The 56,823-nt window shown below is 72.8% G+C and carries 53 protein-coding genes (1 of these 53 cut by a window edge); 24 read left to right on the plus strand and 29 right to left on the minus strand.

What is annotated here, in order from left to right:
* From QSK15_RS17555 to QSK15_RS17580, 6 genes are all read right to left on the minus strand, one after another.
* On the minus strand, positions 1 to 375 hold the start of the coding sequence (locus tag QSK15_RS17555; RefSeq protein WP_285795266.1) for a methyltransferase domain-containing protein. It extends 393 nt beyond the left edge of the window; only the first 375 of its 768 coding nucleotides appear in the window; its start codon is at positions 373 to 375; its stop codon lies off the left edge, out of view.
* Positions 376 to 450: 75 nt separating this feature from the next.
* Positions 451 to 627 (minus strand): hypothetical protein, encoded by a 177-nt coding sequence (locus QSK15_RS17560; protein ID WP_167337320.1) that lies wholly within the window; start codon positions 625 to 627, stop codon positions 451 to 453.
* 93 nt (positions 628 to 720) lie between these two features.
* Positions 721 to 4,104 (minus strand): error-prone DNA polymerase, encoded by a 3,384-nt coding sequence (locus QSK15_RS17565; protein WP_285795644.1) that lies wholly within the window; start codon positions 4,102 to 4,104, stop codon positions 721 to 723.
* Positions 4,105 to 4,338: 234 nt separating this feature from the next.
* Positions 4,339 to 5,901 (minus strand): DNA polymerase Y family protein, encoded by a 1,563-nt coding sequence (locus tag QSK15_RS17570; RefSeq protein ID WP_285795267.1) that lies wholly within the window; start codon positions 5,899 to 5,901, stop codon positions 4,339 to 4,341.
* Entirely contained in the window at positions 5,898 to 6,623 is a 726-nt protein-coding gene (gene imuA', locus QSK15_RS17575; RefSeq protein ID WP_285795268.1) for a DnaE2-dependent mutagenesis accessory factor ImuA', read from the minus strand. The genes QSK15_RS17570 and imuA' overlap by 4 nt, the downstream gene beginning before the upstream one ends.
* 102 nt (positions 6,624 to 6,725) lie before the next feature.
* Positions 6,726 to 7,175 carry an SAV_6107 family HEPN domain-containing protein gene (locus QSK15_RS17580; RefSeq protein WP_030334555.1) on the minus strand — a complete coding sequence of 150 codons (450 nt, stop codon included), beginning with the start codon at positions 7,173 to 7,175 and terminating at the stop codon, positions 6,726 to 6,728.
* 445 nt (positions 7,176 to 7,620) lie between these two features.
* Here QSK15_RS17580 and QSK15_RS17585 point away from each other — a divergent pair, with 445 nt between their 5' ends.
* From QSK15_RS17585 to QSK15_RS17610, 6 genes are read left to right on the plus strand one after another with little or no spacing between them, the layout of a single operon-like run.
* Positions 7,621 to 8,109, plus strand: coding sequence for a YbaK/EbsC family protein (locus tag QSK15_RS17585; RefSeq protein ID WP_285795269.1), 489 nt, complete (start codon positions 7,621 to 7,623; stop codon positions 8,107 to 8,109).
* The gene (locus QSK15_RS17590; RefSeq protein WP_285795270.1) at positions 8,106 to 8,876 is read left to right on the plus strand and encodes a monooxygenase; all 771 of its coding nucleotides are present in this window, start codon (positions 8,106 to 8,108) and stop codon (positions 8,874 to 8,876) included. The genes QSK15_RS17585 and QSK15_RS17590 overlap by 4 nt, the downstream gene beginning before the upstream one ends.
* Positions 8,873 to 9,424, plus strand: a complete 552-nt coding sequence (locus QSK15_RS17595) for a GNAT family N-acetyltransferase (RefSeq protein WP_285795271.1) — start codon at positions 8,873 to 8,875, stop codon at positions 9,422 to 9,424. The genes QSK15_RS17590 and QSK15_RS17595 overlap by 4 nt, the downstream gene beginning before the upstream one ends.
* Complete coding sequence (locus tag QSK15_RS17600) at positions 9,421 to 10,281, plus strand: carotenoid biosynthesis protein (protein ID WP_285795272.1); 861 nt, start codon at positions 9,421 to 9,423, stop codon at positions 10,279 to 10,281. Before QSK15_RS17595 ends, QSK15_RS17600 begins: the two co-directional genes overlap by 4 nt.
* On the plus strand, positions 10,278 to 11,405 hold the full coding sequence (locus tag QSK15_RS17605) for a glycosyltransferase family 2 protein (protein WP_285795273.1): 1,128 nt from the start codon (positions 10,278 to 10,280) through the stop codon (positions 11,403 to 11,405). The genes QSK15_RS17600 and QSK15_RS17605 overlap by 4 nt, the downstream gene beginning before the upstream one ends.
* Before the next feature lie 12 nt (positions 11,406 to 11,417).
* Positions 11,418 to 12,905: a phytoene desaturase family protein gene (locus QSK15_RS17610; protein WP_285795274.1), complete on the plus strand. Its 1,488-nt coding sequence runs from the start codon at positions 11,418 to 11,420 to the stop codon at positions 12,903 to 12,905.
* 132 nt (positions 12,906 to 13,037) lie between these two features.
* On the opposite strand, the gene QSK15_RS17615 is transcribed toward QSK15_RS17610, so the two are convergent.
* Entirely contained in the window at positions 13,038 to 13,727 is a 690-nt protein-coding gene (locus QSK15_RS17615) for a CDP-alcohol phosphatidyltransferase family protein (RefSeq protein WP_279518159.1), read from the minus strand.
* A 44-nt stretch (positions 13,728 to 13,771) separates the two neighbouring features.
* Positions 13,772 to 14,689, minus strand: coding sequence for a methylenetetrahydrofolate reductase [NAD(P)H] (metF, locus tag QSK15_RS17620; RefSeq protein ID WP_030334570.1), 918 nt, complete (start codon positions 14,687 to 14,689; stop codon positions 13,772 to 13,774).
* Between the two features lie 395 nt (positions 14,690 to 15,084).
* Here metF and QSK15_RS17625 point away from each other — a divergent pair, with 395 nt between their 5' ends.
* Both QSK15_RS17625 and QSK15_RS17630 read left to right on the plus strand, forming a co-directional pair.
* Positions 15,085 to 15,465, plus strand: coding sequence for a helix-turn-helix domain-containing protein (locus QSK15_RS17625; protein WP_285795275.1), 381 nt, complete (start codon positions 15,085 to 15,087; stop codon positions 15,463 to 15,465).
* Between the two features lie 9 nt (positions 15,466 to 15,474).
* Positions 15,475 to 16,557, plus strand: a complete 1,083-nt coding sequence (locus tag QSK15_RS17630; protein ID WP_285795276.1) for a polyprenyl synthetase family protein — start codon at positions 15,475 to 15,477, stop codon at positions 16,555 to 16,557.
* Between the two features lie 149 nt (positions 16,558 to 16,706).
* Here the strand turns inward: QSK15_RS17630 and QSK15_RS17635 are convergent, their stop codons facing one another.
* Positions 16,707 to 17,096, minus strand: coding sequence for an Rv2175c family DNA-binding protein (locus QSK15_RS17635; RefSeq protein ID WP_030337695.1), 390 nt, complete (start codon positions 17,094 to 17,096; stop codon positions 16,707 to 16,709).
* Positions 17,097 to 17,284: 188 nt separating this feature from the next.
* Between QSK15_RS17635 and pknB the strand changes: the two genes are divergently transcribed.
* Both pknB and QSK15_RS17645 read left to right on the plus strand, forming a co-directional pair.
* On the plus strand, positions 17,285 to 19,273 hold the full coding sequence (pknB, locus tag QSK15_RS17640; RefSeq protein ID WP_285795277.1) for a Stk1 family PASTA domain-containing Ser/Thr kinase: 1,989 nt from the start codon (positions 17,285 to 17,287) through the stop codon (positions 19,271 to 19,273).
* Positions 19,273 to 20,139, plus strand: coding sequence for a deoxyribonuclease IV (locus tag QSK15_RS17645; protein ID WP_285795278.1), 867 nt, complete (start codon positions 19,273 to 19,275; stop codon positions 20,137 to 20,139). The genes pknB and QSK15_RS17645 overlap by 1 nt, the downstream gene beginning before the upstream one ends.
* 112 nt (positions 20,140 to 20,251) lie before the next feature.
* Here the strand turns inward: QSK15_RS17645 and QSK15_RS17650 are convergent, their stop codons facing one another.
* From QSK15_RS17650 to QSK15_RS17665, 4 genes are all read right to left on the minus strand, one after another.
* Positions 20,252 to 21,283 carry a threonine aldolase family protein gene (locus QSK15_RS17650; RefSeq protein ID WP_285795279.1) on the minus strand — a complete coding sequence of 344 codons (1,032 nt, stop codon included), beginning with the start codon at positions 21,281 to 21,283 and terminating at the stop codon, positions 20,252 to 20,254.
* Entirely contained in the window at positions 21,276 to 22,682 is a 1,407-nt protein-coding gene (locus tag QSK15_RS17655; RefSeq protein WP_279518152.1) for a class II 3-deoxy-7-phosphoheptulonate synthase, read from the minus strand. The genes QSK15_RS17650 and QSK15_RS17655 overlap by 8 nt, the downstream gene beginning before the upstream one ends.
* Before the next feature lie 87 nt (positions 22,683 to 22,769).
* Positions 22,770 to 23,279 carry a nuclear transport factor 2 family protein gene (locus tag QSK15_RS17660; RefSeq protein ID WP_285795280.1) on the minus strand — a complete coding sequence of 170 codons (510 nt, stop codon included), beginning with the start codon at positions 23,277 to 23,279 and terminating at the stop codon, positions 22,770 to 22,772.
* Between the two features lie 181 nt (positions 23,280 to 23,460).
* Complete coding sequence (locus QSK15_RS17665; RefSeq protein ID WP_285795281.1) at positions 23,461 to 25,071, minus strand: glycosyl hydrolase family 18 protein; 1,611 nt, start codon at positions 25,069 to 25,071, stop codon at positions 23,461 to 23,463.
* A gap of 167 nt (positions 25,072 to 25,238) precedes the next feature.
* Between QSK15_RS17665 and QSK15_RS17670 the strand changes: the two genes are divergently transcribed.
* Positions 25,239 to 25,730 (plus strand): glutathione peroxidase, encoded by a 492-nt coding sequence (locus tag QSK15_RS17670; protein ID WP_285795282.1) that lies wholly within the window; start codon positions 25,239 to 25,241, stop codon positions 25,728 to 25,730.
* Between the two features lie 345 nt (positions 25,731 to 26,075).
* Positions 26,076 to 26,750, plus strand: a complete 675-nt coding sequence (locus QSK15_RS17675) for an NADPH-dependent F420 reductase (RefSeq protein WP_285795283.1) — start codon at positions 26,076 to 26,078, stop codon at positions 26,748 to 26,750.
* Between the two features lie 29 nt (positions 26,751 to 26,779).
* Here the strand turns inward: QSK15_RS17675 and QSK15_RS17680 are convergent, their stop codons facing one another.
* Together QSK15_RS17680 and QSK15_RS17685 are read right to left on the minus strand one after the other, a co-directional pair.
* Positions 26,780 to 28,381 (minus strand): glycosyltransferase 87 family protein, encoded by a 1,602-nt coding sequence (locus QSK15_RS17680; RefSeq protein WP_285795284.1) that lies wholly within the window; start codon positions 28,379 to 28,381, stop codon positions 26,780 to 26,782.
* 69 nt (positions 28,382 to 28,450) lie between these two features.
* Positions 28,451 to 28,999, minus strand: a complete 549-nt coding sequence (locus QSK15_RS17685; protein WP_285795285.1) for a hypothetical protein — start codon at positions 28,997 to 28,999, stop codon at positions 28,451 to 28,453.
* A gap of 107 nt (positions 29,000 to 29,106) precedes the next feature.
* Between QSK15_RS17685 and QSK15_RS17690 the strand changes: the two genes are divergently transcribed.
* From QSK15_RS17690 to QSK15_RS17700, 3 genes are all read left to right on the plus strand, one after another.
* Positions 29,107 to 29,772, plus strand: coding sequence for a class I SAM-dependent methyltransferase (locus QSK15_RS17690; RefSeq protein WP_285795286.1), 666 nt, complete (start codon positions 29,107 to 29,109; stop codon positions 29,770 to 29,772).
* A 145-nt stretch (positions 29,773 to 29,917) separates the two neighbouring features.
* Entirely contained in the window at positions 29,918 to 30,784 is an 867-nt protein-coding gene (locus QSK15_RS17695; protein WP_285795287.1) for a DUF4397 domain-containing protein, read from the plus strand.
* Positions 30,781 to 31,458, plus strand: coding sequence for a class F sortase (locus QSK15_RS17700; RefSeq protein WP_285795288.1), 678 nt, complete (start codon positions 30,781 to 30,783; stop codon positions 31,456 to 31,458). The genes QSK15_RS17695 and QSK15_RS17700 overlap by 4 nt, the downstream gene beginning before the upstream one ends.
* Before the next feature lie 178 nt (positions 31,459 to 31,636).
* On the opposite strand, the gene QSK15_RS17705 is transcribed toward QSK15_RS17700, so the two are convergent.
* The 5 genes from QSK15_RS17705 to QSK15_RS17725 form a co-directional block, all read right to left on the minus strand.
* Positions 31,637 to 31,987 carry a DUF2203 domain-containing protein gene (locus tag QSK15_RS17705; RefSeq protein ID WP_036412622.1) on the minus strand — a complete coding sequence of 117 codons (351 nt, stop codon included), beginning with the start codon at positions 31,985 to 31,987 and terminating at the stop codon, positions 31,637 to 31,639.
* Between the two features lie 69 nt (positions 31,988 to 32,056).
* Positions 32,057 to 32,875: a pyrroline-5-carboxylate reductase gene (gene proC / locus QSK15_RS17710; RefSeq protein WP_285795289.1), complete on the minus strand. Its 819-nt coding sequence runs from the start codon at positions 32,873 to 32,875 to the stop codon at positions 32,057 to 32,059.
* Positions 32,876 to 32,946: 71 nt separating this feature from the next.
* Entirely contained in the window at positions 32,947 to 33,975 is a 1,029-nt protein-coding gene (locus QSK15_RS17715; protein ID WP_210866831.1) for a 6-phosphofructokinase, read from the minus strand.
* Between the two features lie 162 nt (positions 33,976 to 34,137).
* Entirely contained in the window at positions 34,138 to 34,641 is a 504-nt protein-coding gene (locus QSK15_RS17720; protein ID WP_285795290.1) for a pyridoxamine 5'-phosphate oxidase family protein, read from the minus strand.
* Between the two features lie 77 nt (positions 34,642 to 34,718).
* Positions 34,719 to 35,216, minus strand: a complete 498-nt coding sequence (locus QSK15_RS17725; RefSeq protein ID WP_112582786.1) for a polyadenylate-specific 3'-exoribonuclease AS — start codon at positions 35,214 to 35,216, stop codon at positions 34,719 to 34,721.
* A 259-nt stretch (positions 35,217 to 35,475) separates the two neighbouring features.
* Between QSK15_RS17725 and QSK15_RS17730 the strand changes: the two genes are divergently transcribed.
* A complete protein-coding gene (locus QSK15_RS17730) occupies positions 35,476 to 36,168 on the plus strand; it encodes a Crp/Fnr family transcriptional regulator (RefSeq protein ID WP_030337710.1) in 693 nt (230 codons plus the stop codon).
* 77 nt (positions 36,169 to 36,245) lie between these two features.
* Here QSK15_RS17730 and QSK15_RS17735 read toward each other — a convergent pair whose 3' ends face one another.
* On the minus strand, positions 36,246 to 36,503 hold the full coding sequence (locus tag QSK15_RS17735) for a hypothetical protein (RefSeq protein WP_285795291.1): 258 nt from the start codon (positions 36,501 to 36,503) through the stop codon (positions 36,246 to 36,248).
* 136 nt (positions 36,504 to 36,639) lie between these two features.
* Between QSK15_RS17735 and QSK15_RS17740 the strand changes: the two genes are divergently transcribed.
* Positions 36,640 to 40,188, plus strand: a complete 3,549-nt coding sequence (locus tag QSK15_RS17740) for an AAA family ATPase (RefSeq protein ID WP_285795645.1) — start codon at positions 36,640 to 36,642, stop codon at positions 40,186 to 40,188.
* Between the two features lie 27 nt (positions 40,189 to 40,215).
* Here the strand turns inward: QSK15_RS17740 and QSK15_RS17745 are convergent, their stop codons facing one another.
* Positions 40,216 to 40,908: a lysophospholipid acyltransferase family protein gene (locus QSK15_RS17745; RefSeq protein WP_285795292.1), complete on the minus strand. Its 693-nt coding sequence runs from the start codon at positions 40,906 to 40,908 to the stop codon at positions 40,216 to 40,218.
* A 135-nt stretch (positions 40,909 to 41,043) separates the two neighbouring features.
* Positions 41,044 to 41,352, minus strand: coding sequence for a hypothetical protein (locus QSK15_RS17750; RefSeq protein WP_285795293.1), 309 nt, complete (start codon positions 41,350 to 41,352; stop codon positions 41,044 to 41,046).
* Between the two features lie 279 nt (positions 41,353 to 41,631).
* Here QSK15_RS17750 and QSK15_RS17755 point away from each other — a divergent pair, with 279 nt between their 5' ends.
* Together QSK15_RS17755 and QSK15_RS17760 are read left to right on the plus strand one after the other, a co-directional pair.
* On the plus strand, positions 41,632 to 42,483 hold the full coding sequence (locus QSK15_RS17755) for a DUF308 domain-containing protein (protein WP_285795294.1): 852 nt from the start codon (positions 41,632 to 41,634) through the stop codon (positions 42,481 to 42,483).
* A 158-nt stretch (positions 42,484 to 42,641) separates the two neighbouring features.
* The gene (locus QSK15_RS17760; protein ID WP_285795646.1) at positions 42,642 to 44,138 is read left to right on the plus strand and encodes an alpha,alpha-trehalose-phosphate synthase (UDP-forming); all 1,497 of its coding nucleotides are present in this window, start codon (positions 42,642 to 42,644) and stop codon (positions 44,136 to 44,138) included.
* A gap of 19 nt (positions 44,139 to 44,157) precedes the next feature.
* On the opposite strand, the gene QSK15_RS17765 is transcribed toward QSK15_RS17760, so the two are convergent.
* The 6 genes from QSK15_RS17765 to QSK15_RS17790 all read right to left on the minus strand — a co-directional run bounded on the left by QSK15_RS17765 (position 44,158) and on the right by QSK15_RS17790 (position 49,452).
* On the minus strand, positions 44,158 to 44,952 hold the full coding sequence (locus QSK15_RS17765) for an alpha/beta hydrolase (RefSeq protein ID WP_285795647.1): 795 nt from the start codon (positions 44,950 to 44,952) through the stop codon (positions 44,158 to 44,160).
* Between the two features lie 55 nt (positions 44,953 to 45,007).
* On the minus strand, positions 45,008 to 46,414 hold the full coding sequence (locus QSK15_RS17770) for a flavin-containing monooxygenase (RefSeq protein WP_285795295.1): 1,407 nt from the start codon (positions 46,412 to 46,414) through the stop codon (positions 45,008 to 45,010).
* 117 nt (positions 46,415 to 46,531) lie between these two features.
* A complete protein-coding gene (locus QSK15_RS17775) occupies positions 46,532 to 47,224 on the minus strand; it encodes an endonuclease/exonuclease/phosphatase family protein (RefSeq protein WP_377618316.1) in 693 nt (230 codons plus the stop codon).
* An 11-nt stretch (positions 47,225 to 47,235) separates the two neighbouring features.
* Positions 47,236 to 48,183, minus strand: coding sequence for an ROK family glucokinase (locus QSK15_RS17780; protein ID WP_285795296.1), 948 nt, complete (start codon positions 48,181 to 48,183; stop codon positions 47,236 to 47,238).
* 77 nt (positions 48,184 to 48,260) lie between these two features.
* Positions 48,261 to 48,965 carry a hypothetical protein gene (locus tag QSK15_RS17785; RefSeq protein WP_285795297.1) on the minus strand — a complete coding sequence of 235 codons (705 nt, stop codon included), beginning with the start codon at positions 48,963 to 48,965 and terminating at the stop codon, positions 48,261 to 48,263.
* A gap of 31 nt (positions 48,966 to 48,996) precedes the next feature.
* Positions 48,997 to 49,452: an SRPBCC family protein gene (locus QSK15_RS17790; protein WP_285795298.1), complete on the minus strand. Its 456-nt coding sequence runs from the start codon at positions 49,450 to 49,452 to the stop codon at positions 48,997 to 48,999.
* Between the two features lie 173 nt (positions 49,453 to 49,625).
* On the opposite strand from QSK15_RS17790, the gene QSK15_RS17795 reads away from it, so the two are divergent.
* From QSK15_RS17795 to QSK15_RS17815, 5 genes are all read left to right on the plus strand, one after another.
* Complete coding sequence (locus QSK15_RS17795; RefSeq protein ID WP_285795299.1) at positions 49,626 to 51,440, plus strand: AMP-dependent synthetase/ligase; 1,815 nt, start codon at positions 49,626 to 49,628, stop codon at positions 51,438 to 51,440.
* Between the two features lie 14 nt (positions 51,441 to 51,454).
* Entirely contained in the window at positions 51,455 to 53,146 is a 1,692-nt protein-coding gene (locus tag QSK15_RS17800) for a sensor histidine kinase (protein ID WP_030337722.1), read from the plus strand.
* Positions 53,147 to 53,153: 7 nt separating this feature from the next.
* Entirely contained in the window at positions 53,154 to 53,822 is a 669-nt protein-coding gene (locus QSK15_RS17805; RefSeq protein ID WP_030337723.1) for a response regulator transcription factor, read from the plus strand.
* A 191-nt stretch (positions 53,823 to 54,013) separates the two neighbouring features.
* Positions 54,014 to 54,823, plus strand: coding sequence for an SAM-dependent methyltransferase (locus QSK15_RS17810; RefSeq protein WP_285795300.1), 810 nt, complete (start codon positions 54,014 to 54,016; stop codon positions 54,821 to 54,823).
* 79 nt (positions 54,824 to 54,902) lie between these two features.
* Positions 54,903 to 56,561 (plus strand): putative bifunctional diguanylate cyclase/phosphodiesterase, encoded by a 1,659-nt coding sequence (locus QSK15_RS17815; protein WP_285795649.1) that lies wholly within the window; start codon positions 54,903 to 54,905, stop codon positions 56,559 to 56,561.
* Positions 56,562 to 56,823: the final 262 nt, after the last annotated feature.

The raw sequence follows: 56,823 nt of genomic DNA on the forward strand, positions 1-56,823 counted from the left end.
CGGGTCGTCGACAACCTCCAGTACGGCGTGGCAGAGCACCAGGTCGACGCCAGCCGGCTCGACCAGCCCGGCGAGGGCGTCGCCGTCGCCCTGCACCGCGACGATCCGGTCGGCCACCCCGGCCTCGGCGGCGCGGCGGGTGAGCGCGGCGAGCGCGTCGGGGCTGGCGTCGACGACGGTGACCCGATGCCCGGCGCGGGCCAGCGGGACGGCGAAACCGCCGGTGCCGCCGCCCACGTCCAGCACGGTGAGCTCGGCGTCGCCGCGCCGGTCCAGCTCGGCGCGGAGCACCGACCAGATCACGGCGGTGCGGGGTGTCAGCGGCGGCTCGGCGAACCGGCCTCGGGTCTGCTCCACCCGGCCGAGCCTAGTCACCCGGCCCGGTGGTGGCGCGGGCGTGTGGTGGGCGCGCCCACCACACGCCCGATCGGTGCGTGGTGCGGCGGTTGGTCAGGCCTCGGCGCCCTCAGTCTCGTCCTCCGCCCGGGACCGGCGCTCGTTGGCCACCGGACCGTTGGTCACCTCGTACTCGCGGGGGTCGGCGAGGTGCGACGGCACCCAGCCGTTGCCCAGTCGGGTCCGCCGGGCGTTGGCGATTCCACCGGTGTACGCGTGATTTCCCGTCACTGTCGTTCCCCCTCACGGATCACGGGCCGCTCTGCCCGCTCGGAACGAGTCTCCCGCTCGGCGGCTCGGGAAACCGTAATGTGGATCACTGGATCAGCGGAAGTCACGGGACGCGGGGCTCACCGGCGGCTCGATGGCGTCCAGCCGGTCGGCGACCAGGTTGGTCACCCCCTCGTGCCGCTGCAACCGCCCCCGGACCACCAGCGCGGCGCTGGTCCGCGCCACCCGGCGGTAGCGCTGCCACAGCCCCGGCGAACAGGTGACGTTGAGCATCCCCGTCTCGTCCTCCAGGTTGAGGAAGGTGACCCCACCCGCTGTCGCCGGGCGTTGCCGGTGGGTGACGATGCCACCGACCCGGATCCGTTGCCCCGGTTCCACCCGGCCGAGCCGGGCGATCGGCACCGCGCCGAGCACGTCGAGCTGCCCCCGGATGAACCGGGCCGGATGGCTCTCCGGCGACAATCCGGTGGCCCACACGTCGGCGACCAGCCGGTCCACCGCCTCCATCCCGGGCAGCGTGGGCGCAGCCGCGCCGGTCACCGTGCCGGGCAACCGACCCGGCCGGTCCTGGGCCGCCGCGCCGGCCGCCCACAGCGCCTCCCGTCGGGTCAGCCCGAAACAGGCGAAGGCGTCCGCGGTGGCCAACGCCTCCAACTGCGCGGCGGTGAGACCGAGCCGCCGGGCCAGGTCCGGCATGTCCCGGTACGGCCCACCGGCGACCCGTTCGGCCTCGATCCGTTCGGCCACGTCGGCGCCGAGGGTCCGCACGCTGGACAGGCCGAGCCGGACGGCGGGGCCGCCCAGCCCCCAGGCGTGCGGCGGCTCCCCCGGCCCGCTGCCCCACCGGGTCTCCGGGGTGGACTCCAGCACCGCCAACGCCGCACTGGCGTTGATGTCCGGACGGCGGACCTCCACCCCGTGCCGGCGGGCGTCGTCGACCAGGGTCTGCGGCGAGTAGAAGCCCATCGGCTGGGCGTTGAGCAGCGCGGCCAGGAACGGCGCCGGGTGGTAGCGCTTGAGCCAGGAACTGGCGTACACCAGGTAGGCGAAGCTCATCGCGTGGCTCTCCGGGAAGCCGTAACTGGCGAACGCGGTGAGCTTGCGGTAGACGTCGTCGGCCAATTCACCGGTGATGCCCCGCTCGGCCATCCCGGCGTAGAGCCGCTCGGCGATGCGGTTCATCCGCTCGACCGACCGTTTGGCGCCCATCGCCCGGCGCAACTGGTCGGCCTCGGCCGCGTCGAAGCCGGCCAGGTCGATGGCGAGCTGCATCAGCTGCTCCTGGAACAGCGGCACACCCAGGGTCTTCTCCAGCGCGTTACGCATCAGCGGGTGCGCGAAGGTCACCGGCTCCTGACCGTTCTTGCGCCGGATGAACGGGTGCACCGAGCCGCCCTGGATCGGGCCGGGCCGGATCAGCGCCACCTCAACCACCAGGTCGTAGAACTCGCGGGGCTTGAGCCGGGGCAGGGTGGCCATCTGGGCGCGGCTCTCCACCTGGAACACCCCGACCGAGTCGGCCCGGCAGAGCATGTCGTAGACCTCCGGGTCGTCCAGGGTCATGTCGCCCAGGTCGAGGCTCTCGCCGATCATGTCGTAGCCGTAGTGCAGGGCGGAGAGCATGCCCAGGCCGAGCAGGTCGAACTTGACCAGGCCCACCGCCGCGCAGTCGTCCTTGTCCCACTGCAGGACGCTGCGCCCGGGCATCCGCCCCCACTCCACCGGGCAGACCTCGATCACCGGCCGGTCGCAGATCACCATGCCACCGGAGTGGATGCCCAGGTGCCGTGGGAACGTCTGCAGCTCGTTGGCGTACTCCACCACCTGCTCGGGGATGTTCTCCACATCGACGGTGGCGACCGAGCCCCACCTGTCGATCTGCTTGCTCCAGGCGTCCTGCTGCCCCGGCGAGTAGCCGAAGGCCTTGGCCACGTCCCGCACCGCCGAGCGGGGCCGGTAGGAGATGACGTTGGCGACCTGGGCGGCGTGCTCCCGGCCGTAGCGGGTGTAGACGTGCTGGATCACCTCCTCCCGACGGTCGGACTCGATGTCCACGTCGATGTCCGGTGGGCCGTCGCGTTCCGGGGCGAGGAACCGCTCGAAGAGCAGCCGGTGTCGCACCGCGTCCACATTGGTGATCCGCAAGGCGTAGCAGACCGCCGAGTTGGCCGCCGAACCCCGGCCCTGGCAGTAGATGTCCTGGTCACGGCAGAACGTGACGATGTCGTAGACCACCAGGAAGTAGCCGGGGAACCCCAGCTCCTCGATCATGTTCAGTTCGTGGTCGAGTTGCGCGTACGCCGCCGGGTGCGCCTGCGGCGGCCCGTAGCGTTCGTGCGCCCCGTCAGCGGTGAGCTTGCGCAGCCAGCTCATCTCGGTGTGCCCCGGCGGCACCGGGTACGCCGGCAGCTGCGGCGCGACGAGCTGGAGGTCGAAGGCCAACTCGGCGCCGAACTCGGCGGCCCGCGCCACCGCCCCCGGGTACGCGGCGAACCGGGCCGCCATCTCCGCGCCGCTGCGCAGATGGGCGGTGGCCGCCGCGGGCAACCAGCCGTCGATCTCGTCCAGGCTGCGTCGGGCCCGCACCGCGGCGACGGTGGTGGCCAGCCGACGCCGGCCAGGGCTGGCGTAGTGCACGTTGTTGCTGGCCACCGTCGGTAGCCCGGCCGCGGCGGCCAGCTCGGCGAGCGCGTCGTTGCGGTCGGCGTCGACGGGGTGGCCGTGGTCGGTCAGCTCCACCGCCACCGTCTCCGCGCCGAAGAGCGCGGTCAGCCGGTCCAACTCGCGGGCCGCCGCGTCCACCCCCTCGGTGAGCAGCGCCCCCGGCACGTGCCCCTTGCGGCAGCCGGTCAGCACCAGCACGTGGTCCTTCAGTTCGGCGGCGACCTCTTCCAGCTCCCCGTAGACCGGGCGGCCCTTCTCCCCGCCGCGTAGCTGGGCGCGGGCGATGGTGGTCGCCAGCCGGGCGTACCCCTCGTGGCCGTGCGCGAGCACCAGCAGGTGCGCGCCGTGCGGGTCGGGCTCGCCGTTCTGCGGGCCGGGCAGGTCGAGGGACAACTCCGCGCCGAAGATGGTCGGCAGGCCCAGCATGCGGGCTGCCTCGGCGAAACGGACCACCCCGTAGAAGCCGTCGTGGTCGGTGACGGCGAGCGCGGTGAGCCCCAGCCGGGCCGCCTCCTCGGCCAACTCCTCCGGGTGACTGGCGCCGTCGAGGAAGCTGAAGTTGGTGTGCGCGTGCAGCTCCGCGTAGGGCACCACGCCGTCGGGGCGGGCCAGCTCCGGCGGCTGGTACTGCTCACGGCGGCGGCTCCAGGCCGGGGAGTCACCACCATCGGCGTCCACGGCGAGCGGGTCCACCACGTGCAGGTGCCGCTCACCTCTGCTCCCGCGGTTGCCACCTGCTCGGGTGTCACCGGCCCGGCCGGAGAGCACGCGTTCCAGCTCCGACCAGGGCATCTTCGGGTTATGAAAGCTCATCCGGCCGCTCCGGCCGCTCCGGCCGCGCTGCTCGGCCCGGTACTGCTCGGCCGAGGGACGCTGGGCGACCGGGTCGACGACGAACACGACGGCGGTCGTCCCGCCAGCGGCGAGAGGTGCGATGAGCGTGATGGCTCACAGGCATCAAGATGCCTGTGAGTCATCACGCTCATCAGGACATCTGCTCCCCGGCCAGCGCGGAGCCAGCCGACGCCGGGCAGGGATCGACCTGACTCAGTCATAGATCGCCTCCACCAACCACTGCCCCGACTCCACGGCCAGCAGCAGGGCAGCACCGTCGGCCAGGCTGACCTGGAACCGGGCCCGGCGGCGGGCCTCGGCCGGCGCCCACCAGCGCTCGTCCACCGGCCACGGCCCGGCCCAACCCACGATCTCCGCTGGCTGACCGGTGCCGACCACCAGTCGGGCGGGCGCAGCGCTCACCGCCAACCGCGCACTGATCACCACCGGCTCGCCAGCGGCGTCGTGCACGGTCGCGGCGAGCGGACGGGGCAGCACCACGGCGGGCGCAGGCGGCGGCAGCCGGCCCGGCCACGGCGGAGCTTCGGGCCGGGCCGGGAGTCGTTCGTCGCCCCACGGCACCAGTCGCACCTGGTCGGCCGGGGACCGCCCACCACCGAGCACCGCGGTGACCACGGCTTCCGGACCGAGGATGCCCTGCACCCGGCTCAACGCCCGGTGCGCGCGTTCCCGCTCCTCGCCGGTCTCCCCCCAGAGGCCGGCCTGCAGACCGGCCTGGGCGATCACCCCGTCCGGGACCAGTCGCAGCCGGATGATGCCGGCGGTCGGTCGGGCCGCGCGGGCACCGGCGCGGCCGTTGCTGCCGGAGAGCCACCCGTCGAGCTGCCAGCGCACCCGGTCGGCGATGGCCGCGGCGGTGAGCAGGCCATCGTGCCGCCACACCCGGTGCAGCTCCTGCCCGTGCTCGGTGACCGCCTCGATGCCGAGCCGGGTGCAGGCCAGCCCGTGCCCGGCCAGCCGCTCGTGCAGCTGCTCGGCCAACGCCCGGGCCACGAACGCCGCCGCGTCGACCCGGTCGATCGGCTCGTCGTGCTCCGAGGTCACCGTCAGGTCGGCCGGCGGCTGTCGGACGGCGAGTGGGCGGTGGTCCCGCCCGGCGGCCAGCCGATGGGCCAGCGCACCGTCGAACCCGAACCGGGCCAGCACGTCGCCGGCCGGTAACGCGGCGAAGTCGCCGAGGGTTCGTACCCCCAGCCGGCGCAGCAGGTCGGCCAGCGCCGACCGGCCGAGCGCCTCGACCGGCAACCCGGCCAGGAACTCCGGTGTCCCGCCCGGTGCCACCACCCGACCGGCGCGAGCGGCCAACCCGGCCGCGAACACCCCGTCGGCGATGCCGACCTGGCTCTCCACCAGGCACGACTGGGCCACGTGCTCGATGATCCGCTCGGCGGCCGTCTCCTCGCCGCCGAGGTAACGGCTCGGCCCCCGGGCGGCCACCGCGCAGGCACCCGGACGGACCACCTCGACCCCGGCGACCAGCTCCTCCACCGCGGCGACCACCGGCTCGAACGCCCGGGCATCCCGGCCGGGGTCGTACTCCACGACGGTGAGCTGCGGGCAGCGGCCCTGCGCCTCCCGCTTACGCAGCCCTCGACGCACCCCCTCGGCGCGGGCCCGCTCGGAGCAGGCGACCACCCGGTTGGCGTGCAACACGGCGACCGGGCCGGTCGCCGGCACCCCGTCGACGATCTCGGCGGCGAGCACCGGCCAGTCCGGGCACCACAGCAGCAGAGTTCGTGCCGGCGCGCCGGTCACCCCCGACCGACCAGGGCGAGTGACGCGGCCGACCGGCCCACGGGCGACGGCGGCGTACGAGGGATCACCCGGGTCAACTCATCGCCCGGCAGCCAGACCTTGATCTCCTTGGGTCGGGCGGCCGCCCCGCGCCCACGCGCCGAGACGGTGATCTCCCGGCGGCGCAACCGCCCCCGGCCCAGCCCGAGCCCCTCCCAGACTCCACGGACCACCTGCAACGTCACGTCCGCGCCGTCCCACCGGCCGTACGGGACGAGCACACTGCCGCGCTGCCGGGCCCGGGCGGCCAACCGGGCGGCGACGGAGGCGGAGACCGTCGCCGGCACTGTGGTGACCACGACGTCCACCCCGTCGATCAACGCGGCCACCACGGTGGCCCACTCCGGGCCGGGGTTCGGCACCAGGGCCAACCGGTCCAGGGCGATGCCCAACTCAGCGGCCGCGCCCGCACCGAACGTCGGCACTCCGACCACGGCACACCACGAGCCGGCCCGGGACGCCGCGGCGAGCAGGGCCAACATCAGTGAGGTGCCGCCGCTGCGGCTGGGCTGGCCGGCGGCGACCGCGATGGTGCTGCCCCGGCGCAGGCCCCGGTTGGGCAGCAGACCGGTCAACTCGGGCACCACCGGCAGCACCCGGTGGCCACCGACCGGGTCGGGTGCGCTCGCCGGGCGCACCAGATCGGCCAGCGCGGCGGAACCGACCACCATGCGGCCCGCCATTGGACCAACTCCCCCGTCGTTGCTGTGGATCAGATCAGGACCGGCACGCCGTGCCACCGGCCGCCCGGCTCCCCCCGCAGGGCGGCCGGTGGCACGACGGGATCAGGCGGCGAGGCCGTCCAGAGCCGGTTGGTGGGCCACGCCGAGCGCGGCTTCCACCACCGTGACGAACTGTTCGGCAGCGCGGAGCAGATCGTCGGCCTCCCGGGCGCTGACCACCCGGGGGATGCCGGCCTCGGCGGCGGCACGCTTGCTGGCCCCCGCTGCGAAGAACCGGGACCACTCGTCGAGCTCTGGAGCGACCGCGCAGAGGAGGACCCAGACGCTGGTGATCCGGTTGCGCCGACTCGGCGCGGGTCGGGCCCGGGCGGCGAGCAGGGCCGCCGCCGCGCGCAGGGCGGCCAGGTGGGCAGCCGCGTAGCGCAGGCCGTCAGGTCGGGTCTGGCCGGCCTCGACCAGCCCACGGCGGGCCAACATGAGGAGCTGGGCGGGGGTGCGATGCGGCAGCACGTGTGCCGGCACCGTCGGTGCCTGAGCCGGGTTGGTCGGCATGGGTGTCTCTCCTCCACGTGGCCGAGACGTCACTGCGGCGGCTGCTGCCACCGACGAGACGCCGAGGTCGGGTTGGTGCGGAGGAAGACGCACCGGGTGTGGCCGGCCGGGTGTGGATGCTTCCCCACACCACACCCGGCCGGCGGACCGGCGGGTGCGTCGCCCGCCGCCCGGGGGTCGTGGGCGGCGGGCGACGCTCCTGCCTGTTGGGACCAGGCTCGCGACTGCCCGGAACCCGGGTGCGGCCCGCGGAGCCGCACCGCCCGGAGGTGGCGCCGCGAAACGCCGCGCTCCGGCTGGTGTTGGAACGGGCGTTCGAGGCAATCGAACACTCGTTCTAACTGCTGCTGACAGTACACCTCCCCTCCGACGAAAATGCAACGTGTGACGCGCTGAGCGTGCCGGCCGGATGAACCCACCCCGGCGAACCGGGAAGAATGACGACATGCAGCCACACCCGAACGTACGAGCGGTGCAGGACGCGCTCACCGCCGCCGGCACGCGCGACGGCGCTGGCGAGCCCAGCCTGGTCCGCCTGCTGCCCGACGCGGTGCACACCGCCGCGGCGGCCGCCGAGGCGCTCGACGTCGAGGTCGGTCAGATCGCCAACTCCCTGATCTTCGACGCGGACGACACGCCGCTGCTCGTCCTCACCTCCGGCGCGCACCGGGTCGACACCGCCGGCCTGGCGGCATCGATCGGCGTCACCCGACTGCGCCGGGCCACCCCGGAGTTCGTGCGGGCCCACACCGGACAGCCGATCGGCGGGGTCGCCCCCCTCGGGCACCCGCACCCGCTGCGTACCCTGGTGGACACGGCGCTGGCGGCGTACCCGGAGATCTGGGCCGCGGGTGGCGTACCCCAGGCGGTCTTCCCGACCACCTACACCGAACTGCTGCGGGTCACCGCCGGCACCCCGGCCGAGGTGGCGTGAGCGAGCGGAGCGAGCGAACCAGCAGGCACAGCAGCGCGATCCCGGAGCTGGTCACGCTGCACGTGTGGCGGACCTCCCGCGGCGCGCTGCCCCGGGCGCTGACCCGGATGGCGCTGGACCCACGCCGGCTGCGCGGCCTTCCGGGCGCCCGGTTCGGCAAGCTGCTGGGCACCGGGACCGGCACCGACTTCGGGCCGGGGGACGCCGACCTGACCCGGTGGGCGGCGCTGACCGTCTGGGACTCCCCCGCCGCGGCGGCCGACTTCGACGACTCGTCGGTCGGACGGGCCTGGGCGCGCATCGCCCACGCCCAGGCCCGGATCGACCTGCGCCCACTGACCAGCCGGGGCGAGTGGTCCGGCCAGCGGCCGTTCGGTGACCCGTCGGGCGGCCGGGTCACCGGCCCGGTGCTGGCACTGACCCGGGCCCGGCTGCGGGCCCGCCGGGCCGCCACCTTCTGGCGGGCGATCCCGCCGGTGGCCGCCGCCCTGCGCGACGCGCCCGGGCTGCTGGCCCGGTTCGGGGTCGGCGAGGCACCGTTGGGCTGGCAGGGCACGGTGAGCGTGTGGCGTGACCCGACGGACCTGGTGGCGTTCGCGTACCGTCACCCGGAGCATCGGGCGGCGATCATGCGAACCCCCACCGCGGGCTGGTACGCCGAGGAGCTGTTCGCCCGGTTCGAGGTGCGCGACGTGGTCGGCGACCGGTCGGTGCTCGGGTGGGTCGCCGATGGCGGCCCGGAAACGGTGAAGGGTGGACGGGCATGAGGTTGGTGCGCTGGACGCCGGACGATCTCGTCCGGCGGCTGGACGACGTGGTGGCCGTCTACGGCGAGGCGATGGGATACCGCACCGACCTGCTGGAGGCCCGGCGCGGCTACATCGCCACCCACGTTCGCCGGCCGGGTTTCCGGGCGGTCGCCAGCCTGACCAGCGAGGGGCACCTCGCCGGCTTCGGCTACGGCTATCTGGGCGCCTCCGGTCAGTGGTGGCACGACCAGGTGCACCGCGCGCTGGACGCCCCGACCCGTACGCGCTGGCTCACCCACTGCTTCGAGGTGGTCGAGCTGCACGTCCGGCCACCGGCACAGGGGCACGGCCTGGGCACCGGTCAGCTGCGCGCCCTGCTCGGCATGGCGGAGGGCGACACCACGCTGCTGTCCACCCCGGAGGCTGACGAGCAGACCTCGCGGGCCTGGCGGTTGTACCGACGGTTCGGCTTCGTCGACGTGCTGCGCGACTTCCACTTCCCCGGCGACGAGCGGCCGTTCGGTGTGCTCGGTCGGGATCTGCCGCTCGACGCGCCGACCTCATGACCCGACGGATCTCCTGGACACTGCTCGCCGTCCTGGTGCTCGCCCAGATCTGCTACCCGCTCACCACCGGCGACACCCGGGCCGGGCTCACCGTGGCCACCGTCGTCCTCGGCTGGCTGCTCTCGGTCGGCCACGCGCTGCTCAGCCGGGGCCCACGGGTGGCGGTGGCGCTGGTCGCGGTGGCCACCGGCGGCGGGTTCGCGATCGAGGCGATCGGGGTGGCCACCGGTGTGCCGTTCGGCAGCTACGACTACTCCGGAGAGCTGGGCCCCAAGCTGGCCGGGGTGCCACTGATCATTCCGCTGGCCTGGACCTGGATGGCCTGGCCGGCGTGGCTGGCAGCGGTCCGACTGACCGGCGGCAACGCCGCAACGGCCGACGGCGGCAGCGGGCCGGCGGTGGGTCGACGGGTGGGGCGGATCGCGCTGGCCACCGTGGGGCTGGCCGCCTGGGACCTCTTCCTGGACCCGCAGATGGTGGCCGAGGGCTACTGGGTGTGGCGCGACGCCACCCCGGCGTTGCCCGGCCTGGCCGGCATCCCGCTCAGCAACTACCTGGGCTGGCTGCTCTTCGCGGTGCTGATGATGAGCGCGCTGCGCCCGCTGGCCGGGCCGGCCGCCGCGCACACCGATCGGCGGGACCACCCGATGGTCGCGCTGTACCTGTGGACGTACTTCTCCAGCATCCTGGCCCACGCGGTCTTCCTCGACCTGCCCGCGTCGGCGCTCTGGGGCGCCGCCGGCATGGCGGTGACCGCCGTACCGCTGGCGGTGACAGTGCTGCGCGCCCGTCGCGGGCGCGGCACGGACCACGTAGACCACCAGCCACACCGCCCCGGCGTCGACGCGACCCGATGACCGTCCTGCTCGCCCTGCTGATCGCCGTCGCCGCGTTGACCGGACACACCTGGCTCAACGCCGCCCGGTGGCTGCGCCGGCCCACCGACCGGCCCGACGCCGTCGACGAGCCGGTGGCCGTGCTGCTGCCGCTGCGCGACGAGGCCACCCGGGTCACACCCTGCCTGCGTGCCCTGCTCGCCCAACGCGGCGTACCCGGGCTGCGCATCGTGGTCCTCGACGACGGGTCCACCGACGGCACCGCCGACGTGGTCCGCGCGGTGGTCGGCGACGACCCCCGGGTCACGCTGCTCAGCGGCGTCGCCCCGCCACCGGGCTGGCTGGGCAAGCCGCACGCCTGCTGGCAGTTGGCCACCCGGGCCGACCCGGACGCCACCGCGCTGGTCTTCGTCGACGCCGACGTGGTGCTCGCCCCGCACGCCGTGGCGGCGGCCGTCACCGAGTTGCGCGCCGCCCGCGCGACGTTGCTGTCGCCGTACCCCCGGATCGTGGTGGCGACGGCGGCCGACCGGTTGGTGCAGCCGCTGCTGCAGTGGCTCTGGCTCACCTTCCTGCCGCTGCGCGCGATGGAACGCTCGCCGCGGCCGTCGCTGGCCGCGGCGGGCGGGCAGTTCCTGGTGGTGGACCGGGCCGGCTACACCGCCGCCGGCGGGCACGCCGCGGTCGCCGACAAGATCCTGGAGGACGTCGAGCTGGGCCGGGCGGTCAAGCGGGCCGGCGGGCGGATCGCCCTGGCCGACGGCTCCCGGCTGGCCACCTGCCGGATGTACGACGACTGGCCGCAACTGCGCGACGGGTACTCGAAGTCGCTCTGGGCGTCGTTCGGGCACCCGGGCGCGGCGGCCGCCGTGGTGGCGGCGCTGCTGCTGCTCTACACCGCCCCGCCGCTGATCGCGCTGACGGGCGTGGTGGCCGGCGCGCCGACGGTGGCCGCCGTGGGCCTGGTCGGGTACGTGCTCGGGGTGGCCGGGCGGGTGCTCACCGCCCGCGCGACAGGTGGCCGATGGTGGCCCGACGCGCTCGCACACCCCGTGTCGGTCGTGGTCCTCGGTTGGCTGACGCTGCGGTCGTACCATCTGCGGAAGCGGCGCCGCCTGACCTGGCGGGGTCGCCCGGTCACTTAGGGAGGGCGCGGCATGGCGCGGATCGTGGTCGTCGGCGCCGGGGTGGGTGGCCTCGCCACCGCCGCCCGGCTGGCCGCCACCGGACATCAGGTGACCGTCTTCGAGCGGGCCGACACGGTCGGCGGCAAGCTCGGCCGGTACGCGCACGACACCCCGGCCGGATCGTTCCACTTCGACACCGGGCCGAGCCTGCTCACCCTGCCCGAGGTGTTCCACGACCTGTTCGAGGCGACCGGGGCGAAGCTCGACGAGTACCTGGACCTGGTCCCGTTGGACCCGATCGTCCGGCACGTCTTCCCCGGTGGCGGCCCGACATTGGACTCCTGCGCCGACCCGGTGGAGTTCACCGCCCGGATCGGGGCCGCCTTCGGTGACCGGGCGGCGGCCGACTGGCAGCGGCTGTGGCGCCGGGCGGCGCGGGTGTGGAACGCCTCCTCGCGGGACATCCTGCGCCGTACCGTCGACTCCCCCCGCGACCTCGCGTCGCTGGCCTGGCGCGTCGGCGACCTGGCCGCCATCGCCCCGGGCCGCACCCTGCGCGGCCTGGGCCGCCGGCACCTGTCCGACCCGCGGCTGCGGATGCTGCTGGACCGGTACGCCACCTACACCGGCGCCGACCCACGTCGGGCACCCGCGGCGCTGGTCGCGGTCCCCTACGCCGAGTTGGCCTTCGGTGGCTGGTACCTGCGCGGCGGGCTGGGCACGCTCGCCGACGCGCTGCTGACCCGCTGCCTGGACCTCGGCGTGGTCGTGCAGACCGACGCCACTGTCACCCGGATCGACGCCACCGGCGGCAGGGTGCACGGGGTACGCCTCGCCGGCGTCACCGCCCCGGTGCCCGCCGACGTGGTGGTGGCCAACGTGGACGCGATCACCGTCTACCGTGACCTGCTGCCGCACCCGGGTCGACTGGCCGCGCTGACCGACCGCAGCCTCGCCGGTTTCGTGCTGCTGCTCGGCGTATCCGGCAGCACCGGGCTGGCCCACCACAACGTCTTCTTCCCCGACGACTACGACGCCGAGTTCGACGCGGTCTTCGGTGACCCCGGGCGCGGCGTCCGGGCCCGGCCGGCGGCCGACCCGACGGTGTTCGTCACGGTGGCCGACGACCCGATGGTCCGGCCAGCCGGACACGAGGCGTGGTTCGTGCTGGTCAACGCCGCTCGGCAGGGCACCGCGGCGGGAGCTGTCGACTGGCGACGTCCGGGGCTGGCCGACGCGTACGCCGACCGGATCCTGGACGTGCTGGCGCGGCGCGGTGTGGACGTCCGCGACCGGTTGCTGTTCCGTGAGGTCCGTACCCCCGCCGACCTGGACGCGGCGACCGGCGCGCCCGGTGGCTCGATCTACGGCACCGCCGGTGGGCTGCTCCGCCCGGCCAATCGGGGCCCGGCGAACGGGCTGTGGCTGGTGGGTGGCTCCACCCACCCGGGCGGCGGGTTGCCGATGGTGACCCTCTCCGCGCAGATCGTCGCCGACGAGATCGGCCCCGCCTGGTAGACCCGGCACCGTCAGCCGACGCCCGTCTCCAGCCGGCGTCGAGCAGGGCTGGCTCGCCCGCTCAGCCAGCGTCGAGCGAGCCGTGCCCAGGTCGAGCGAGCCGTGCCCGGCGTGCCTGCCTGGCTGCGCCGGTCAACCGGCGTCGAGCAGGGCGCGACGGATGCTGGAGAGCAGTTGCCCCAGGCCGAACCCGGCGAGCAGCACCCAGACCGCTGTCGCCATGGTGATGGTGCCGGCGGCCAGGTCCGGCTCGATCAGCCCGGCCAACCCGGCGACCAGCAAGCCGGCCAGCGCCACCGAGACCCGGGTGGGGCGTTCGCCCACTGTCACCGCGCCGATCTCCCGCATACCGGCGGCGACCGCCCGCGCCCGGACGTACTCGTGCAGCCAGGACAGCGCGCCGCCCGCGACGACCAGCCCACCCGGTGCGCCCACCAGCCAGAACGCCAGCAGCCACGCCACCTCACCGAGCCGGTCGGCGACCGAGTCGTAGACGTAACCCAGCCGGGTGGTGCGGCCGGTGGCGACCGCCACCGCACCGTCCACGCTGTCCGCCACGGCGGCGAGCAGCACGAACAGCGCACCGAGGAACGGCCCGTCCCCCGGCCGGCTCACCAGCAACGGTACGCAGAAGCAGAGCAGCACCCCGGCCACGGTGACCGCGGTGGGGCTGACCCGCAGCCGACCCAGCACATATCCGACGTGGTACGCGAATCGCAGCCAGGCACGCACCACCGGCGCCGCGACCCGAGGGTCGAAGCCGCCGTGCAGCCGCGCCCACGCCGTGGCGTACTGATCCCAGTTCAGCTGTGTGCCCACCACGGATCAACCGTCGCGCCGGGCAACAGGTGTCGCAGGCGCAGCGTTCACACGCGCGCGCCGGCTTTCAGGTTCTGCCAGACCTCGCGGGTCGCCGTGGACCGGTTGAGGGTGATGAAGTGAATTCCCGGCACGCCCTCGTCCAGCAGCCGGCGGCACATCTCGCTGGCCTGCTCGATGCCGAGCCGGCGGACGGCGTCCGGGTCGTCGGCGACGCGCTCGAAGCGGGCCGCCAACGCCGGCGGGAACGGCGCACCGGACAGCTGCACGGACCGTTCGATGGTGCCGATCTGAGTCACCGGCATCACCCCGGCCAGGATCGGGGTGTCACAGCCGGCGGCGGCCACCCGGTCACGTAACCGCAGGTAGTCGTCGGCGTCGAAGAACATCTGGGTGATCGCGAACTCCGCGCCGGCCCGACACTTGCGGACGAACTGGGCGGTGTCGCTGGCCACGTCGGGCGAGCGCGGGTGCTTGTACGGGAAGGCCGCCACGCCGACGCTGAAGTCGCCGGCGTCCCGCACCAACCGGACCAGGTCCTCGGCGTAGTCCACCCCCTCGGGGTGGCGGATCCACTCGCCGCTCGGGTTGCCCGGAGGGTCGCCCCGAACGGCCAGCACGTTGCGCACCCCCACCCCGGCGAGCCGGCCGACCACGTGCCGCAGCTCGGCGACGGAGTGGTTGACCGCGGTCAGGTGGGCCATCGGCAGCAGCGTGGTCTCGGTGGCGATCCGCTCGGTCACCGCCACGGTGGTGTCCCGGGTCGAGCCGCCCGCACCGTACGTGATCGACACGAACGACGGGCGCAACGACTCCAGCTCGCGGATGGCCTGCCAGAGCAGCAGCTCCCCCGCCTCGGTCTTGGGCGGGAAGAACTCGAACGAGAAGGTCGGCTGGTGCTCACGGATGAGCTCCCCGATCGCCGGCTGCGGATTGGGGAGTGTCGAGGGGAGACCGAGCGCCACGCCCCGACTCTAGCGGTCGACGCCAACAGGACCCAGGCCCTTCCCATCCAGCGGCCGACGCCGCCCGGTCCGCCCGACCCGGTGGCCGGCGTCACCCGGGCGCTCCCACCTGGTTGGCGACGCCTGATCCGGACCGAGCCGACAGGGTGGCGCACCGCACCGCGCCGCGCCGAGGCGACGGCGGCGGCGCATTGCGCGCCCGGGCGGTGGCTCACTGTGCGCCGGGGCAGCGGGCGGAAAGGCGTCGTACCTCCGGGGTAGAAAGGGGCGGTGCGGGAGGGGCGGCGGGGGTGGCCCCGGGGTCCCGTGCGGGGGTCAGCAACCGAGCGGTGACGCCGGTCCCGTCCGGTCGGGCGGGTCGGGCGCCACCGCACCGACGCCCGCCAGGAGGACCCATGATCCCGCCCGCCTCGCCGCGCTGCACGCAGCTCGGGCCGCTGCTGGCCCGGTGCCGACTGGCCCGGGGCTGGAGCCAGCAGCGAGCCGCCGCCGAGTTGTGCGCCGCCGCCGGGGTGCCGACGCTGAGTCGGCACGAGATCTCCCGGTGGGAGCGCCAGCGTCGTGTGCCGGGCGGGTTCTGGCTCGGCTGGCTCGCCGTCGTCCTGGACGTGCCGCTGGTGGCGCTCGCCGAGGCCGCCGCGGCCACCCGCCGGGCCGGCTCGACGCGGGCCACCGGGCCGGGACGCGCCACGCCGCGCGGCGTACGACCGGCTGGGCGAACGGGTCCCGGCCGCACCACGCGTGGCGGTGGAGCACGAACGATGACGACCGGCTAGCGTCGGGGCGTGACCCACGCTGCTCCTGTCTCCCCCGTCGACCGCAACGGCCTGCGGGAGCGGGTCGACAAGGCTCTCACCGAGTTCCTGGCCGGCCAACGTGTCCGGCTCGTCGCCGTGGACGACGCGCTGATTCCGGTGGCCGAGGCGATCGAGGCGTTCGTGCTCGGTGGCGGCAAGCGGCTGCGTCCGGCATTCGCGTACTGGGGGTTCCGGGGGGCCGGCGGGGTGGACAGCGACCAGGTGATCACCGCCCTGGCCGCGCTGGAGTTCGTCCAGGCCAGCGCCCTGATTCACGACGACCTGATGGACCGTTCCGACACCCGGCGCGGCGAGCCCGCGGTCCACCGACGGTTCGCCACCCGGCACCGCGAGGCCGGCTGGGGCGGCGACCCGGACGGTTTCGGCGACGCCGCGGCCATCCTGCTCGGTGACCTCTGCCTGGTCTGGTCCGATGAGCTGCTGCACTCCGCGGGCCTGGACCTGTGGGCGTTGGCCCGGGCCCGGCCGGTCTTCGACGAGATGCGCACCGAGGTCACCGTCGGGCAGTATCTCGACGTGCTGACGCAGGCCACCGGGGACACCTCGGTGCAACGGGCCAGCAAGGTCGCTCGGTTCAAGTCCGCGAAATACACCGTCGAACGCCCGATGCTGCTCGGGGCCGCGCTGGCCGACGCGCCCGAGGACGTGCGGGCGGCCTACTCGGCGTACGGGCTGCCGTTGGGTGAGGCGTTTCAGCTCCGCGACGACGTGCTGGGGGTTTTCGGTGACCCGGCGCTGACCGGCAAGCCGGCCGGGGACGATCTGCGCGAGGGCAAGCGCACCTATCTGGTGGCGGCGGCGGTGGAGGCCACCGACGACGCCGGCCGCAAGGTGCTGCTCGGCCGGCTCGGCGACCAGGAGCTGGACGAGCAGGGGGTGACCCGAATCCGCGAGGTGATCTCGGGGAGCGGGGCACTGGCCCGCACCGAACAGCGGATCGCCACGCTCACCGACGCCGCGCTGACCGCGCTGACCGCCGTCGACCTCGACACCGAGGCCCGCCAGGCCCTGGTCGACCTGGCCATAGCCGCAACCCGCCGCACCGACTAACCCCACCCCGGCCCCCTCCCCCACCTGGTCCCCGTACCCCCGGCGTTGATCATGAAGTTATTGCCACGACACGCCGAGCGGGCTGGCAATAACTTCATGATCAACCGAGGCCGGACGGGGCCGGGTGGGACAGGGTGGGACGGGGTGGGTTAGAAGCCTTGGGCTTGGGCTCGGCGTTTTACCTCGCGGGCCTGGTCGCCGGAGAGGGCGGCGGCCGGGGTGGAGCCGGGCAGAGTGTCGTCCGGCTCGTAGAGCCAACGCAGGGCGGCCTCGTCGTCGTAGCCGTTGTCGGCGAGCAGGTTGAGCACGCCGGGCAGGTGCTTGAGCACGGTCTGGTTGGCAACCAGGTCCGCCGGGATGCGGCGGACGCCGTCGCGGCGGACCGCCAACAGCTCACGGTCACGGATCATCTGGTGCACCTTGCTGATCGACACGTCGAGGCGTTCCGCGACGTCGGGCAGGGTCAACCAGCCGGCCGGGTCGGTGGGTCCGGCGAGCTCCAGGCCGGGCGCGGCCTGATCGGGTACGGGTTCGGTCACCCGACCACCCTGCCACGCCGCCGCCGCGACGAGCCACCGGCACCCCGGGCGACCCGTCGGCACCCGCTCTCGCGATCGCCCCTGACCAGCGAATAAGGGGCACACAGCGCGGCCGGACGGCCCAGGCCGGCGTACGGCTGTAGCATCCTGTTCATCCTTAGCCCCCTGGACACATAGACTCCCTGCCGATGGACACTCAGGTCGCCGACACGTTGCTGGGCTCGCTGATCGACGGGCGCTACCGCATTCGCGGTCGCGTGGCCCGTGGTGGCATGGCGACCGTGTACACCGCCACCGACGAGCGCCTTGAGCGCACCGTCGCTGTCAAGATCATTCACCCGACCCAGGCGAGCGAGGCGCGGGCCCGGATCGCCAACTTCGTGGCCCGGTTCACCGACGAGGCGAAGACGATCGCCCGGCTGACCCACCCGAACGTGGTCGCGGTCTACGACCAGGGCACCCACGCCGGTCTGCCGTACCTGGTGATGGAGTACGTCCGTGGCCGCACGCTGCGTGACGTGCTGGCCGAGCGCCGCCGACTCAACCCGGACGAGGCGCTGGCCATCACCGAGCAGATGCTCGCCGCGATCGCCGCCGCGCACCGGGCGGGCCTCGTGCACCGCGACGTCAAACCGGAGAACGTGCTGGTCGCGGAGGCGCCCACCGGTGGCGTCGCCAACCTGGTCGACAGCGTCGTGAAGGTGGCCGACTTCGGGTTGGCCCGGGCGGTCGAGGCGAGCGCCGACGAGGAGCAGGGCAACCAACTGATGGCCACCGTGGCGTACGTCGCCCCGGAGCTGGTCACCGAGGGCCGCGCCGATCCGCGCACCGACGTCTACTCGGCCGGCATCGTGCTGTTCGAGATGCTCACCGGCCGGGTGCCGTACGACGGGGACCGCCCGGTGGACGTCGCCTGGCAGCACGTCGACCGGGACGTGCCGGCGCCCTCGACGCTGGTGCCGGGCCTGCCGTCGGTCCTCGACGACCTGGTGCAGCGGGCCACTCGGCGTGACCCCGGCGCCCGACCCGCGGACGCCGGCGCACTGCTGGCCGAGGTGCAGGTTGCCCGGGATCGGCTGGGCGACGCCAACAGCCACACCGCCGTGCTCCGCCCGGTCAGCGACCAACCGTTGCTCTCCCAGCCGACCATGATGGTCGCGACGGTCCAGCCGCCCAACCGCCCGTCCTGGGCACGGCTGCCCGAGGGGGCCAGCAGTCAGGGGCCGGGTCGGCGGCGGGCCGCCCCGGAGCCCGCCGAGGGCCTGGGCGCCCGGCTCGCCGCGCTGCGCACCACGGTGCTGAACCATCCGCGTGGCCGACTGGCCGTCGCGGCCGTGGTGGTGACGCTGGGGCTGGTGGCCGCGATCGGTGGTTGGTGGTTCGGCGTCGGGCGCTACACGGACGCTCCGCAGTTGGTGAGCCTGAGCAAGGCTGAAGCGCAGGCGCAGGCCGACCGTGCCGGGCTCGTCCTCCAGTACGCCGAGCCGCGCTTCGACGAGAAGGCCCCGAAGGACAGCGTGCTGGGGCAGGACCCGGCGTCCGCAACCAAGATCGTCAAGGGTGGCACGATCACCCTGACCCTCTCGCTGGGCCCGGAGCGTTTCCCCGTACCGGACGTGATCGGCAAGGAGTTCGAGCTCGCCGAGGCGGACCTGCTCAACGCGAAGCTGGTGGTGGCCAAGGGCACCCCCCGATACGACGACAGCCTGCCAGCCGGCGTCGTGGTGGAGAGCTCCCCCAAGGTGGGCGCCGAGGTCAAGCCAGGGACGAAGGTCACCCTCATTCTGAGCCGGGGCAGGGCGCCGGTGACGGTGCCGAACCTGGTCGGCAAGAGCCTGACCGAGGCCCGGACGACCCTGGCCCAGCTCAACCTGGTGCTGGTGGAGAACTACAAGGACTCCGACAAGCCGAGGGACGAGATCCTCGGGCAGAGCCCGGCCGATGGCGCCGGCGTGGAGAAGGGCACCCAGGTCAAGTTGGACGTCAGCAAGGGGCCACCGCTGGTCGCCATGCCGCGGGTGGTGGATCTGCCCTGCCAGCAGGCCAAGCAGGCGTTGGAGGGCCAGGGCTTCCCGGTGACGGTGGCGATCAACCCGAACGCCGTGGTCCGGATCCAGATCCCGGGCGAGAACCAGCAGGTGGCTCCGGGCACCCCGGTCACCCTGACGTGCTTCTGATGCCGACGATCTCGCGGCCGGTGGGCACGCACACTCCGACCTCGGGTGGGCTGGCGAAGGCTGCCCTGCCGTACGCCGACGTGACGGGTGCGCAGGTGGTGCAGGTCTACGTCTCCAATTCGCGGGGCTGGGCGCTGCCCAACGGCGACCCCGTGCAGGACGCCCTGTTCCGGGACGGTTGCGCCGAGCGGGGCATTCCCGCGTTCATCCACGCCGCGCTCCTGGTCAATCTCGGCTCGCCTACCCCGGCGACCGTGGAGAAGTCGGCCCAGACACTGGCGCACGCGCTGCGTCGGGGGGTGGCGATCGGCGCGCGCGGGGTGGTGTTCCACGCGGGCAGTTCGGTGGACGAGGGGCACGCCGAGGCGGCGATGCGACAGGTTCGCGAGGTGTTGCTGCCGTTGCTCGACTGGACCGCCGACGCTGGCGGGCCGATGTTGCTGGTCGAGCCGAGCGCGGGTGGAGGCCGGTCACTCGCCTCCCGGGTGGAGCAGCTCGGGCCCTACCTGGACGCGGTGGACCGGCACCCCATGCTCGGAGTCTGCTTCGACACCTGCCACGCCTGGGCGGCCGGCCATGACCTGGCGGCCGAGGGAGGCATGACGGCGACCCTGGACACCCTGGTGGCCACTGTCGGTGCGGACCGGCTGCGGCTGGTCCACGCCAACGACTCGAAGGATCTGTGCGGTTCCACCCGGGATCGGCACGAGAACATCGGCAAGGGCACCATCGGTGAGCCGGCCTTCGCCGAGCTGATGGCGCACCCGGCCACCGCCGGCGTCCCGACCGTCGTGGAAACCCCCAGCGAGAAGCATGTCGGCCACGCCGCCGACATCACCACCCTCACCCGCCTGACCCACCAGTGACCCCACCGGGAACCCCACCTGGTTGATCAAGAGGTGTGCGTCATCCGGAGGCTGGAATCTGACGCAAACCTCTTGATCACCGAGGTGAGCGGGGTGAGGGGGTGGGTGGGGGTCAGGCGTTGGCCAGGATGCGGGGTAGGACCGCGAGGGCGCGGTCGATGTCCGCGTCGCTGACGCCCAGGTGGGTGACCAGGCGGGCGGTACGGGGGCCGAGCACCGAGATGAGGACGCCCTCGGCCCGCGCCGCGGCAGCCAGAGCCCGCGCGTCCAGAGTGTGCTTGGTGAGGTCCAGCGCGACCAGGTTGGTACGGACCGTCGCGGCCAGCACACCGAACGGCGCGACCGCCTCGGCGAGCCGGGCCGCCTTCGCGTGGTCGTCGGCCAGCCGGTCGATGTGCTGCGCGAGCGCGTACCGACCGGCGGCGGCGAGGACGCCGGCCTGGCGCATGCCACCGCCCATCCGCTTACGGATCGTCCGAGCACGCTCGATCTTGTCGGCGCTGCCCACCACCAACGAGCCGACCGGCGCGCCGAGACCCTTGGAGAGGCACACCGACAACGTGTCGAAGAGCCGGCCGTACTCGATCAGCGGCACCCCGTCGGCGACGTGCGCGTGCCAGATCCGGGCGCCGTCGCAGTGCAGCGCGACACCCGCCTCGTCGGCGACCCCGCGCAGATCCCGCAGAGTCGCCAGCGGAATCACCCCACCGCCGCCCCGATTGTGGGTCTGCTCGACGGCGATCGCACGGGTGGGAACGGCGAAGTAGCCGTCCGGCCGGATCATCCCGGCCACCACCTCCGGGTCGATGTCCGCGCCCACCGCGGGCCAGGTCCGCGAGGAGATCCCGCCGTACGCGGCCGCGGCACCGATCTCGTACGTGACCACGTGCGCGTCGGCGTCGCAGAGCAACTCGTCGCCGGGCGACACCAGCAGTTGCAGGGCGATCTGGTTCGCCATCGACCCGCTCGGGGCGAACAGCGCAGCCTCGTGCCCGAACAACGCGGCGACCTCGGCTTCGAGGGCGTTGACGCTCGGGTCCTCGCCGTAGACGTCGTCACCGACCTCGGCGGTGGCCATCGCCTCCCGCATCCCGGCGGTGGGTCGGGTCACCGTGTCGGACCGCAGATCAACAAGGTCAGCCACGCAACATCTCCGCTACCAGGAAGGCCAACTCCAACGACTGCTGGGTGTTCAGTCGCGGGTCGCAGGCGGTTTCGTACCGGTCGGGCAGGTCGAGGTCCTCGATGCCCTGGGCGCCACCGAGGCACTCGGTGACGTCCTCGCCGGTCAACTCGACGTGCAGGCCACCGGGGTGGGTCTCCAGCCCTCGGTGCACCTCGAAGTAGCCGAGCACCTCGTCGACGATGCGGTCGAAGTGCCGGGTCTTGTAGCCGTTCGACGACTCGTGCGTGTTGCCGTGCATCGGGTCGCACTGCCAGACCACCTTGGCCCCGGCGGCGGTGACCTTGGCGACGATCGGCGGCAGCGCGTCACGTACCCGGTGGTTGCCCATCCGGCTGATCAGGGTGAGCCGGCCCGGGATGTTGTCCGGGTTGAGCTTCTCGCACAGCTCGATCGCCTCGTCCGGGGACGTGGTCGGGCCGAGCTTGACCCCGATCGGGTTGGCGATCCGGGAGATGAAGTCGATGTGCGCCCCGTTGATCTGCCGGGTGCGCTCGCCGATCCAGAGGAAGTGCCCGGAGAGCCCGTAGGCCCGCCGGTCGGAGACCCGGGTGAGCGCGCGGTCGTACTCCAGGGCGAGGGCCTCGTGGGAGCAGTAGAGCGTGACGGTGCGCAGCGCCTCGTCGTCGGTCATGCCGCAGGCCCGGATGAAGGCCAGCGCCCGGTCGATCTCCCGGGCGATCGCCTCGTAACGCTCCCCCGCCGGGGAGTTCTTCACGAAGCCCTTGTTCCAGTCGTGCACGGCGTGCAGGTCGGCGAGCCCGCCGGCGAGGTACGCCCGGAGCATGTTCATCGCCGCCGCCGAGTTGGCGTACGCCCGGATCATGCGCTGCGGGTCGGCGACCCGGGCGGCCGGGTCGGCCTCCAGCGAGTTGATCATGTCGCCGCGGTACGCGGGCAAGCCACGGGCGTCGGTCGGCAGTGAGCGGGGCTTCGTGTACTGCCCGGCGACCCGGGCGACCTTGACCACCGGCAGTGACGCGCCGTAGGTGAGCACGATCGCCATCTGGAGCAGGGTGCGGGCGTTGGCCAGCAGGTGGCTCTCGGTGTTGTCGACGAACGTCTCGGCGCAGTCACCGCCCTGCAACAGGAACGCCTTGCCCTCGCAGACCAGGGCCAGCTTCTGCCGGAGCTGGTCCACCTCGTAGGGCGCGACGACCGACGGCACGGTGTCGAGGACCTTGCAGACGGCGGCGACGGCGCTCGGGTCGGACCACGGCGGGACCTGCTCGCGGGGCAGTTCCCGCCATCGGTCCAGGCCGAGCGCGGCGTCCTCGGCGGAGTCGACTGTCGGTCGGCTGGTCTGCAGGCCCGGGCTGCCCACCGCGGGATGGCTCAGCTGATGCCACTCATGGCGCATGACAGAAAGCGTACGGCGACCGTCGCGGTGCCCGGGCGGCGAGGGGGACGGTTCCGGCAGATGGGAGATCAATTCGCCCGGCGCTGGTCAGGACGCGGGGGTAGGGGCGACCTTCGCCGGCGGCACGCTGTCGGCCGGAGCGCCCGGTGCCTCACCGGCGATGCACCAGTCGCTTCCGTCGCGGGTGACGGTGAACACCAACGGCCGGACGACGGTGCGCTTACCGGCGGCGACCGAGACCGAGACGCTGACCTCCTGCCCGAGCGGGCCGGACCGGATGTCGGTGATGGCCGCCTCGGGCACCTGGAAGTGGTCGGCGAAGTCACCGTTGGGGCCGGTGGCGCCCAGGTCGAAGCCGTCGTGCAGCAGCGCGCAGAGCTGGCTGCGGCCGGCGGCGACGTCCTTGGCCGCCATCGCGTCGAGGTACGCCTGCACGCGCTCGCGGGAGCGGGTGGCGGCCTCCTCGGCGGGCGCTCGGGCCGGCTTGGCGGCGGACTCGTCCTCGTCCCCGCCGCCGATCCCGCAGCCGACCAGGGCGACCGGCAGCAGCATCAGCCCGGCGGCGCTCGCCGCCAGCCTGCGGTGGGTCCAGCGCATGATCACCTCCGTCGACGCCGAGATCGAGACGTGCCGAGCCGCGAGTCTGCCACATCCAGCTGATCGAACCCAACGGTGGCGGCCCGGTCGACGCTGGGCGTCGACCGGGCCGCTGTGTCACGGGCGGGAAGGGACGGTGCGGGTCCCTTCCCGCCGTGTGGGTGGTGCGCCGGCCTTCGGCTCAGCCGAGACCGCCCTTGATGGCGCCGATGAGCTCACCGTTGCTCGTGTCACCGGAGAGTTCCCAGAAGAACGCGCCACCGAGGCCCTGGTTGTTCGCGTACGTCATCTTGCCGTTGATGGTCGACGGGGTGTCGTAGCTCCACCAGTTGCTGCCGCACTTGGCGTACGCGGTGCCGGCGATCGTGCCGGTGGCCGGGCAGGTGTTCTTGAGGACCTTGTAGTCCTCGATGCCCGCCTCGTAGGTGCCCGGTGCCGCGCCGGTGGCGCTGCCGCCCGGCGCCGCCTGGGTGACACCGGTCCAACCCCGCCCGTAGAAGCCGATGCCGAGCAGCAGCTTGCTGGCCGGGATGCCCTTGCTCTTGAGCTTCTGGATCGCCGCGTCGGAGTTGAAACCCTGCTGCGGGATGCCGGTGTACGAGGTCAGCGGCGAGTGCGGTGCCGTCGGCCCCTGGGCGTTGAACGCCCCGAAGTAGTCGTACGTCATCGGCATCAGCCAGTTGAGGTTGCCGATGGCACCGGCGTAGTCGGTGGCGTCGATCTTGCCGCCGTTGCTGCCGTCCGCGGTGATGGCGGCGGTGACCAGGGCGTTGGAGCCGAACTTCGACCGCAGCGCGCTGATCACGTTCTTGAAGGCGTTCGGGCCGCTGGTGTCACAGCTCAGACCGCAGGCGTTGGGGTACTCCCAGTCGACGTCGATGCCGTCGAAGACGTCCGCCCAGCGCGGGTCCTCGACCAGGTTGTAGCAGCTCTCGGCGAAGGCGGCCGGGTTCTGCGCGGCCTGCGTGAAGCCGCCGGACCAGGTCCAGCCACCAAACGACCAGATCACCTTCAGGTGCGGGTTCAGCTGCTTGAGCTTGCGCAGCTGGTTGAAGCTGCCCCGCAGCGGCTGGTCCCAGGTGTCGGCGACGCCGTCGACGCTGTCCGCCGCCGTGTACGCCTTCTCGTAGTCGGCGTAGCTGTCACCGATCGAGCAGCGACCGCCGGTGGTGTTGCCGAAGGCGTACAGGATGTGGGTCAGCTTGGCGGCCGAGCCGCTGGTCTGGATGTTCTTGACGTGGTAGTTGCGGCCGTACACGCCCCACTCGGCGAAGTAGCCGACGACCTTCTTGCCACCGGTGTTCGGCGGCGGGGTGGTGGGCGGGGTCGTGGTCGGCGGGGTCGTGGTCGGCGGGGTCGTGGTCGGCGGAGTGGTGGTCGGCGGGGTCGTTCCGCCGCCGCACGCGGCACCGTTGATGGTGCAGTTCAGCGGTGCCTTGTAGGCGCCGCTGCCGTTGTAGCCCCAACTGAACGAGGCACCGGGGGCGAGGCCGCCGGCCCAGCTCTTCTTGACCGCGACGTAGTGGTTGCCGCTGCTGGTCACGTCGGCGTCCCACGCGCTGCTGATGGTGGTGCCCGACGGCAGGTCGAACTCGATGCGCCAGGTGGTGAGGGTGGCGCTGGACCCGTTGGTGACGGTCACCCTCGTCTCGTGACCGGTCCCCCAGTCCTGCGCCTTGGTGAAGGTGGTGGTGACCGTGCCGGCGCCGAACGCGGTGGTCACCGGCACCGCTGCGACGGTCACGGCGACCACGGCACCGGCCCAGAGGGCTCGGCGGAGCGATCTTTTCATGCGGCGTCTCCCGAACTGTTAGGAAACTTTCCAAAAGAGATGGTGAGACGGTACTCACGCCGTCATCAGTTCGTCAAGATGTGCATGTTTCGATTTCTCCTGGTGCACGGAGTGCACACGCTGCGCCCATACCCGGGCGACGCCCGGCCCGCGAGTAGCCTCGGTCCATGACCGTCTTCGACATCCCGATCGACGCCCTCAACGGCGGCCCCGCCGACCTGGCCCGCTACCGCGGCAAGACGTTGCTGGTCGTCAACGTGGCCTCCCGCTGCGGCCTCACCCCGCAGTACGCCGGCCTCCAGAAGCTCGCCGACTCCTACGCCGACCGGGGCCTGGTGGTGCTCGGCGTGCCGTGCAACCAGTTCGCCGGGCAGGAGCCGGGCAGCGCCGCCGAGATCAGCGACTTCTGCCAGGTCAACTACGGGGTCACCTTCCCGTTGACCGAGAAGGTCGACGTCAACGGCCCCGACCGGCACCCGCTCTACGCCGCGTTGGTGGAAACTCCGGACGCCGACGGGCACACCGGTGACGTGCGGTGGAACTTCGAGAAGTTCCTGGTGGCCCCGGACGGCTCGGTCGCCGCCCGCTTCGCCCCCACCGTCGAGCCCGGCTCGGACGAGCTACGCACCGCCATCGAGAAGACCCTGCCCACCTCCTGACATCCCAGGGCGCTCCGGAGCACAGCCCTGATCACGCTCGAACATGGATGTAGTGGCCTCCCGATTTTCGGACGCCACTACATCCCGGATCGAGCACGATCTTGCCCGGGCGGGCCGGGCTGGCACCGCACGGCGGCCGGCACGAACCGCTGGCCACCGGAGAGTGGCACCTCCCCGGAGAGCCGGTCGGCGACCAGCGTGGGCAGTACGTTGTGCGGAACGGGTGCGGCGCCACCAGGCACCCGCCGGGAAGGCGATGTCGCGAGCAGCCGCCCGCCGGGTGACCGGAATAACCCACCAGGATGGTCGGGAATGCGTCGCGGGTGGACGGGGTTGGGAACGAGCATGACAACTGTGGGACTGATCGGCAGTGGCAACATCGGCGGCACCGTGGCCCGGCTGGCCGTCGACGCCGGCTATGACGTGGTGCTGAGCAACTCGCGGGGCCCGGAGACCCTCACCGACCTGGTCGAGGCCCTGGGCGGGCACGCCAGCGCCGGCACCGCGCAGGACGCGGCGCAGGTGGGTGACCTGGTGGTGGTCAGCGTGCCGCTGAAGGCGTACCGCGCGGTGCCCGTGGAGCCGCTGGCCGGCAAGGTCGTCATCGACACCAACAACTACTACCCGCAGCGCGACGGGGCCTTCCCGGAGCTGGACTCCGGCGAGATCACCAGCAGTGAGCTGCTCCAGCGGCACCTGCCGGAGTCGCGGGTGGTCAAGGTCTTCAACAACATCTACTTCAAGGGCCTGGCCGCGCTCTCCCGGCCGTCCGGTGCGGCCGACCGCAGCGCCCTCGCGATCGCCGGTGACGACGCCGGCGCGAAGGCCGAGGTGACCGCCTTCCTGGACCGGATCGGCTACGACGCGGTCGACGTCGGCCCGCTGGCCGAGGGGTGGCGCTACCAGCCGGACACCCCGGCGTACGGCACGCTCTACTCCGCCAGCCCCACCGACTGGGAGCACCCGGCCCCTGGCGACGCCGCGACGCTGCGCGCCGCCCTGGCCGCCGCCACCCGCTGAACAACCGCCGCCGCCCTCCGCACGACCGCCTACCGGGTCCTCGTACGGAGGGCGGCGGCGAGTTCGTCGTCGTAGCTGGCGATCGGCTGCCCGTCCGCGTCGTACGCGACGAGCCGGCCCTGCGCCATGCTGGCCGAGCGGAACGAGAACGTCCGGCTGCCCGGGTACGCGTCGAGCAGCGGAATGACCCGGGGCGGCCCACCCGGGGCGGAGAAGTACTCCAGCCTGGTCACCTGCGGGGAGACCACCCCGTTGACCCGTACCTTGGTCCTCTCGGCCCGGGTGCCGAAGGTGACCGGCGCGTCGGTGCCGTAGGCGGCGCACTCGACCGGGCCCCGGCAGACGAAGAAGTATCGCGGGTTGACCACGTCGTCGAGGGCGTACGCCTTGAAGGTCGGATCCGCACCGGCGGGCAACGGTTGTACCGCGAAGAACGCGACAGCCACGGTGGCCGTCACACCCACCCGCAACCAGCCCCGTCGGCCCGCCGGTCGCCGGTGCGTTCGGGCGGCGGCGACCGCGGCGCCACCGAAGCCGACCAGGCACAGCAGGAGCACCCCGATCGCGCGGGCGTTCTCGAAGAGGAACTGCACCCCCGGCCGCGTCGACACCGGGCTGAGCACCGCGCCCAACGAGACGACCATGGCAGCCAGCAGCGCTCCCCCGGCCGCCCGTTGGGTGACGCCGGACGCGCCGATCAGCAGCATCGCCGCGAGCACCGGCCACACCTGGTGGTGGGTCCAGGACACCGGGGACGCGGCGACGGTGGCGCAGCCGACGAGCACCGCCGCGTGCCCGCAGCGGCCCTGCCGCGTCAACTGTCGCGCCCGCAGCAGCGCCGCCACGCAGACGAACGCCACCAGGGCGGCCCAGAGCACCGGCAACGCCGCCTCGTCCACGCCGACGCGCAGCAGCATGCCGTGCACGGACTGGTTGCCCAGCGACGCCAGGTTGCCGATCCGTGAGGTCTGCCGGACGGCCTCGGTCCAGTACGTCCAACTCTCGCCGGGCAGCACGATCCCGGCGAGCCCCGCGCACGCCAGGAAGGTCGCCACGGCGCGACCCGCGTCGCGGTAGCGGCCGGTGGCGAGGAAGTAGACGACGAACAGCAACGGGGTCAGCTTGATCGCCGAGGCGACCCCGACCAGCACCCCGCGCAGCCGGGGTGGGACGAGGCCCACCCCGTCGAGCAGGGCCATCAGCACGATGAAGATGCTGACCTGGCCGAAGCGCAGGTTGCTCTGCACCGGTGCGGAGAGCATCAGCACCGTGGCCGCCACCGCCGCCACGAGCGGTCGCCGGGACTGCCGGGTGGTCAGCGCGACACCGACCGTCCCGGCGATGGCGACGACCGCCGCGCACGTCGCCACCAGCCAGAGTCCCTGCAGGACGCCCTCCGGCACGGCGGTGATCGGCCCCAGCACCAACGCGGCGAACGGCGGATAGGTGAACGGACCGCCGTTGGCCGCCACGAAACCGTACAGCGGCCGACCGGCGTGCAGGTCGGCCAGCGCGCCGTAGTAGATGTGCAGGTCGGAGAGGCGATCCGGACGGCGCAGAACGAGCACACAGGACACCAGCGCGACGACGACGAAGGCCGCCCACGCCAGCGCCACCCGGCGATCCCGCATCGACCGAGAATAGGCGACCGCGACGGTCCTCGTGGGACCCGCAGCGGCGGACGCGGAGCTCCGACCGGGTCAGGTCGTGGAGTCGGGCAACGGCTGGTCACCAGTGCGGGCCACCCGGCGTGCCAACTCGGCGCGCAGTCGGTGGACGTTCGGCGTGGTGGCGATCAGGGACACGTGGACCTCGCTCGGGCACCGCCTGCGGGCCCTGCTCCAGATGCCCACCCGGCCCCAGTCCCAACGGTCCAGCACCGGCCGGGTCCGATCCCGGTCGGCGATGTCGAGGACCAGGGTCGGGCTGATCCGCCCCCGCACCTCGGCTCGGGTCAGGTCCGCCCAGTCGACCTGAACCGTCCCGCCGCCGGGCCGGGTCAGTTCGAGGAAGTCGCTGGTCAACCGCAGCGGCAGCCCGCCCTGGCGTCGCAGTTGCACAGGGAAGCGGACCGCCGCCAGCAGAAGTATCGGCCCGTGTGGAAGTGGGTCGTACCAGGCTTTGCCGAACGCGACGCAGAGCAACGCGAAGGCCGGCAGGACCACCAGGGCCGCGCCGGCCACCCGGGCCAGCATCCGCCTGCGGGACCGCCGGAACCGGATGTCCTCCGCATCGACCTGCGCCGCCATTGCTGTCCAGTAGCCACTTGGGAGCCGACGCAAACGCCGGCCCGGCACACGTCTGCCCTCGGAAGAACGGGTGTCGCGGGACGGGTGTCGATTCGTAGCCTCGGTGCATGGCAACGGCGGGCAGACCGGCGTACGACGCGCACGCGGACTGGTACGAGGGCTTCATCTCCGGCGGCGGCGACTATCTCCGACGGGTGCACGTGACGGTGGCGGACCTGCTCGGCACGGGCGAGGGGCCCTGTCTCGACATCTGCTGCGGCACCGGTGCGCACGCCTCGGTCCCGGCGGGTCTGGGTTGGAGGCCGGTGGGCGTGGATCTGTCCGGTGGGCAGCTGCGGCACGCGAGCGGCCGACTGCCGGTGGCCAGAGGCGACGCTGTCGCCCTACCGGTCGGCGACGCGTCGCTGCCGGCGGCGATGTGCGTGCTGGCCAGCACCGATTTGCCCGACTATCCGGCCGTGCTGCGCGAGGTGGCCCGGGTGCTGCGCCCCGGCGGGCGGTTCGTGCACGTGGGCGTGCACCCGTGTTTCGTTGGCGCGTTCGCCGACTGGAGTCAGTATCCGCGCGTGGTCGTCGACGAGCGCTACGCCGAGCGGGCGCTGAGCTTCGACAGCTGGAACACGCGGGGCGTCCGGGCGCGGGTCGGCGCCTGGCACGTGCCGCTCGCCGATCTGCTCACCGCGACAGTGGCCGCCGACCTCCGGCTGGTCCGGGTGGTCGAGGCCGGACCGGGTGGCGTGCCTGACCTGTTCGGCTTCCTCGCCGTCCGGTAGCGGGCGTCGCCCGCCGACAGCGGGAGACAGCACAGCCGGGACGGCACCACGAAACACCCGCTGGGGCAACTTGCGCCGCAGTCCCGTTCACGGGACCCTGTTCTCTGGGTTGCCAACCGCTCACCGAACGTGCCCCGGAGGCGACATGCACATGCCCCGTACCATCCCCCGCCGACTGCTGGCCGGCACCGGCGTGCTGCTGCTCGGCACCGCCCTCGCTGCCACCGGCGTCGGTGTTCCGGCCGTCGCCGCGACGGGCGCGGACACCGTCGGATACGTCCGGCTCGCCCACCTCTCCCCGGACACCCCGGCCGTCGACGTCTACCTGGCCGCGCCGGGCACCGCGAAGCCGCAGGTCTTCCCGGGGGTCGGCTACGGCGTGGTCTCCGACTACCTCGAACTCGCGCCGGGCCGCTACGCGGTGGCGATGCGCGAGGCCGGCGCTCCCGCCAGCGATCCCCCGGTGCTCACCACCGAGGTCGCGGTGACCAGTGGCGACGCGTTCACGGTGGCCGGTGTCGGGCGGCACGCCGACCTCGGCCTGCGGGTGCTCAACGACGACCTCAGCGCCCCCAGCGACGGGCGTGCCAAGGTGCGGGTCGTGCAGGCGTCGGTGCGGACCCCGATACTCGACGTGGCCGCCTCCGACGGCCCGAAGATCGCCGACGGGGTGCAGTTCGCCACCACCACCGACTACCAGCAGGTCGAGCCGGGCAGATGGCGGCTGAAGCTGACCGGTGCCGGTGGTCCGAGCACCGACGCCGAGGTGCGGCTCACCGGCGGCGCGGTCTACTCGCTGCTGGTGCTCGACGCGAAGCAGGGCGGGCTCACCGCCGAACTGCGCCGCGACGCCGAGGGCGGCACCGTCGTCCCGGCCGGTGGTGTGGACACCGGCGCCGGGGGCACCGCCCGCACCGGGCTCGACGCGTACCCCCTGGTGGCCGGCGGCCTGGCCGCGGCGGCCGGGGTCGTCGCGTTGCTGCTCTGGCGACGGCGGCGCAGCACCTGGTGAGCGCCGGGCCGGGCCCGTCGATCCGGCGGCACCGTGACCGCCGGGTGCCGCTGGCCGCGCTGGTCGCGGCCGGCGCGGCGGTCTGCCTCGCCGCGAGCACCGGGGTCGGGCTGGCCACCACCGACCCGCCGCCGCCGGTCGCGACCTGGCACCCCGGCTGCGGCGACGGATGCCCGTCGGTGGCCGCCGCGCCCACGCCACACGGTCCACCCACGCGGGTACGCGCACCACGCATCGGTGTCGACTCAGCGCTCACGGTGCTGGGCCTGGACGGCGCGGGCGCGCTGATCCCGCCGGCCGACTTCGACACCGCCGGCTGGTACGGCGGTGGCCCGGCCCCCGGCGACACCGGCCCGGCCGTACTCGCCGGTCATCTGGATTCACGACGCGGGCCGGCGGTTTTCGCCCGGCTCGACGAGCTGCGGCCCGGCGACCTGGTGGAGGTGTGGCGCGGCGGGCAGCGGTTGCCGTTCCGGGTGACCGGGTCGTTGCGTACCCGTAAGGACCAGTTTCCGACGGCCGCGGTCTACGGGCCGACGCCCGGGGCGGAGCTGCGCCTGGTCACCTGCGGGGGCGACTTCGACCGGCGCAGCGGGCACTACCGGGACAACGTCGTGGTGTTCGCGGTGACCGAAGCCCGCGGCCCGGTCCTACCGACGTCCACGGCTGGCTGAATCGCACACCCGGCCGGCAGGGGGCCGCGCCGCGAAGTCTCGGCCCGTCGCTTGATCCACTCGGGTTTACGGATGTCGCGGTATCCGGTGTACCCGAATGCCGCGACTTTCAGAACCCCGAGTGGATCAAGCGGTGCGGCGGGCTGCCTGGGCGGGGGCGTCAGAGGGGCGGCGGCCGTCAGAGCGGGCGGCGGCCGGCGAAGCCGCACTCGGCCCGGTGGTACCAGCGCACGTCGGAGTCGCCCTCCAGCCAGCACCAGAGCACGGCCCGGCCGGCCCGCTCGCCGGGGAAGTCGAGCAGCACCGGGGCGATGCCCTTGACCTGGATGTCGTGCTGGTGCAGCTCGTCGACGACGGCGTGCAGCCGAGCCTCCAGCGCCTTCACCTCGGCCAGCCCGCCGAGCGCGCTCACGCCGTGGTCGGCCAGGTCGGCGCGCAGCTCGGCCAGGTCAGCCCGCACCCGGATCAACTCGTCGACGCGGGGTTGCAGAGTGGCCACCAGGTGCCGGGCCTGGGCAAGTGTGAACACCCGGCCAGTATGCGGCACGCACGGCCCCGCGACGTGCCCCGAACTTTTGGGCGTGACGCGTACGGACGCTCAGTCGGCCTGTGCCGCCAGCTCGCGGGCCCGATCCCGGGCGGCCTCCAACGCGGCGAGCAGCGCCGCGCGGACGCCGTGCTTCTCCAACTCGCGGACCGCGGAGATGGTGGTTCCGGCCGGCGAGGTGACCGCCTCGCGCAGCTTGACCGGGTGCTCACCGGAGTCGCGCAGCATCACCGCCGACCCGATCGCGGTCTGCACGATCAACTCGTGCGCCACCTGGCGGGGCAGCCCGAGCAGGATTCCCGCGTCGATCATGGCTTCGACCAGCAAATAGAAGTAGGCCGGACCGGAGCCGGAGAGCGCGGTGACCGCGTCCTGCTGCGACTCGGGCACCCGGATCGTCTGGCCGAGCGGCTTGAACATCTCCTCGGCCAACGTCAGGTGCGCCCCGGTGGCGTACGCGCCGGCGGAGATCGCGGTCATCGCCTCGTCGACAAGCGCCGGGGTGTTGGTCATCACCCGCACCACCGGCGTGCCGTCGGGCAGCCGGCGGCTGAAGAAGCTGGTGGGCAGGCCGGCGCAGAGGGAGATGACGAGCTTGTCGGCCGGCACCTTGGGGCCGATCTCGTCCAGCAGCGCGGCGGCGTCCTGGGGCTTCACCGAGATCGCGAGCACCGCCGCCTCGTCCACGGCGGTCAGGTTGTCGACCACCCGTACGCCGTAACGGGCTGTCAACTCCTCGGCCCGAGCGGGCCGGCGGGCGGTGGCCAGCAGTCGGTCCACCGGCCATCCTGAGCGCAGCAGCCCGGAGAGCATCAGCTCACCGATCTTGCCCGCGCCGATCACCGCGACCGTGTGCACTCCGGCGGACATGTCGGCCGTACTCCCTCGCGTCGGGTCGCGGCGTGGCGGACCCGCAGGCCCGCCACGCCGTCGACGGTCGATCAGCTGCCGAAGAAAACCTCGGCCTCGGCGTACCGCTCCAGCGGCACGGTCTTCAGCTCGCGGGTGGCGTCGGCCAGCGGCACCCGGACGATGTCGGTGCTCTGCATCGCGACCATCTTGCCCCAGTCGCCGTCGTTGACGGCGTCGATGGCCTGCAGGCCCAGGCGGGTGGCGAGCACCCGGTCGAAGGCGGTCGGGGTGCCACCACGCTGGATGTGACCCAGCACCACGGTGCGGGCCTCCTTGCCGGTCTTGGCCTCCAACTGCTCGGCGAGCCACTGGCCGATGCCGCCGAGGCGGACGTGGCCGAAGGAGTCGAGCTCCTGGTTGGCGAGCACCATCTGGCCGTCCAGCGGCTGGGCGCCCTCGGCGACCACGACGATCGGGGCGTACTGGTGCTGGAAGCGCTTCTCGACGTAGCCGGCCACCTGGTCGACGTCGAACTGGCGCTCGGGCAGCAGGATCACGTTGGCGCCGCCGGCCAGGCCGGCGTGCAGGGCGATCCAGCCGGCGTGGCGGCCCATCACCTCGACGACCAGGGTGCGGTGGTGGCTCTCCGCGGTGGTGTGGAGGCGGTCGATGGCCTCCATCGCGATGTTGACAGCGGTGTCGAAGCCGAAGGTGTAGTCGGTGGCGCCGAGGTCGTTGTCGATCGTCTTCGGCACGCCGACGACGTGCACGCCCAGCTCGTAGAGCTTGGTGGCCACGCCGAGGGTGTCCTCGCCGCCGATCGCGATCAGCGCGTCCACGCCCTGGGCGGCGAGGTTGTCCTTGATCCGCTCGACGCCGTTCTCGATCTTGAACGGGTTGGTACGGGACGAGCCGAGGATGGTGCCGCCGCGGGGCAGGATGCCGCGGACGTCGGCGATGTCCAGCGGCCGGGACAGACCCTCCAGCGGGCCCTTCCAGCCGTCCCGGAAGCCCACGAACTCGTGACCGTAAGTGGCGACGCCCTTGCGGACCACCGCCCGGATGACCGCGTTGAGACCGGGGCAGTCGCCGCCGCCGGTGAGCACGCCGATACGCATGATCCGCTCATCCTCCTGGAGCATCAGGTAAAGCCCGATTTGCCCCAGGGTATGTGTCAGGTCAGACCATCGGCGCCGTTGCCGGCCCGGGGCGGGCCGTCACTGCGCACTGTAGTCGGCCCGCCGGTACGACGACAGCGCGCCCCGGCCACCCACCCCCGGTCAGTAGGTCACCTCGTGGTTCTCACCGAGCTCCGGTGGCCGGCCGGTGACCGCGGCCTTCGCGTAGCCGAGCAGGTTCACCACGGTGCTGCTCGGTGAGTCCCAGTACTCGGCGGAGCTGGCGTGCACCTTGATCAACGTCAGCCCGGGGGTGTCCAGCCCGTCGGGGAACCACGCCTTGAGCAGCGGGTTCCACAGCTGCTCGGCGCGGGCCCGGTCGAACCCCTCGGTGGCGGTGCCGGAGATCGACACCCAGGCGTTGTGCTTCTGGTCGGAGAAGGCGACGTTGACCTCCGGATTCACCCGGATCTGGCGGACCTTGGCGGAGTCGGCGGAGGCGAAGAACCACAACTCACCGTCGAACTCGGCCTCCTGGAGCCCCATCGGCCGGCTGACCTGCCGCCCGTCCAGAGCGGTGGTGGTGAGCATGCAGATCCGCGCGGCGCGGGCCAGGCCGGTGACCCGGGCGCGCGCCTCCGCGGCGCTGGTCGGCTGGTCGCTCATGGCAATCTCCCTCGGCTCGGCTGGTCGAACCGATGCCCGGGACAGAACCGGTCAAACCTACGGCGCGCGGCCATCACTCAGCGGGCGGTCATCGCCCGCCAGCGGGCCAGATTGTGCCGGGCGTCGACCAGCGCATCATGCCGGGCCGCGTCCGCGTCCGGCAGGGGTGGCCGACCCCGGTCGTCCCAGAGCTGCCGCAGCTCCTTGGTGTAGCGGGGGATCTCCCGGGGCAGCGCCGGCATCGCACCCCAGAGCTGGGCGAGCACCACGTGGTCGTACGCGGCGAACCAGGCCCACAACTCCAACTGCTCCCCCGGCCGGTCCCGGATCGGCTCGACGAGGAAGTCGTACAGGTCGTCGCGGATGCGCTCACGCGAGCGCCAGGCCCGGTCCGCCGGGGAGGGCAGCTTGTCCAGCACGTTGCGGCGGACCCAGGGCACGGCGCGGGAGTCGTCGAACTCGGTGGAGACCGCGTAGAACTCGCGGCCGTACTCGTCGACGACACCGATCGAGACGAGGTCGACCGTCGTGCCGTCCTCGATGAACTCGCAGTCGTAGAAGTAGCGGTAGACCATTCCGGGCATCTTCGCCCACCGCCGCTCCACCGTGCCCGGCGGGGCCCACCCCGGCCCGCGGCGACACCTTGTGAACGACACGTCGCAGCTCGTGACGGTCACGGAAGTGCTTCGAGGGGTGTACAGCAAGCGACCGGACCGTCATGATCTGATGTGTACCGCTACCGGACGCCGAATCGGTGTCAGTTCACCTTGTCGGGGCCCATCAGGTTCGCCCGGTGAGCGAGTTGTGGTCCATGACCGGGGGAGGGGTTGGGCCGTGGAGGTTCGCCTGCCAGAGCCGGGTGACGCGCTCACGGGTGTTGAGATGTTCGCTGGGCTGGAGCCCGAGGTGCGGCAGCGCGTCATCGCCGCCGCTGTTCCACGTACCTATCGCAAGGGCCAACTGCTCTTCGTGGAGAACGACCCCGGCGAGTCACTGATCGTGCTGCGCCGTGGCGCGGTGGCCGTGTTCCGGACCGCACCCACCGGCGAGCGGGCCGTGCTGTCGGTTATCCGTCCACCGGACGTGCTCGGCGAGGTCTCCCTGCTCGACGCGTCCACCCGGTCCGCCTCGGCGGAGGCCATCGAGGACTGCGCGGCGCTCGCGCTCTCGCGGGGCGCGTTCATGGAGTTGGTGCACTCCAACCCCCGCATCCTGGACGCGGTGATGCGCTCACTGGGCGGGTTGATCCGCCGGCTCACCGAGCAGAACGCCGACCACGTCTTCCTCGACCTGCCCGGTCGGGTGGCGAAGACACTGGTCCGGCTGGCCGGCGAGAGCCAGGCACCGATGATCACGATCGAGCTCAATCAGAGCCAGCTGGCCGAGATGGCCGGTGGTTCCCGGCAGAGCGTCAACCAGGCGATCGGCTCGTTCGCGAGTCGTGGCTGGCTGCGTACCGAGGGGCGCCGGATCGTGGTGACCGACGTGGCCGCGCTGCGTCGGCGCGCCGGCATGAACGACCGCTGAGCGGTCGGCCGGCACCGGGCGGCTACGCGACGGGTGCGGCCGGCGGACCCGGGGGCCCACCGACCGCACCCGGGCGATCAGTTCTCCGTGCTGTCGGCCGGCGGCGCACCCGGCCCCGGACCGATCTTCTTCGGATCGGTCGGCTTACCAGCCGTGGACGTGCTCGACGAGGTGGTCGTGGTCTCCCCCGACCCGCCCGACTGACCCTCAGGCTCTTCCACCATGCCCTGCTCCTCCAGTTCGGCGAGAGTGACAGCATCGACGTCGACCGTGTCGCCCGGAGCCCACTGCGTGCCACCCGGATCGGTCCACGAGGCGGACAATCGTACTTGCACGGCACTCTCCCTGACATGAAACTTCCTGGTACGGAACACTAACCCCGGCCGATCGACGACGTTGCCCGTCCACCCGTCGGTTACCCGACTGGCGGGTCAGCCGCGATACTGACCTCTCTCGCCCACGGAGCTGAACATCGACCTCAAGTGTGGACAGTGCGCCCGCGCGGCCGGGCCGGACGACCGCTTCTGCGGCGGCTGTGGCCAGCCGCTCGGGGTCAACTGTGCGCACTGCGGGCACGCCAACAGCACCGAGGTCAACTTCTGCACCAGTTGCGGTCAGCCGCTGCGCGACCACGTCGTCGTGGTGCAGGAGGACCGGCGTCAGGTCAGCGTCCTCTTCGTCGACATCGTGGACTTCACCAGGTACGCGGAGCAGGCCGACCCGGAGCAGGCCCGCAGTCTGCAGCAGACCTATTTCGCCACGGTGCGCCGGATCGTGCACCAGTACGGCGGGGTGGTCGAGAAGTACATCGGTGACGCGGCGATGGCGCTGTTCGGCGCGCCGGTGGCCACCGACAACGACGCGTTGCGGTGTGTCCGCGCCGGCCTGGAGCTGCAGCGGAGCCTGGCCCGTCAGCCCGCCGGTCCGCAGCCGCCGCTGGGCTTCCGGGTCGGCATCGCGACCGGCGAGGCCCTGGTCGACCTGTCCGCCACCCGCGACGGTGGGCAGGCGTTCGTCACCGGAGACGTGGTCAACACGGCCTCCCGGCTGCAGGGGTTCGCCCCACCGGGCGGTGTCGTCGTCGACGAGAGCACCTGGTCGGCCACCCGGCACGAGATGGAGTACGCCGACCAGCCACCGGTCACCCTGCGCGGCCGGTCCGCGGTGAGCCGGATCTGGCTGGCCGTCCAGGTCCGACCGCTCCGGGACCCGCGCGGCGCCGAGCTGACCCCGATGGTGGACCGGGAGCACGAGCGCGGCCTGCTGGTCAACGCCCTGCACCGGATGGTGACCGAGCGGACCTCCCAGTTGGTGACGGTGTTCGGCCCGGCCGGTGTGGGCAAGAGCCGGCTGCTGCGCGAGCTGGCCCGCAACGCCGGCAGCATGCCCGGCCCGCCGGTCACCTGGCTCGTCGGGCAGTGCCCGCCGTTCGGCGAGAACGTCACCTGGGCCGCGCTGTCGGACATCGTGAAGGCCTGGGTGGGCGTGCCGGAGGTCGACGACCCGGCCGTGCTGCGCGAGCGGCTGCGGGCCCGGCTGGCGCAGCTCGCCGACCCGCACGCGACCCGGCTGGCCGAGGCGCTCGGGCCCCTGATCGGTGTACCCGGCGAGCGGCTCACCCCCGGCGAGACCGAGGCGGCCTGGCGGCGGTTCCTGCTCGCCCTGGCCGCCACCGGCCCGACCGTGCTGGCCTTCGAGGACATGCACTGGGCGGACCAGGCGATGCTCGCCTTCGTCGAGCAACTCGGCGCGACGGCGCGCGGCGTACCGCTGCTGGTCGTCGCGACCGCCCGCCCGGAGCTGCGGGAACGGCACCCGGCCTGGACCGGCACGATCAGTGGCGCGATGTCCATCTCGGTGCCGCCGATGCACGACACCGACATCGACACGCTCTACTCGCTGCTGCTCGGGCAGTCCACGCTGCCCTCCACCTCGCGTACCCCGCTGATCGAGTTCGCCGACGGCAACCCGCTCTACGCCCAGGAGTACGCCCGGATGCTGCTGGACGGTGGCCTGCTCGACGGCGTCGACTCGGTCGCCCGCCCCGACCTCGACGGCGGCCCGGAGATGCCCCGCACCGTGCAGGCGGTCATCGCGAACCGGCTCGACCTGCTGGACCCGGCCGACCGGGCGGTGCTCCAGGCCGCCGCCGTGGTCGGCGTGGTGTTCTGGGCCGCGCCGGTGGCGATGGCGCTGGGGAGGCCGGTGGAGTGGGTCGAGCGTGCGCTGGACCGCCTGCAACGTCGCGACCTGGTGTACGAGCAGAGCACGTCGACGATGCCCGGTCAGCCCGAGTACCGGTTCCGGCACATCCTGGTGCGCGACGTCTGCTACCAGCGGCTGCCCCGGGCCGAACGGGTGCTGCGTCACCAACGCACCGCCGACTGGATGGCACAGCTCACCGACGGCCGGCAGCATGACCTGGCCGAGGTGCTGGCCCACCATCGCTGGGCGGCACACGAGATCGCCCGGACCGTCGGGCTGGACACCGCCCCCTACGCCCCGCCGGCTCGGGCCGCGCTGCACCGGGCGGCCCGCCGGGCGTACGAGCTGCACGCACTGGACACCGCCGCCGCGCTTGTCAGCCGCGCGCTGGCCCTCGACGTCGGGCCGGACCCGGCGTTGGAGCTGTTCGACGCGGAGCTGGCGTTCTATCGGGACGGGGACGCCTTCCTGGTGGCGGGGGGCACGGACACCCTCAGCCGGCTGGCCGAGCGGCTCACCGCCGGCGGCGACCGGACGGGGGCGGCGCGCGCCTGGACGCTGCTGGCCACCGCCGCGTGGAGCCGGGCCGACCGTTCGGCGACGCTGCACTGTCTGGACCAGGCGATCGGCATCTACAGCGACCTGCCGGACAGTCAGGAGAAGGCGGGCGCCCTGCTGGAGCTGGCCCGGGTGCACATGCTGAACGCGGAGACCGAGCCGGCGTGCACGGCGGCACGGGCGGCAGCGGCCCTCGCCGAGCGGCTTGAGCTGCGCGAGGTCCAGGCCAACGCCCGGATCACCCTGGCCGTGGCGCGCTACCTGGCCGGCTCCGCCTCGGCGTTCCCGGAGCTGGCGGAGGTGACCGAGCACTGCCGGGTGGAGCGGCTGACCAGTCGACGACGGGCGGTGCAGAACCTGGCCTGGGCGTTGCAGGAGGAGGGCGACCTGGCCGGCTCGGCCCGGTTGGTCGACGAGCAGCTCACCCTCGACCTGGGCGGTGAGCACAGCCTGGCCACCAGCTTCGCCGACCAGTGGGCGCGGTCGTACTACGCAGGTGACTGGACGGCGGCGTTGGCGATGGCGGCGGAGTCGACCCGCCGGCCGACCGCGGAGTGGGATCTGCACATCGTGGCCGTCTCGGGTTGGATGCGCGGCCTGGCCGGCGCTGCGGAGCCCCACGAAACCGCCGGGCCGGGCGACACTGCCGGGCTGGACGACACTGCCGGGCTGGACGACACTGCCGGCTTAGGCGGCACCGGGGGGCGGGCTGGCACGGGTGGCGACCTGGTCGAGCGGGCGTTGGTCGCCGCGCGGCGCAGCGGATTCCACCGGGTGCTGCGCTCGACGCTGGCGCACGCCGCCCTGTGCCGGGCGGTGCAGGGCCGCCGCGACGAGGCGATGGCGCTGCTCACCGAGCTGGACGAGGACTGGCGACGGACCCGGATGATCCCGTTCGCGGAGTGGGTACCGGCCGTCGGGCACGTCGCCGGGGTGCTCGGCACGGACGCGGCGCGGCTGGTCCGGCAGATGCTCGACCGGGCGCCTCGGATGACCCCGTGGGCGAACGCCGCCCGTCAGGTCGCCGACGCCACGCTGGCCCGGCACGCCGGGGACGCCCCGACCGCGGCGGCCCTGCTGCGCTCGGCGGCGGCCAGCTACGCCCGGATGACCGACGTGACCGACGAGGTCATCACGCTGGCGCTGGCGGTCGGCCCGCTGGCCGAGACCGACCCACCCGCCGCCGCGGCGACCCGCGCCCGCCTGCACGACTTCGCCACCCGCCACCGCGCCCCCACCCTGCTCCGCCTTCCCTGACCATCGGCGGGCGCGGCGCGGCGGTGGCTAGGCGGCCAGCGGCGCCGGGATGGGCTGCTTGAGCTTCTGGGCGTAGATGTCGACGTACTCCCGGCCGGAGAGCTCCATCAACTCGTACATGACCTCGTCGGTGACCGCGCGCTCGACGAACCGGTCGCCGGCCAGCCCCGCGTAGCGGGAGAAGTCGAGGGGCGCGCCGAAGCGGACCCGTACCTGGCCGACGCGCGGGAGGAGCCTGCCGGGCGGCTGGAGTTCGTCGGCGTTGAGCATCGCCACCGGCACCACCACCGCACCGCTCTCCAGGGCCAGCCGGGCCACCCCGGTCTTGCCCCGGTAGAGCCGCCCGTCCGGGGAGCGGGTGCCCTCGGGGTAGATGCCGGCCACTCCCTGAGCGCGCAGGACCCGCAACTGGGTGTCCAGGGCGGCGCGGGCTGCCTGACCGCCGGAGCGGTCCACGGGGATCGTGCCGGTGCCGACGAAGAACATCTTCATCAACCGACCCTTGAGCCCTGTACCGGTGAAGTACTCGGCCTTGGCGACGAAGGTGACCCTCCGCGAGACGATCAACGGGATGAAGATCGAGTCGAAGAAGGAGAGATGGTTGCTCGCCAGGATCACCGGGCCGGTCGCCGGCACGTGGCGCAGGCCCTCCACCCGCGGGCGGAAGATCAGCTTGAGCAGCGGACCGAGGATGACGTACTTCAGCAGCCAGTAGAGCACCGGCGTCCTTCCCGTGGTGGGCCCGCGACAGCGCCGGCCGTCGTCGCCGACGAGCCTACGAAGCGAGCGCTCTCACCACAACGGACGAAACCCGCAGCCGACGCATCGACCCCGCCCACAGGCGCACCAACGTGGCTACTCGCCCCGCCTCTTCTTCCACTGTAGGTATTCGCGGTACCGCTGCTCATCCCGTCTGCGCATGCGCCGGTGCAGCATCCGCGAGGCGACCAGGAGCACCGCGCCACCGCCCAGCATCAGGAAGCCGAGGGTACGGTCGCCGGGCTGCACCGGGCCCACGCTGAACAGGACCCCCAGGAGGGTCGAGCCCAGGCCCAGATAGAGGGCGATCCCCGGTGGGGTCTGCCGGTATTCGAGGTGGTGACGGTCGGCGAAGGTCTGGAACCGCGGCGGGAGGTCCACCTCTTCGTATTCACCAGTAGCCACGTGGGCGGCTCCGCTCTCGATCGCTGGCAGTTCAGCAGGACGGCGCTCGGCGTGTCGCGTCGCCCCGCTGCCAACGATCACCGAGATCGCACGTGTCGCGCAAGAACGGACAAAGGAGCCCTGCCGCGACCTGCGGGAGGAGCCGTGACTTTGGAAGACGCGACACAACGCACTCCCGGAACCATGCCCTGACGTGTCACGATTCAGAGCACGGCGTGCGGACGGGCGTCGAAGGGCAGCGGTGGCCGCGCCGGAAGGCGCGTTAAGGGGGATGTCCGGGTGTCAGCGGGTGGGGCCCGCCGGGGACGGCGGGACAACGGGCTCGACGCGAACGAGTACGCCGTCGTCGGCGACGTCGATCCGCGCGTTGGTGAGCACCTGCTCGACGTGCTGGCCGCCGGTGGGATCGCCGCCTACCTCCAGCCCTCCGCCGACCTCAACCCGGTCACCCGCACCACGACCGTGCCGGCCCGGCCGGTCGACCGGCTCTACGTCGACCGCTCGCACCTGACCACCGCACGGGACTACCTGACCCAACTCGCCGACGAGACCGCCGTGGAGCAGCCGCCGGCCCGCGACGAACCGGACATCGACGCCGAGTGGGCGCGGATCGTGGAGGGCTTCCACACCACCTCCGCGCCCGGTGACCACCCGTGGCCCGCCTCCGAGGACGTGGACGAACGGGACACCCGGGACGAGTCGACCCCCGGGTCGTTGACCCGCTCCAACACGGACGAGCCCGGTCCGACCGCCACCGATGTTCGCCGACTCCCGTCCGCCACCGACATCTCCGGGATCTCCGTGGGGCGCGGCACCCGACCGGACGAGCCCTCGCTGCTGGACGGGCTGGACACCTTCGGCGCCGACCTGCCCGACGACGATGACGACGAGGGCTACCACCCGCCGCCACCGCCGCCGCTGCCACGGGTCAGCAAGTACGCGGTGATCGGCGTGCTCGGGGTGGTCGTCGGGTTCGTGCTGTTCCTCTTCCCGTGGCTGCTCCCGATCGACCGCTCGGCGGTCACGCTGTTCGGGTTCACCGGCATCCTGGCCGGTTTCGTCACGTTGGTCTGGCGGCTGCGCCCCGGCGACGAGGACGACGACGACCCGGACAACGGCGCCGTCGTCTGACGTCGGCCCGCATCCCGGGACAGCAGCGCCCCGCCGGTCGCGTAACAGTGGTGTAACTTACTGTCAGTAGGAATACCGCTGTACGTCACTTCCCCCGCTGACTGACCGGTTTTCCCTTGCTCGCGGCGGTCAGTCCTCTGCTGATCGGAATGCCCGAGATGCGACAGAGTTCTCTCGTGGTGGTCGCCAACCGCCTCCCCATCGACGACAATCAGGCGCCCGACGGCGCCTGCGAGTGGCGGCGCAGCCCAGGAGGGCTGGTCAGCGCCCTGCACCCGCTTCTGCGACACACCCCGGCGACCTGGGTCGGCTGGGCCGGTGGCACCGGGCCGGCCCCCTCCCTGCCGGACGTCGACGGCGTGCGGATGCACACCGTCGCGCTCACCCCGGAAGACCTGCGCGACCACTACGAGGGGTTCGCCAACGCCACCCTCTGGCCGCTCTACCACGACTCGGTGGAGCAGCCGCAGCACCACCGTCGGTGGTGGGAGGCGTACCAGCGGGTCAACCAGCGCTTCGCCGAGGCGACAGCGGAGGTGGCCGAGCCGGGCGCGGTGGTCTGGGTGCAGGATTACCACCTGCAACTGGTCCCCGGTCAGCTCCGCGCGCTCCGTCCGGACCTGCGCATCGGGTTCTTCCTGCACGTGCCGTTCCCGCCGCCGGAGCTCTTCATGCAACTGCCCCGCCGGGCGGAACTGCTGCGCGGCATGCTCGGCGCCGACCTGGTCGGCTTCCAGCGCGTGCAGGCGGCGCACAACTTCGCCCAACTGGTGACCCGGGTGCTGGACCTACCCGCCACCGACCGGCGGATCGGCATCGACGACCGGGTCGTCCGCATCGGCGCGTTCCCGGTCTCCATCGACACCGCCGAGATGGCCGCGCTGGCCGACCGCCCGGACGTGGCCGCGCGGGCCCACCGGCTCCGCCAGGACCTCGGCGATCCCCGGCAGGTCATCCTCAGCGTCGACCGGATGGATTACACCAAGGGCATCGAGCAGCGCCTCAAGGCGTACAGCGAGTTGCTCGCCAGCGGCGACGTCAAGGTCCGCGACACGGTGCTCGTGCAGGTCGCCATGCCGAGCCGGGAACGCGTCGGCCAGTACCAGATCCTGCGCGAACGCATCGAACGCGAGGTCGGCCGGATCAACGGCGAGTTCGGCCGGGTCGGCGAGCCGGCGATCCACTACCTCACCCAGCCCTTCGACCGCGCCGAACTGGCCGCGCTCTACCGGGTCGCCGACGTGATGGCGGTGACCCCGCTGCGCGACGGAATGAACCTGGTCGCCAAGGAGTACGTGGCCGCACGGGTCGACGACACCGGCGCCCTGCTGCTCAGCGAGTTCGCCGGCACCGCCGCCGAGCTGTCCCAGGCGTACCTCGTCAACCCGCACGACCTGGAAGGGCTCAAGCAGGGCCTGCGGGCGGCGCTGCGGGCCAGCCCGGCCGACACCACCGAACGGATGCGCGCCATGCGCGCCCACCTGCACCAGCACGACATCCGGGCCTGGGCCCGCTCCTACCTGCGCGCCCTCGACGAGGGCGGTGCCCTGATCAGCCGCCTGACCAGCACCGACCCCGGCTCCGACGGCACCGCGCGGGTGCCCCGGCCGGCCACCCCGACCGGCAGCCCGGCCGTCCACCAGGGCGGCACCTGAGCGCTGTCGGCCCGGCTGCTCAGTGCGCCGCGGGCTCCTTCTCCAACCAGTCCAGGATCGCGTCGATCGGCTCCGCCCACCGCACGTCCACCATCAGGTCGTGGCCCATCCCGGGAAAGAGCAACGGGGCGGACCCGTACCGGCGGGCCACCCGGGTCAACGTCGACGCCGGCACCACCCGGTCGTCCGGGCTGCCCAGCACCAGCACCGGGGGCGCGCCCACGGCCGGCTCCGCCTCCGGGGCGCCCAGCAGCGCCCACTGCGCCCGCCGACCCGCCCGACCGAGGCGTCCGACGTAGCGCCGGGCCTCCTCGTCGGGCAACTCACTACTGAACAACTGCCTCCGGTTGAGCCGCAACGGCCCGCCGAACACCGCCGGCAGCGTCCCGGCGGGGTTGCGGCGCAACGCCGCGCCCAGCAGACCCCAGCCGCCGAAGACCGGCGCCACCAGCACCGCGCCCCGCGCCGGGTAGCGGGCCATCGCGTGCGCCACCACCAGGGCCCCGGCGCCGTGCCCCACCAGCACCGCCTGCCGCGGCAGGCTCGCCGCCACCTGGACCACATCGTGGGCGTACGCCCGCAGCGTCGCCTCCGGGGCCGGCTCGCTGCCACCGTGCCCCCGCAGGCTCACCGCGTACGCCGGGAACCCCCGCGACGCCGCGTGACCCAACCAGTGCTCGGCGAACACCCACGCGCCGTGCCCGAACCCGGGAACGAAGAGCAGCGGCGGACGCCCCTCCTCCAGCTCGGGGATCGCGCTGAGCACCTCCCGCCGGGCCGGCCGGACCGGGCGCGACCACTCCCGGCCCCGCATGATCCGCAGCTCGCTCACTGGTCTGCCTCCCGTTCGCGACGATGCGGCTGGCCGCTCACTTGCCCTCCAGCTCGGTCAGGGCGCGTTGGACGGCGCGCAGATAGTCGGCGTGCCCGACCTCGAACCAGTGCCGGCTGCTCTCCTTGACCGGCCCGGAGTACCGCTCCCCGGCCCGCTCCCGCACCCGGGACGCGAACGCGGCGGCGCGTTCCGGCCGGTCCCGACGGGCCCGCAGCAGCCGGGCGAAGAGCACCGTCTGCCAGTGCGACAGGGTGAACAGACCGGAGTCCGGTTGCAGCAGCCCGGCGACGGCCAGGGTGGGATGCCCCGGGGTGAACGCGTTGAGCCACAACGTGGGGCGACCCGCGCCCGCGCTGTCAGCGAACACCGACGCGTCGAGGAACTCGAAGCGCGGCAGGTAACCGGTGGCGAAGACGACCACCTCGGGATCGATCTCGCGGCCGTCGGCCAGCTCCACCGCGTACGGGTGGAACCGGGCGACGTCCGGCACCGGGCCGATCCCGCCGTGGCCCACGTAGTAGACGAGCTGGCTGTTCGCGATCGGGTGCGTCTCGTACACCCGGTGGTCGGGCTTGGGCAGACCGAAGCGGGTCAGGTCACCGACGGTCAGCCGCAGCGTCCAGTGGTAGAGCCACTGCCGTACCCGCAGCGGCACCCGCAGCGCCAACAGGGTGTCGTTGACCTGGTCGGCGGGGCGACCGAGGACGTACTTCGGCGCGTACCAGTAGCCACGCCGGGTGGAGTGCCAGCAGCGTGACGCCTGCTGGGCGGCCTCGACGGCGATGTCGCAGCCGGTGTTGCCGGCGCCGACCACCAGCACCCGCTTGCCGCGCAGCTGAGCCGGGTCCTTGTAGGACGAGGCGTGCATGACCTCGCCACGGAACTGTTCCAGACCCTCGTAGCGGGGCAGCTTCGGCGACCAGTTGTGCCCGTTGGCGATCACCACGGCGGCGTACCGGGCGGTGCGTTCCGGGCCGTACCCGCCGGTGGAGCGGGTGGTCACGTCCCACCGCTCCCCCTCGACGGGCTGGACCCGGATCACCTCGGTGCCGAACCAGATGTGCGAGCGCAGGTCGAAGTGGTCGGCGTACCGCTCGAAGTACGACAGCACCTGACCGTGGTGCGGATAGTCCGGCCAGGAGTCCGGCATCGGGAAGTCGGGGAACTGGGTGAACGGCTTCGACGAGATCAGGTGGGTGCTGGCGTACACCGGGCTGCGGTCGTGCCGCCAGTTCCAGGCGCCGCCGACGCCTGTCTCCCGCTCGTAGCAGTCCACGCCGAACCCGTGCTCGCGCAGGTTCTTGATGGCGGTCAGCCCGCTGGCCCCGGCCCCGATGACGCAGACCGTGTCGCCCCGGTCGGAGACCGGGCGGCCGTCGCTGTTCGCCGCGGGCGAGGTCGCCTCCGGGTCGGGCCGGCCGTGGTCGGTGGAGGTGGACACCGGGGACATCTCCTTTTGGTACGGCAGGCGTGCCGGTCGCCGCGAAATCCTCTCCACAACCGGGCCGGATGTCTAGTCCTGTAGCGGACGCGTCGACGCGCGGGCCGCGGTCGGAGGTCAGCCGGTGGTGGGCAGGAGCAGGTCGACCAGGACCGGGAAGTGGTCGCTGGCCCGCCGGGTCTGCGGGGTGTCCACCACGTCGTAGTCGACCACGGTGATCCGTGGGTCGACGAAGAGCGCGTCGATGCGTCGGCGCGGGTCGGCGCACGAGTACGTGAGCCGTTCGGCCCGGTCGGCCGCCACCGCGGCGTCGGTCAACCCACGCGACACGGTGGCCCAGGCGGGCCCGTCCGGACCCTCGTTGAGGTCCGCGCCGGCCAGCACCGGGCTGGTCGCCGCGTCCAGGCCACGCTTGAACTCGGCGGCCTGGGAGGGCCGCTCGGCCGGGTCGGTGGACAGATGCGAGCCGGCGAGGGTGAACTGGGCGTCGCCGATCCGGCAGTCGGCGTACGCGGCGCCGCGCAGGTGCCGGCCGGGGGTCAGCGGGAAGCGCTGGCAGCGGGTGCCGCGCACCTGCACCCGCAGGCTGGTCAGCAGCAGGTTGCCCAGGGCGGGCAGCCCACCGGCGGCCACCACCAGACCGAACGACTCGGCCAACGTGGCGGACTTCTGCCGCCACCGGAACCGGCGCGGCCCCTCCTGCACGATCACCACGTCCGGCTTCGCGGCCCGGACCACCGCCGCCAGCGCGGCGGTGTCGTCGCGCTGGCTGTGGATGTTGTACGACACCACGCGCAGCGGCACACCCATCCCGACCCGCCTCAGATCCGGCGGGCCAGGTCGGCCGCGCCGATCACCCCGGCGCTGTTGCCCAGCTCCGCCGGGAGCACCTCGGCCACCGGCAGCCGACCACGCTGGGCGAGCGCGTCGAGGTACGAGCGGCGGGTGGGGCCAAGCAGCAGGTCGCCGGCGTCGATCACGCCGCCGCCGACGACAAGGGTCTGCGGGTCGAGGATCTGCGCCATGTCGGCGAGGCTGGTGCCCAGCCACCGGCCGATCTGGGCGAACGCCTCGGTGGAGACCGGGTCGCCGCCCTGGGCGGCGCTGGTCACCATCGGGCCGGTGATCGCCTCGGCCTCACCGCCGGCCAGCTCCAGCAGGGCGGTGGCCCGGTTGGGCTCCTGCCGGGCGCCGGCCCGGGCGAACCGGACCAGGGCGCTGCCGCTGGCGTACTGCTCGATGCAGCCCAGCCGGCCGCAACCACACTGGTGCCCGTCCGGTACGGCCAGCATGTGGCCCAGCTCTGCGGCGATGCCGTGCGCGCCGCGCATCAGATCGCCGCTGAGGACGATGCCGCCGCCCACACCGGTGCCGATGGTAAACATGATCATCGAGTCGTCGGCGTCGCGGGCCGCGCCGTAGCGGAACTCGGCCCACGCGGCGACGTTCCCGTCGTTCTCCACGATCACGGGCAGACCGACGGCCTCGCTGACGTACTCGCGCAGCGGTTCGTCACGCCAGGCCAGGTTGGGGGCGAAGAGCACCGTCGAACGGCCCGCGTCGATCCAACCGGCCGCGCCGATGCCGACGGCCTCGATGCTCCGCCCGGTGGCCAGCTCGGCGACCAGTTCGATGATGACGTCGCGGGTCTTGGCGACGTCATCGGCGGGAGTGTCCCGTCGGGTCTGCACGAGCACCTGGCCGGTGTCGTCCACGACACCGCCGGCCACCTTCGTGCCACCGACGTCGACTCCGATGGTCAGCGTCACCGCTGCCGCCCCCCTCTGCTGTGCTGTCCGGCCCAGGTTCCGGCCCAGTGCCGGTCCGGGTCGGTAATGTCCCGCGCTCAGGCGCCGTCGCCCGATGCTTCCGCGTCGGCGTCATCGGGCACCCGCGAGGCGGGCACCACGGGACGGGTGGTCGGTGCCGGTACGGTCGCCGACCCGGCCTCGTCGACGGGTGGTACGGCGGCCGGGGCGAGTGGGTCCGCCGTCCGGGTGGCGACCGACCAGACATCCCGCTCCGGCGCCGGCTGAGAATCATGCCCGCTACGGGTGGCATCGCGCCACACGTGGTCGTCGCCGGTCGCCGGGGACGGGGCGCTCGGGGCTGGCTCGGGGGGCACGTCGTCGGTGGTCGCGGCGGGTGTCGGCGACGGCGCGGCGGTCGGTTCGGTAGGCGGCCCGGCGGGGCCCGGCGCGGACGGTTCCGCCGGGGAGAACGCGCGGAGCAGGCTGGCCACGCCCGCGGCGAGGTCACCGGCACCGGTCGCGAGGCGTTCGGCGAATTCCGGACTCGGGTCCCGCAACGCGGCGATGCCCCGACAGACCGGGCAGACGCAGCATTCGGCCGAACCGGTGGCGAAAGCACCACCGGCGCCGGAGCGTCCGTCGGGCCCCGCGCTGTGACCGAGGACACCGGACACCATCGCACCCAGCGAGCCGAACGCGCCGCCCGCCGAGCCGGCGGAGGCCAGTCGCGCCCCCGCCAGCAGGGTGGCGACCAGCCGCTCCGCCTCTTCCCGGGCCGAACCCGGATCCGTTCCGCCCACCGTCGGCTCCTCTACCGTGCCACCGGACACGTCACTGCGCCGCACCGGTTGCTTCTACCCGGCGCTTGAGCTGCTTCAACGCGGTGTCCATGATCATTTTTTCGGCTTTGCGCCGAAACATCCCGAGCATTCCGACCGACAGTTCGACCTCCAGCGTGTAGGTCACCGTGGTGCTGCCGTCCGGGTTGCCCACCAGGTCGTACGAACCGTGCTGGACCTTCTGCATCTTCGAGGGGGCGACCAGGTGCCACTCGATCCGGGACAGGTCCTCGGCGTACTCGTAGGCGAGCACGTATTCGTCGGCCATCACCCCGGCGTCGATGGTGAAACGCACCTGACTGGCGTACCCGTCCTCGTACTCCTCGACGACCTCGGCGCGACGCACCGCGTCGGTCCACTCCGGGTAGCGCGCGAAGTCGCAAATGACCGCCGTCACCCGATCCGGTACGGCGCCGATGATGATCGACTGGGTGGAGGAGTCCGCCATGGGGGGAGGCTACCCGGCGAGTACCGCCTGCCACGCCGCGCCGCCCCCGGCGCTCGGCAGGACCCATACCCGCTGGCCGTTAGCAGGGTGCCCTTCCTCACGGGGTAGGTTTCGACACAACCGACGGCCACCGTGGCGTCCGACACGGCCAGTGCGAGCACGAAGGAGTGCAGGTGCGCGAGTTCTCCGTTCCCCCGATCGTCACCGTTGGCGACGCGGCCAACCTCACCGATCCGGTCTGGGACAACGCCGAAGTCGCGCCCGACACCGTCCAGTTCGCCCGCCCCGTCCCGAGCGAGAACGGCACGGTCACCGCCTGGACCGACGTCACCTGCCTCCAGTTCCGCGACGAGGTCACCGCCGTGGCCCGCGGGCTGATCGCCGCCGGCATCGAGCCAGGCGTCCGGGTCGGGCTGATGAGCCGCACCCGCTACGAGTGGACCCTGCTGGACTACGCCATCTGGGCCGTCGGCGCGGTGACCGTGCCGATCTACGAGACGTCCAGCGCCGAGCAGGCCGCGTGGATCCTCGAGGACTCCAACGCGGTCGCCGTCGTGGTCGAGACCGAGGCGCACGCCGCCCTGGTCGCCGGGGTCCGGCACCGGCTGCCCGAGTTGGGCCAGGTCTGGCAGATCGACGGCGGCGGCGTCGACGAGCTGGTCACCACCGGCGCCGCAGTCGAGCTGGCCGAGGTCGAGCGGCGGCGCAAGGCCGTCCGCGCCGACGACCTCGCGACGATCATCTACACCAGCGGCACCACCGGCCGACCCAAGGGCTGCGTGCTCAGCCACCGCAACATGTACGCCGACATCGCCAACGCGGTGCCGGTGCTGCCGAACCTGTTCAATGCCGGCGCGAGCACCCTGCTCTTCCTTCCGCTGGCGCACGCGTTCGCCCGCCTCATCCAGATCGGCGTCGTACAGGCGCGTGCCACCATGGCGCACTGCGCCGACACCAAGAACCTGGTCGCCGAGCTGCAGGCGTTCCGGCCGACCTTCGTGCTCTCCGTACCCCGGGTGTTCGAGAAGGTCTACAACGCCGCCAAGCAGAAGGCCGAGGCGGACGGCAAGGGCGGCATCTTCGCCCGCGCAGAGCAGGTCGCCATCGCGTACAGCGAGGCGCTGGAGACCCCGGGCGGACCCGGTCTGGCACTGCGCGCCCAGCACGTGGTCTTCGACCGGCTGGTCTACCGCAAGCTGCGCGCCGCGCTCGGCGGACGGTGCCGGGACGCGATCTCCGGCGGCGCGCCACTCGGCGCCCGGCTCGGCCACTTCTTCCGCGGTATCGGCGTGACGGTCCTGGAGGGCTACGGCCTCACCGAGACCTCGCCCGCCGCCGCCGCGAACCTGCCCACCGGCACCCGGATCGGCACCGTCGGCCGCCCGCTGCCCGGCGTGACCATCCGCATCGAGGACGACGGCGAGATCCTGATCTCCGGCGAGCTGATCTTCCAGGGCTACTGGCGCAACGAGACGGCGACCGCCGAGACGATCAGTGCCGACGGCTGGTTCCGCACCGGCGACCTGGGCAACCTCGACTCGGACGGCTACCTGAGCATCACCGGCCGCAAGAAGGAACTGATCGTCACCGCCGGCGGCAAGAACGTCGCCCCGGCGGTGCTGGAGGACCTGGTCCGGGCGCACCCGTTGATCAGCCAGTGTGTCGTGGTGGGTGACGGGAAGCCGTTCATCGCGGCGCTCGTCACCATCGACGAGGAGGCGCTGCCGGCCTGGCTGGAGAGCACCGGGCTGCCCCGCGACACCCCCGTCGAGCAACTGCGCGAGCACGACGGGCTCCGCAAGGAGATCCAGACCGCGATCGATGTCGCCAACCAGGCCGTGTCGAAGGCCGAAGCGATCAAGGTGTTCCGGGTCCTGCCCCAGGACTTCACCGAGACGACCGGCGAGCTGACCCCGTCGCTCAAGGTCAAGCGCCAGGTTGTCCACAAGACGTACGCGGCGGAGATCGCCGATATCTACCGAGGCTGACTACCATCCGTCACGTGCCCGCATCCACAGTCACCGCACCGCACCCGCATCCCCTCGCCGCGGCCGCCCGCCTGGTGATGCTGGCGCTGATCGCCGTCCTGACCCTGTTCGCCACCCGCGACGTCGCCCAGCTGTGGTGGATCGTGTTGCTGGCGGTGGCCGGGCTGCCGTCGCTGCTGGCACCGCAGCACCGGCTGGTCGGCCCGGTGAGCCGGGTGGCCGAGGTGGTGGTGCTGGGGCTGGCCGCGAGCCACGTCGCCGCGGTGGCGTCCATCGGCGGCACCGTCGACGGCCTGGGCGCGTCCGCGGTGCTGCCCTACCTGGCCGTCCCGGTGACCGTCACCGCGCTGCGCCGCCGCTTCCCCGAGGGCGCCGCCCTGCTCGTGGTCACCGCCGTCACCCTGCTGGTCAGCGGCGCGCTGACCCGGGTCGACGGTGGGTCTCAGCTCGGCCAGCCGGGTTACCTCGCGGTCTGCGCGCAGTGGCTGATCCTGGCGGTGCTGGGGCTCTACGCCGCCGGCACGCTGCACCGGGTGATGGCGGTCCGCGGCGAGGGCAAACCCCAGCCGTACGCCGAGGCCACCCGGCTGCTGACCCAGCTGCGGACGGTGGCCCGGCAACTGCCCGGGGCGACTCTGGACCCCGGTGGCATCTCGGAGCACCTGCTGGAGGAGCTGCGGACGGTGGCCCGCGCGGACCGGGGCGCGGTGCTGTCGGCCAGCGGCGGCGGCCGGCTCGTGGTGCTCGCCCAGGCCGGCGTCGACCGGGTGGACTGGGAGACGACGCTGGACGCCGACTCGGCGATCGCCGACGCCTGGGCCACCCAGCAGGCCACCACCGCCGCCCGGTCCCAGTCCCGCTCGCACCGCGGCGGCGACGTGTCCGCGCTGATCATTCCGCTGGTCGCCGGGGTGCGCACGGTGGGGCTGGTGGTGCTGGAGGCCGACGCCGCGCAGGCGTACCCGCCGCCGGTGGTGTCCCGGGTGACCGCGCTGACCCGCCCGGCCGCGCTGCGGCTGGAGGCGGCGCTGCTCTTCGACGAGGTGCGCTCGCTGGCCACCAACGAGGAGCGGCAGCGGCTGGCCCGGGAGATCCACGACGGGGTGGCGCAGGAGCTGGTGATGGTCGGCTACGGCATCGACAACGCCCTGGCCACCGTCTTCGACGACGCCGACGAGACCGCCGAGGCCCTGCGGACGCTGCGCGGCGAGGTGACCCGGGTGATCCAGGAACTGCGGCTGAGCCTCTTCGAGCTGCGCAGCGAGGTGGACCGGCAGGGCGGGTTGGCCGCGGCGATCGCGGAGTACGCGCGCACCGTCGGCGCGTCCGGCGGGCTGCGGGTGCACCTCTCGCTGGACGAGTCCACCGCCCGGCTCCCGGCCGCCACCGAGGCCGAGTTGCTGCGCATCGCGCAGGAGGCGGTGACCAACGCGCGCAAGCACGCCGGGGCGTCGAATTTGTGGGTCACCTGTGAGGTCGACCCCCCGTACGCGCAAATAGAAGTGTCGGATGACGGTCAGGGGATGGCTGACCAGCGCCCCGACGGGCGGTACGGTCTTGCGATCATGGCCGAGAGGGCGGAACGTATCCGGGGCCGGTTGGAGATCAGGCCACGGCAACCCAGCGGCACGACCGTGGCGGTGGTTCTCGGCACCTCGGCCCGGCGCGATAACGTGCGCGGCAGCGCAGCACCAGAAGGGGAGTAACCCGAGGATGACCACAAGTCCGATACCGGCCACCCGTACCAAGGTCCTCCTTGTCGACGATCATGACCTGATTCGCAAGGGTTTGCGGCACGCCTTCGAGCGCGACCGCCAGTTCGAGGTCGTCGGTGAGGCGGCCACGGCGGCAGAAGGAGTACGTCAGGCCGGCGCGTTGCAGCCGGACGTGGTGATCATGGATCTGCGGCTGCCCGACGGCAGTGGCCTGGAGGCCACCCGCGCGCTGCGCAAGTCCAGCGCGTCGATGGGCATCGTGGTGCTGACCATGTACGCCGGCGACGATCAGCTCTTCGGCGCCCTGGAGGCCGGCGCGAGCGCCTTCGTGCCGAAGACCGCCCCGGCCGACGAGGTGGTGGCCGCCGCCCGGCACGCCGCCTCCTCCCCCAGCGCGTTCACCGCCGCCGACCTGGCCGAGGCGATGAAGCGCCGGCTCGCACCGTCCGGCCCGCAGTTGTCTCCACGGGAGGGGCAGGTGCTGCGGCTGCTCGCCGACGGGATGAGCGTGGCGGGCATCGCCAAGCAGCTGTTCGTCAGCGAGTCCACGGCGAAGACGCACATCTCCAAGCTCTACGAGAAGCTCGGCGCGGCCAACCGCGCTCAGGCCCTCATGACCGCACTCCGGCTCGGCCTGCTCGAGGCACCGGACGCGCCCAAGTTCTGACCTGCCGCCCGCTCGTCGAGCGGGACGTCGCGACCGACGGTCCGCGCCAGCTTCCCGGCCGGCGCGGACCGTCGCGCATCGACCGACGTCGGCGGAGAACCTCGGGCGCGCTATGGTCTGGCGTGCGTGGCGGGTGCACAATACCCGCGCGGGCGACGACGCCCGCGTCGCGGATTCGAGGGGTGAAACGCATGCAGCGGCCGGACTGGGCACCCGACACCATCGACATCGAGCGCCCGAGCGTCGCGCGGATGTACGACTACTACCTCGGTGGCTCGCACAACTTCGCCGCTGACCGGGCCGCAGCGCAGGCGATGGTCGCCGCGGTGCCGGAGGCGCCGCTGATGGCCCAGGCGAACCGGGCGTTTCTGCGCCGGGCCGTGCACCATCTCGCCGAGGCCGGGGTCCGGCAGTTCCTGGACATCGGCTCGGGCATCCCGACCGTCGGCAACGTGCACGAGATCGCCCAGCAACTCGACCCGCGGTCGCGAGTGGTCTATGTGGACGTCGACCCGGTGGCGGTGGCGCACAGCCGTGAGATCCTCGCCGGCAACGAGCAGGCCACTGTGGTGCAGGAGGACCTGCGCCACCCGGAGGCGATCCTGGCCCACCCGGACGTCCGCAAGCTGCTCGACCTGAGCCAACCGGTGGCCGTGATGGTCGTGGCCGTCCTGCACTTCGTCTCCGACGACGACCGACCGGCCGACCTGCTGCGGACGCTGCGCGACGCGTTGGCGCCCGGTAGCTACCTGGTGTTGTCGCAGGCCAGCGACGACGGACGCAGCGAGGACGAACGCGCCGAGGCGGAGCGGGTCTACCGGCGCACCGACAGCCCGCTGTGGGTGCGCAGCCGCGCCGAGCTGACCGCGCTCTTCGACGGTTTCGAGCTGCTCGACCCCGGCGTGGTCTGGGTGCCCCAGTGGCGACCGGACACCCCGGAGAGCGCGGAGGACGCCGAGCGCGCGGTCTTCATGGGCGGCGTCGGGCGCCTCGGTGGCTGAGTCGCCGGGGGCGACGCCCGGTCCGGGCACGTTCGCCCGGGCCTGGGCGAAGGCGGTCTCCGGCACCAGCTACCTCCCGATGACCCAGGCCCAGTTGGAGTCCCTGCTGGACCGGCTCACCGGGGAACTGGCCGGCGCGTTGCTCACCGAGCCGTTCGACCTGCGGGCCGGGCACCGGGTCGGCGCCGAGTTGGTGGCCGCGCACATCGCGTCCGCCGAAGGGCTGGGCCGTACCGTCGAGGTCATCCAGCTCCGCCTGGTGCGCGACCTGGGGTTGGTGGCCGAGGACGTCGAGGACCGGATGGCCCGGCTGCTGGCGGCCGTGGCGACCGGCTACGCTCGCGCGCTGCGCGACCGGACACTCGACGAGCAGGAGTCGATCCGCCGCGCCGCGATGCGGGCCCGCACCCAGGCCGAGCGTGCACTGCGGGCCAGTGAGGCCCGGTTCCGCCATCAGGCCACCCACGACCCGCTCACCGGCCTGCCCAACCGGACGCTGTTCACCGAACGGCTCGCCGCCGCGATCAACGAGCCGGGCCGGGGCGCGCAGCGGGTCGGGGTGTGCTTCCTGGACCTGGACCGTTTCAAGGTCGTCAACGACACCCTGGGGCACCAGATCGGTGACCTGCTGCTGGCCACGGTGGCGGAGCGGCTGAGCAAGGCCATCGGTGAGCACCTGGTGGCCCGGCTCGGCGGCGACGAGTTCGTCATCCTGGTGGAACGCACCGGCGGCACCGACGACATGGTCGCGGTGGCCGAGGCGGCGCTCGCCGCGGTGCGCACACCGGCGCTGGTGGACGGGCACGAGCTGCAGATCTCGGCGAGCATCGGCATCGTCGAACGCCAGGTGGCCGGAGCCAACCCCACGGACCTCATGCGCGCCGCCGACAGCACCCTGCACTGGGCGAAGTCCGCCGGTGGGGCGCGCTGGGCCCTCTACGACGCCGAGCGCAACCAACGGGAACTGGCCCGGTACGCGCTCTCCGCGGCCATCCCGGCGGCCTTGGAGCGGGGCGAGTTCTACCTTGACTACCAGCCGTTGACCTCACTGCGCGACGGCAGCCTCGTCGGCGTGGAGGCGCTGGTCCGCTGGCGACACCCCGAGCTGGGGGTGCTGCGCCCGGACAGCTTCATCGGGTTGGCCGAGGAGACCGGCCTGATCGTCCAGTTGGGCGGGTGGGTGCTGGCCGAGGCGTGCCGCGAGGCCGAGGCGTGGTCGGCCGGGGGTGCCGCCGCGCCGTTCGTCAGCGTCAACCTGGCGGTACGGCAGGTGCACCGGCCGGGGTTGGTGCAGGAGGTCCGCACCCTCCTGCGGCAGACCGGCCTGCCCCCGGAACGGCTCCAGCTGGAGATCACCGAGAGCACCATGATGAGCACCGCCGAGGAGCCGGTACGCGCCCTGCGGGTCCTCGCCGACCTCGGGGTACGCATCGCCATCGACGACTTCGGCACCGGCTACAGCAACCTGGCGTACCTGCGGGACCTGCCGGTCACGGAACTGAAGGTGGCCGGCGAGTTCGTGGCCGGCCTACGGTCGTCCTCCGTCGGCCGCACCGACGAGCGGATCCTCGCCTCGCTGGTCTCGCTGGCGCACGCGCTGGACCTGACCGTCACCGCCGAAGGGGTGGAGACCGCCGGGCAGGCCGAACGGTTGCGCGCGATCGGCTGCGACGCCGCCCAGGGCTGGCACTTCGGCCGCCCGGCCCCCGCCGATCGCATCCTGGCCCGCATCCGCTGACCCTCGGGCCCGCCCACGCCCCAACCGTTCCCGCCCACTCCCGGCTCACCCCGACGTCACGAAACCCGCAGTGGAGCAGCCGTGGGGTCGAGCGGACAGCGCGGGGCCGGACACCGTTGAGGCTGATGTCTGTGAGTCATCTCGATGACTCACAGACATCACGCTGATCCCGGAAAGGCATCGGCAGTCACCGAGACACGCCTGCTTGAGCCAACCCACCGTCGAGGTAGACACTGTCTACCTCGGATGGTAGACAGTGTCT

It is taken from the genome of Micromonospora sp. NBRC 107095, from assembly GCF_030269705.1.
In the GTDB taxonomy this organism is placed as follows: domain Bacteria; phylum Actinomycetota; class Actinomycetes; order Mycobacteriales; family Micromonosporaceae; genus Micromonospora; species Micromonospora parva.

Bases quoted from the DNA above. Each gene is read 5' to 3' on its own strand.
- QSK15_RS17565 (WP_285795644.1), bottom strand. From the start codon at position 4,104: ATGAGCTTTCATAACCCGAAGATGCCCTGGTCGGAGCTGGAACGCGTG.
- imuA' (WP_285795268.1), bottom strand. From the start codon at position 6,623: ATGGCGGGCCGCATGGTGGTCGGTTCCGCCGCGCTGGCCGATCTGGTG.
- QSK15_RS17580 (WP_030334555.1), bottom strand. From the start codon at position 7,175: ATGCCGACCAACCCGGCTCAGGCACCGACGGTGCCGGCACACGTGCTG.
- QSK15_RS17585 (WP_285795269.1), top strand. From the start codon at position 7,621: ATGCAGCCACACCCGAACGTACGAGCGGTGCAGGACGCGCTCACCGCC.
- QSK15_RS17595 (WP_285795271.1), top strand. From the start codon at position 8,873: ATGAGGTTGGTGCGCTGGACGCCGGACGATCTCGTCCGGCGGCTGGAC.
- QSK15_RS17600 (WP_285795272.1), top strand. From the start codon at position 9,421: ATGACCCGACGGATCTCCTGGACACTGCTCGCCGTCCTGGTGCTCGCC.
- QSK15_RS17605 (WP_285795273.1), top strand. From the start codon at position 10,278: ATGACCGTCCTGCTCGCCCTGCTGATCGCCGTCGCCGCGTTGACCGGA.
- QSK15_RS17610 (WP_285795274.1), top strand. From the start codon at position 11,418: ATGGCGCGGATCGTGGTCGTCGGCGCCGGGGTGGGTGGCCTCGCCACC.
- QSK15_RS17625 (WP_285795275.1), top strand. From the start codon at position 15,085: ATGATCCCGCCCGCCTCGCCGCGCTGCACGCAGCTCGGGCCGCTGCTG.
- pknB (WP_285795277.1), top strand. From the start codon at position 17,285: ATGGACACTCAGGTCGCCGACACGTTGCTGGGCTCGCTGATCGACGGG.
- QSK15_RS17645 (WP_285795278.1), top strand. From the start codon at position 19,273: ATGCCGACGATCTCGCGGCCGGTGGGCACGCACACTCCGACCTCGGGT.
- QSK15_RS17655 (WP_279518152.1), bottom strand. From the start codon at position 22,682: ATGCGCCATGAGTGGCATCAGCTGAGCCATCCCGCGGTGGGCAGCCCG.
- QSK15_RS17660 (WP_285795280.1), bottom strand. From the start codon at position 23,279: ATGCGCTGGACCCACCGCAGGCTGGCGGCGAGCGCCGCCGGGCTGATG.
- QSK15_RS17665 (WP_285795281.1), bottom strand. From the start codon at position 25,071: ATGAAAAGATCGCTCCGCCGAGCCCTCTGGGCCGGTGCCGTGGTCGCC.
- QSK15_RS17670 (WP_285795282.1), top strand. From the start codon at position 25,239: ATGACCGTCTTCGACATCCCGATCGACGCCCTCAACGGCGGCCCCGCC.
- QSK15_RS17675 (WP_285795283.1), top strand. From the start codon at position 26,076: ATGACAACTGTGGGACTGATCGGCAGTGGCAACATCGGCGGCACCGTG.
- QSK15_RS17680 (WP_285795284.1), bottom strand. From the start codon at position 28,381: ATGCGGGATCGCCGGGTGGCGCTGGCGTGGGCGGCCTTCGTCGTCGTC.
- QSK15_RS17685 (WP_285795285.1), bottom strand. From the start codon at position 28,999: ATGGCGGCGCAGGTCGATGCGGAGGACATCCGGTTCCGGCGGTCCCGC.
- QSK15_RS17690 (WP_285795286.1), top strand. From the start codon at position 29,107: ATGGCAACGGCGGGCAGACCGGCGTACGACGCGCACGCGGACTGGTAC.
- QSK15_RS17695 (WP_285795287.1), top strand. From the start codon at position 29,918: ATGCACATGCCCCGTACCATCCCCCGCCGACTGCTGGCCGGCACCGGC.
- proC (WP_285795289.1), bottom strand. From the start codon at position 32,875: ATGTCCGCCGGAGTGCACACGGTCGCGGTGATCGGCGCGGGCAAGATC.
- QSK15_RS17715 (WP_210866831.1), bottom strand. From the start codon at position 33,975: ATGCGTATCGGCGTGCTCACCGGCGGCGGCGACTGCCCCGGTCTCAAC.
- QSK15_RS17720 (WP_285795290.1), bottom strand. From the start codon at position 34,641: ATGAGCGACCAGCCGACCAGCGCCGCGGAGGCGCGCGCCCGGGTCACC.
- QSK15_RS17725 (WP_112582786.1), bottom strand. From the start codon at position 35,216: ATGGTCTACCGCTACTTCTACGACTGCGAGTTCATCGAGGACGGCACG.
- QSK15_RS17760 (WP_285795646.1), top strand. From the start codon at position 42,642: ATGCGACAGAGTTCTCTCGTGGTGGTCGCCAACCGCCTCCCCATCGAC.
- QSK15_RS17765 (WP_285795647.1), bottom strand. From the start codon at position 44,952: ATGCGGGGCCGGGAGTGGTCGCGCCCGGTCCGGCCGGCCCGGCGGGAG.
- QSK15_RS17775 (WP_377618316.1), bottom strand. From the start codon at position 47,224: ATGGGTGTGCCGCTGCGCGTGGTGTCGTACAACATCCACAGCCAGCGC.
- QSK15_RS17790 (WP_285795298.1), bottom strand. From the start codon at position 49,452: ATGGCGGACTCCTCCACCCAGTCGATCATCATCGGCGCCGTACCGGAT.
- QSK15_RS17805 (WP_030337723.1), top strand. From the start codon at position 53,154: ATGACCACAAGTCCGATACCGGCCACCCGTACCAAGGTCCTCCTTGTC.
- QSK15_RS17810 (WP_285795300.1), top strand. From the start codon at position 54,014: ATGCAGCGGCCGGACTGGGCACCCGACACCATCGACATCGAGCGCCCG.
- QSK15_RS17815 (WP_285795649.1), top strand. From the start codon at position 54,903: ATGACCCAGGCCCAGTTGGAGTCCCTGCTGGACCGGCTCACCGGGGAA.